The 57,671-nt window shown below is 41.8% G+C and carries 46 protein-coding genes and 1 pseudogene (2 of these 47 cut by a window edge); 34 read left to right on the top strand and 13 right to left on the bottom strand.

Translation table 11 applies throughout. From position 1 onward, the window contains the following. The 4 genes in view from AACU28_RS17230 to AACU28_RS17215 are tightly spaced (at most 44 nt apart) and all read left to right on the top strand, a layout consistent with a single transcriptional unit that may run on beyond the window. Window positions 1–1,644, top strand: the 3' portion of a protein-coding gene (locus AACU28_RS17230) for a restriction endonuclease subunit S (protein WP_259462829.1). The gene continues 111 nt to the left of window position 1, outside the view; the window shows 1,644 of its 1,755 coding nt (coding positions 112–1,755); its start codon lies off the left edge, out of view; the stop codon is at window positions 1,642–1,644. Continuing rightward, window positions 1,635–3,389: an AAA family ATPase gene (locus AACU28_RS17225; protein ID WP_121603309.1), complete on the top strand. Its 1,755-nt coding sequence runs from the start codon at window positions 1,635–1,637 to the stop codon at window positions 3,387–3,389. Before AACU28_RS17230 ends, AACU28_RS17225 begins: the two co-directional genes overlap by 10 nt. Then, window positions 3,386–4,261 (top strand): hypothetical protein, encoded by an 876-nt coding sequence (locus AACU28_RS17220; protein WP_121603308.1) that lies wholly within the window; start codon window positions 3,386–3,388, stop codon window positions 4,259–4,261. Before AACU28_RS17225 ends, AACU28_RS17220 begins: the two co-directional genes overlap by 4 nt. A 44-nt stretch (window positions 4,262–4,305) precedes the next feature. Beyond that, a complete protein-coding gene (locus AACU28_RS17215) occupies window positions 4,306–5,850 on the top strand; it encodes a class I SAM-dependent DNA methyltransferase (RefSeq protein ID WP_121603307.1) in 1,545 nt (514 codons plus the stop codon). A 127-nt stretch (window positions 5,851–5,977) separates the two neighbouring features. Here AACU28_RS17215 and AACU28_RS17210 read toward each other — a convergent pair whose 3' ends face one another. Both AACU28_RS17210 and AACU28_RS17205 read right to left on the bottom strand, forming a co-directional pair. Continuing rightward, window positions 5,978–10,435, bottom strand: a complete 4,458-nt coding sequence (locus AACU28_RS17210; RefSeq protein WP_121603306.1) for a sacsin N-terminal ATP-binding-like domain-containing protein — start codon at window positions 10,433–10,435, stop codon at window positions 5,978–5,980. A 234-nt stretch (window positions 10,436–10,669) separates the two neighbouring features. Beyond that, window positions 10,670–10,860: pseudogene (locus AACU28_RS17205) on the bottom strand (IS5/IS1182 family transposase); the annotation flags it as partial. Between the two features lie 252 nt (window positions 10,861–11,112). Between AACU28_RS17205 and AACU28_RS17200 the strand changes: the two are divergent. Then, a protein-coding gene (locus AACU28_RS17200) for an IS3 family transposase (RefSeq protein WP_121603305.1) occupies window positions 11,113–12,317 on the top strand; the annotation gives its coding sequence in 2 pieces (ribosomal slippage) (window positions 11,113–11,500 and window positions 11,500–12,317; 1,206 coding nt in all). 98 nt (window positions 12,318–12,415) lie between these two features. Here AACU28_RS17200 and AACU28_RS17195 read toward each other — a convergent pair. Further along, complete coding sequence (locus AACU28_RS17195) at window positions 12,416–12,829, bottom strand: YybH family protein (RefSeq protein ID WP_121603304.1); 414 nt, start codon at window positions 12,827–12,829, stop codon at window positions 12,416–12,418. A gap of 139 nt (window positions 12,830–12,968) precedes the next feature. Here AACU28_RS17195 and AACU28_RS17190 point away from each other — a divergent pair, with 139 nt between their 5' ends. Beyond that, window positions 12,969–13,292, top strand: coding sequence for a winged helix-turn-helix transcriptional regulator (locus AACU28_RS17190; protein ID WP_121603303.1), 324 nt, complete (start codon window positions 12,969–12,971; stop codon window positions 13,290–13,292). Window positions 13,293–13,645: 353 nt separating this feature from the next. On the opposite strand, the gene AACU28_RS17185 is transcribed toward AACU28_RS17190, so the two are convergent. After that, window positions 13,646–14,539, bottom strand: coding sequence for a LysR family transcriptional regulator (locus tag AACU28_RS17185; protein WP_004733957.1), 894 nt, complete (start codon window positions 14,537–14,539; stop codon window positions 13,646–13,648). 416 nt (window positions 14,540–14,955) lie between these two features. Here AACU28_RS17185 and AACU28_RS17180 point away from each other — a divergent pair, with 416 nt between their 5' ends. The 15 genes from AACU28_RS17180 (at window position 14,956) to AACU28_RS17110 (ending at window position 27,784) form a co-directional block, all read left to right on the top strand. Further along, entirely contained in the window at window positions 14,956–15,168 is a 213-nt protein-coding gene (locus tag AACU28_RS17180) for a Flp family type IVb pilin (protein WP_017083532.1), read from the top strand. A gap of 173 nt (window positions 15,169–15,341) precedes the next feature. Beyond that, window positions 15,342–15,761 (top strand): A24 family peptidase, encoded by a 420-nt coding sequence (locus tag AACU28_RS17175; protein WP_371690320.1) that lies wholly within the window; start codon window positions 15,342–15,344, stop codon window positions 15,759–15,761. A gap of 21 nt (window positions 15,762–15,782) precedes the next feature. Continuing rightward, window positions 15,783–16,607, top strand: coding sequence for a Flp pilus assembly protein CpaB (gene cpaB / locus AACU28_RS17170; protein ID WP_121603302.1), 825 nt, complete (start codon window positions 15,783–15,785; stop codon window positions 16,605–16,607). Further along, window positions 16,607–17,977: a type II and III secretion system protein family protein gene (locus AACU28_RS17165; RefSeq protein ID WP_061024854.1), complete on the top strand. Its 1,371-nt coding sequence runs from the start codon at window positions 16,607–16,609 to the stop codon at window positions 17,975–17,977. The genes cpaB and AACU28_RS17165 overlap by 1 nt, the downstream gene beginning before the upstream one ends. After that, window positions 17,974–18,453 (top strand): hypothetical protein, encoded by a 480-nt coding sequence (locus tag AACU28_RS17160; protein WP_121603301.1) that lies wholly within the window; start codon window positions 17,974–17,976, stop codon window positions 18,451–18,453. Before AACU28_RS17165 ends, AACU28_RS17160 begins: the two co-directional genes overlap by 4 nt. Beyond that, window positions 18,453–19,694 (top strand): AAA family ATPase, encoded by a 1,242-nt coding sequence (locus AACU28_RS17155; protein ID WP_108166613.1) that lies wholly within the window; start codon window positions 18,453–18,455, stop codon window positions 19,692–19,694. Before AACU28_RS17160 ends, AACU28_RS17155 begins: the two co-directional genes overlap by 1 nt. Then, window positions 19,691–20,962 carry a CpaF family protein gene (locus AACU28_RS17150; RefSeq protein ID WP_004733950.1) on the top strand — a complete coding sequence of 424 codons (1,272 nt, stop codon included), beginning with the start codon at window positions 19,691–19,693 and terminating at the stop codon, window positions 20,960–20,962. Before AACU28_RS17155 ends, AACU28_RS17150 begins: the two co-directional genes overlap by 4 nt. A gap of 1 nt (window position 20,963) precedes the next feature. Continuing rightward, on the top strand, window positions 20,964–21,866 hold the full coding sequence (locus AACU28_RS17145; RefSeq protein ID WP_121603300.1) for a type II secretion system F family protein: 903 nt from the start codon (window positions 20,964–20,966) through the stop codon (window positions 21,864–21,866). Next, window positions 21,863–22,705, top strand: a complete 843-nt coding sequence (locus AACU28_RS17140; protein WP_004733948.1) for a type II secretion system F family protein — start codon at window positions 21,863–21,865, stop codon at window positions 22,703–22,705. The genes AACU28_RS17145 and AACU28_RS17140 overlap by 4 nt, the downstream gene beginning before the upstream one ends. Window positions 22,706–22,716: 11 nt before the next feature. Beyond that, the gene (locus AACU28_RS17135) at window positions 22,717–23,454 is read left to right on the top strand and encodes a tetratricopeptide repeat protein (protein WP_259462828.1); all 738 of its coding nucleotides are present in this window, start codon (window positions 22,717–22,719) and stop codon (window positions 23,452–23,454) included. Next, a complete protein-coding gene (locus tag AACU28_RS17130; protein ID WP_017080676.1) occupies window positions 23,441–23,923 on the top strand; it encodes a TadE/TadG family type IV pilus assembly protein in 483 nt (160 codons plus the stop codon). Before AACU28_RS17135 ends, AACU28_RS17130 begins: the two co-directional genes overlap by 14 nt. Continuing rightward, a complete protein-coding gene (gene tadF, locus AACU28_RS17125) occupies window positions 23,913–24,470 on the top strand; it encodes a tight adherence pilus pseudopilin TadF (protein WP_121603299.1) in 558 nt (185 codons plus the stop codon). Before AACU28_RS17130 ends, tadF begins: the two co-directional genes overlap by 11 nt. A gap of 10 nt (window positions 24,471–24,480) precedes the next feature. After that, complete coding sequence (locus AACU28_RS17120) at window positions 24,481–26,037, top strand: TadE/TadG family type IV pilus assembly protein (RefSeq protein WP_121603688.1); 1,557 nt, start codon at window positions 24,481–24,483, stop codon at window positions 26,035–26,037. 8 nt (window positions 26,038–26,045) lie between these two features. Then, window positions 26,046–26,684 (top strand): OmpA family protein, encoded by a 639-nt coding sequence (locus AACU28_RS17115; RefSeq protein WP_121603298.1) that lies wholly within the window; start codon window positions 26,046–26,048, stop codon window positions 26,682–26,684. 158 nt (window positions 26,685–26,842) lie between these two features. After that, the gene (locus tag AACU28_RS17110) at window positions 26,843–27,784 is read left to right on the top strand and encodes a sensor domain-containing diguanylate cyclase (protein ID WP_121603297.1); all 942 of its coding nucleotides are present in this window, start codon (window positions 26,843–26,845) and stop codon (window positions 27,782–27,784) included. A gap of 85 nt (window positions 27,785–27,869) precedes the next feature. On the opposite strand, the gene AACU28_RS17105 is transcribed toward AACU28_RS17110, so the two are convergent. Then, window positions 27,870–29,129 carry an adenylosuccinate synthase gene (locus tag AACU28_RS17105; protein WP_017080681.1) on the bottom strand — a complete coding sequence of 420 codons (1,260 nt, stop codon included), beginning with the start codon at window positions 29,127–29,129 and terminating at the stop codon, window positions 27,870–27,872. A gap of 214 nt (window positions 29,130–29,343) precedes the next feature. On the opposite strand from AACU28_RS17105, the gene AACU28_RS17100 reads away from it, so the two are divergent. From AACU28_RS17100 to AACU28_RS17085, 4 genes are all read left to right on the top strand, one after another. Continuing rightward, window positions 29,344–30,216, top strand: a complete 873-nt coding sequence (locus tag AACU28_RS17100; RefSeq protein WP_121603296.1) for a LysR family transcriptional regulator — start codon at window positions 29,344–29,346, stop codon at window positions 30,214–30,216. Between the two features lie 282 nt (window positions 30,217–30,498). Next, a complete protein-coding gene (dmeF, locus tag AACU28_RS17095; protein WP_102573137.1) occupies window positions 30,499–31,506 on the top strand; it encodes a CDF family Co(II)/Ni(II) efflux transporter DmeF in 1,008 nt (335 codons plus the stop codon). Continuing rightward, window positions 31,484–31,900 (top strand): MarR family winged helix-turn-helix transcriptional regulator, encoded by a 417-nt coding sequence (locus AACU28_RS17090; protein ID WP_102490727.1) that lies wholly within the window; start codon window positions 31,484–31,486, stop codon window positions 31,898–31,900. The genes dmeF and AACU28_RS17090 overlap by 23 nt, the downstream gene beginning before the upstream one ends. Before the next feature lie 630 nt (window positions 31,901–32,530). Then, window positions 32,531–34,255, top strand: a complete 1,725-nt coding sequence (locus AACU28_RS17085) for a methyl-accepting chemotaxis protein (protein ID WP_121603687.1) — start codon at window positions 32,531–32,533, stop codon at window positions 34,253–34,255. A gap of 143 nt (window positions 34,256–34,398) precedes the next feature. Here AACU28_RS17085 and AACU28_RS17080 read toward each other — a convergent pair whose 3' ends face one another. From AACU28_RS17080 to AACU28_RS17065, 4 genes are all read right to left on the bottom strand, one after another. Next, window positions 34,399–34,638, bottom strand: coding sequence for a PAS factor family protein (locus tag AACU28_RS17080; protein WP_004733935.1), 240 nt, complete (start codon window positions 34,636–34,638; stop codon window positions 34,399–34,401). 112 nt (window positions 34,639–34,750) lie between these two features. Beyond that, window positions 34,751–35,395: an HAD family hydrolase gene (locus AACU28_RS17075; RefSeq protein ID WP_121603295.1), complete on the bottom strand. Its 645-nt coding sequence runs from the start codon at window positions 35,393–35,395 to the stop codon at window positions 34,751–34,753. A 20-nt stretch (window positions 35,396–35,415) separates the two neighbouring features. Beyond that, window positions 35,416–36,501, bottom strand: a complete 1,086-nt coding sequence (locus tag AACU28_RS17070) for a class I mannose-6-phosphate isomerase (protein ID WP_017093892.1) — start codon at window positions 36,499–36,501, stop codon at window positions 35,416–35,418. Window positions 36,502–36,503: 2 nt separating this feature from the next. Beyond that, window positions 36,504–37,958 (bottom strand): mannitol dehydrogenase family protein, encoded by a 1,455-nt coding sequence (locus AACU28_RS17065; RefSeq protein ID WP_121603294.1) that lies wholly within the window; start codon window positions 37,956–37,958, stop codon window positions 36,504–36,506. A gap of 223 nt (window positions 37,959–38,181) precedes the next feature. Between AACU28_RS17065 and AACU28_RS17060 the strand changes: the two genes are divergently transcribed. From AACU28_RS17060 to AACU28_RS17045, 4 genes are all read left to right on the top strand, one after another. Further along, window positions 38,182–39,954 carry a sodium:solute symporter family transporter gene (locus AACU28_RS17060; protein ID WP_017075019.1) on the top strand — a complete coding sequence of 591 codons (1,773 nt, stop codon included), beginning with the start codon at window positions 38,182–38,184 and terminating at the stop codon, window positions 39,952–39,954. Between the two features lie 65 nt (window positions 39,955–40,019). Further along, window positions 40,020–41,201 carry a mannonate dehydratase gene (gene uxuA, locus AACU28_RS17055; protein WP_121603293.1) on the top strand — a complete coding sequence of 394 codons (1,182 nt, stop codon included), beginning with the start codon at window positions 40,020–40,022 and terminating at the stop codon, window positions 41,199–41,201. Between the two features lie 142 nt (window positions 41,202–41,343). Further along, on the top strand, window positions 41,344–41,886 hold the full coding sequence (locus AACU28_RS17050; protein ID WP_102490734.1) for an acyltransferase: 543 nt from the start codon (window positions 41,344–41,346) through the stop codon (window positions 41,884–41,886). 11 nt (window positions 41,887–41,897) lie between these two features. Beyond that, on the top strand, window positions 41,898–44,177 hold the full coding sequence (locus AACU28_RS17045) for a heparinase II/III domain-containing protein (protein ID WP_102570881.1): 2,280 nt from the start codon (window positions 41,898–41,900) through the stop codon (window positions 44,175–44,177). A 37-nt stretch (window positions 44,178–44,214) separates the two neighbouring features. On the opposite strand, the gene AACU28_RS17040 is transcribed toward AACU28_RS17045, so the two are convergent. Beyond that, a complete protein-coding gene (locus tag AACU28_RS17040; RefSeq protein WP_017093887.1) occupies window positions 44,215–44,973 on the bottom strand; it encodes an FCD domain-containing protein in 759 nt (252 codons plus the stop codon). 415 nt (window positions 44,974–45,388) lie between these two features. Between AACU28_RS17040 and AACU28_RS17035 the strand changes: the two genes are divergently transcribed. From AACU28_RS17035 to AACU28_RS17020, 4 genes are all read left to right on the top strand, one after another. Next, the gene (locus AACU28_RS17035; protein ID WP_121603292.1) at window positions 45,389–46,402 is read left to right on the top strand and encodes a DHH family phosphoesterase; all 1,014 of its coding nucleotides are present in this window, start codon (window positions 45,389–45,391) and stop codon (window positions 46,400–46,402) included. 472 nt (window positions 46,403–46,874) lie between these two features. Further along, window positions 46,875–49,064, top strand: coding sequence for an immunoglobulin-like domain-containing protein (locus tag AACU28_RS17030; RefSeq protein WP_017080692.1), 2,190 nt, complete (start codon window positions 46,875–46,877; stop codon window positions 49,062–49,064). 229 nt (window positions 49,065–49,293) lie between these two features. Then, window positions 49,294–50,223, top strand: a complete 930-nt coding sequence (locus AACU28_RS17025) for a LysR family transcriptional regulator (RefSeq protein WP_121603291.1) — start codon at window positions 49,294–49,296, stop codon at window positions 50,221–50,223. Between the two features lie 172 nt (window positions 50,224–50,395). Beyond that, a complete protein-coding gene (locus AACU28_RS17020; RefSeq protein ID WP_017080694.1) occupies window positions 50,396–52,441 on the top strand; it encodes a TonB-dependent receptor domain-containing protein in 2,046 nt (681 codons plus the stop codon). Window positions 52,442–52,573: 132 nt separating this feature from the next. Here the strand turns inward: AACU28_RS17020 and AACU28_RS17015 are convergent, their stop codons facing one another. Beyond that, complete coding sequence (locus AACU28_RS17015) at window positions 52,574–53,329, bottom strand: class I SAM-dependent DNA methyltransferase (protein ID WP_017080695.1); 756 nt, start codon at window positions 53,327–53,329, stop codon at window positions 52,574–52,576. A gap of 288 nt (window positions 53,330–53,617) precedes the next feature. Then, window positions 53,618–54,913, bottom strand: a complete 1,296-nt coding sequence (locus AACU28_RS17010; RefSeq protein ID WP_121603290.1) for a sensor domain-containing diguanylate cyclase — start codon at window positions 54,911–54,913, stop codon at window positions 53,618–53,620. Between the two features lie 274 nt (window positions 54,914–55,187). On the opposite strand from AACU28_RS17010, the gene AACU28_RS17005 reads away from it, so the two are divergent. Continuing rightward, a complete protein-coding gene (locus AACU28_RS17005) occupies window positions 55,188–55,712 on the top strand; it encodes a GNAT family N-acetyltransferase (RefSeq protein WP_017080698.1) in 525 nt (174 codons plus the stop codon). 532 nt (window positions 55,713–56,244) lie between these two features. On the opposite strand, the gene AACU28_RS17000 is transcribed toward AACU28_RS17005, so the two are convergent. After that, a protein-coding gene (locus AACU28_RS17000) for a S8 family peptidase (RefSeq protein ID WP_017090254.1) crosses the window boundary here: on the bottom strand, window positions 56,245–57,671 show its 3' portion. It continues 292 nt past the right edge of the window; the window shows 1,427 of its 1,719 coding nt (coding positions 293–1,719); the start codon falls outside the window, past its right edge; the stop codon is at window positions 56,245–56,247.

Below are 57,671 nucleotides of genomic sequence, written 5' to 3'. Positions count from 1 at the left end.
GTTCCAATAATTAGAATTCAAAACCTTACTAATTCTGATAAGCCATTTAATTATACTAAAATTGAAGTGCCTGAAATTTATGAAATAAACAATGGAGACCTACTTGTAAGCTGGTCTGCAACGCTAGACGCTTTTCTGTGGAGAGGTGAGAAAGCTTGGCTAAACCAACATATATTTAAAGTGGTACCAGAGCCTAGGTTGTTTAATTCGGGGTTACTTTATTATTGGATGAAGGTTGCGATTGGTGAAATGATTAATACTGAGCACCTTCATGGTAGTACTATGAAGCATATTAATCGTGGTCCATTTTTAGCCCATGCTACTAAGATTCCACCCATGAACGAACAAATTCGTATTTACGAAAAGTTAGAGGAGTTATTCTCTGAACTAGATGCCGGTGTAAAAGAACTTGAATCAGCGAAACGAAAACTCACTCAATACCGCCAATCGTTATTAAAAAGTGCCGTTGAAGGCTCGCTGACGCAACAATGGCGAGAAGCTAACAGTGGCAGTATTCAGGAAACCGGTGCGCAATTATTAGAGCGAATCCTTACCGAGCGTCGTGAGCATTGGGAAAAGCAAAAACTAGCCGAGTTTAAAGCCAAAGATAAAAAGCCACCTAAAAACTGGCAAGCCAAATACCCTGAGGCAGCAACTCCTGATATATCAGACTTACCTGCGTTGCCCATCGGTTGGGTATGGGCAACCATAGATCAGTTGGCAATCAATAAGCGTTATGGTTCATCGTCAAAAACAAATGATGATAGCTCTGGCGTACCTGTACTGCGTATGGGTAATATTCAAGATGGTAAGTTAGATTACGGCAACTTAAAGTTTTTACCTGTCGATCATAAAGAGTTTCCTGATTTATTGCTTAATGACGGTGATTTACTATTCAATCGTACCAATAGTGCTGAGCTTGTTGGTAAAACTGCTGTTTATAGAGATATCGGAAAACCAGTGTCTTATGCCTCTTACCTTATTTCGGTTACTTTCTCTGAACATGTGTTACCTGAAATTGCAGCCTATTATATTAACTCTGTTCTTGGTAAAAAGTGGTTATCCGAGGTAATGAACCAGACTGCGGGTCAAGCGAATGTAAATGGCACCAAACTGGGAAATTTAGCGATTCCTCTTCCTCCAAGTGCAGAGCAGAAGGCTCTTATAGATGAAATAAGCAATGAATTTGATTCAGTGGATAGGCAAGTAGAGGCCACTTTACTTGGATTAAAACAATCAGAGGCCCAAAGGAAAAATATTCTTAAGTCAGCATTTTCAGGGCAATTAGTACCACAAGAGCCTAATGACGAGCCTGCTTCTGTATTGTTAGATAAAATAAAAATTGAACGTGAAGCTTTGGCCCAAATGCCTAAGATTCGTACGCCGCGTAAGCCTAAAAAAAAAGTTGATGTAATGGATACTTTACTCGAAGTTTTAACCGCAGAAGAGGGCTGGATTGATGCCCAAGAAGCCTTTAAAAAGTGTGGCGTAGCTGATGGTACGTCAACGGATCGCATCGAAGAAATCTACACAGAACTGCGAAAGCTTGAAAAAGCAGGTCAAGTTGAGATTGAGCGCAATGGTGATGGTTACGACCAACTAAAGCTGGTGACTAAAGCAGACAAGGAAGACCAATGCGCTTAGCCTCATTCACTATAGGTTCGGACCGAGAGGGTGACCGTCAAAGGTTTAAGAATCTAAAAAACGTTACTATCGACTTTGAAGAAGAAGAGTGGATTACGCTAGTTATAGGTTGGAATGGCACAGGTAAATCAAATGTATTAGAAGCGTTGGCGGTGCTTTTCCGTGATTTAATTATGGGGAAGAATGACAAAAATGAGAAAGATAAGCCTTCGTTTACGTACACGTTGAGGTACTTTTGTCATGATAAAGAGATCGAAATTAGTGCTGATCCTGATCGTATTAAAGAACCTTATTTAATTAGTTATCGAGACTTAGGCGAAAACAAAACCGCTGCGACATTACAAGTAGATCTACTTAGTGTCTTAGCGAGCGAACCAGTTTTAGCAGACATTAAACTCACGGCCTTTAAAAAACGAAAAGATGAATTTTTACCTAAGTATGTATTTGGCTATTACTCTGGGCATAGTGAGCGTATGCAGGCGGTATTTCGCCCGTATCTTCAACAATATGACAAAAAGCTTCGTAACGCTAAGTCGGAAGATCCAGGCTTAAGGCGTTTGTTTTATGCTTTACCAGTGCATAGTCAATTTGTGCTTTTGGCATTTGTACTTAAGCAAGATGATTTAGTTAGGCATTTCCTTGATACTCAGCTCGGTTTAGAAACGGATGAAAATGCTGAGAGTATTGATTCTGTGTTGCTAGAGTTGAATGAGCCTTCTTGGAGCTTGAATAAAAGTAAGGCACCTAAAGGTACTCATGGAGCGTGTAAGACTAACCCTGATATATTCTGGGGAGCTGACGGCATTGTTCGTGAGTTTTTGGATCGAGTACATGAAGTTTCGACAGCTCCGATAAAGATTAAAAGAACTGATGAAGCGACGCTATGGAACAAGAAAGACCGCGAATACCTTTATATGTTTATAAAGGATGTCGACAAGCTGAACGAGTTGGTTGGTGATCAAGAGCCGAGAGACTTTTTCCGAGACCTAGAAAGTACCTATGTATCGGAGTTAATAAGTGAAGTACGCATTCGTGTAAAGCTTAAAAAGAATGATGGTACTGTAACATTCCGTGAACTCAGTGAGGGTGAGCAGCAATTACTGACAGTGTTGGGCTTGTTAAGGTTTACTGCTGAAGAAGAAAGCTTGTTCTTACTAGACGAACCAGATACGCACTTAAATCCTAAATGGAGCGTTGATTACATAGACTATTTGAACAAGTTCGTTACTTCTGGCTCAGATGGTGAGAACAACAGTCACATCGTTCTAACAACACACAACCCTATTGCTATTGCTGAGTTGACACGAGATCAAGTACAGATTTTAAGTCGTGATGATGAGTCACGAATAATTGAATCTCATAAGCCTCACTATGATCCTCAAGGTATGGGCTATGCGGGCATTATTACCAGTGACATGTTTGGGCTCGGATCGTCACTGGATAAGCGGACTCAAAAGCGTTTAGAAACATATAGAGCATTAGCAAGTATTGAAAATAAAACAAGATTCGAAGAGCTACGCTTTCAAGTTATTTCTGAGTGGCTAGATAATGATCGTTTCAGTATGTCGCAGCGAGATGATGATTATGAACGATACATAAAAATTCGTAATACGCTGCTATACGAGAAGTCTGATGCGGATAGTTTGCAAGGACTGGTGGACTTTGCATTAAGCTTGTCTCAAGAAGAGCGAGACGAAGTTGCTAAGCAGGCAATCACAAAGTTATTAGGTGAGGATAATCAGTGAGGTTTGTAGATAACACATTTGTAGACTTACCTGATGGTTGGGACGATAGAGCTGAATCAGCTACAGAAGCATTGGTCGGTGGCACTATCGTCGCTGATGACCGTAGCTCGGTCTGGAAGGCATTGAAAGAAAGTTTAGAAGAACTATCAAATGGAAGGTGCTGGTACTGTGAAACTAACATTCCTCGAACAGACAATGCGGTAGATCACTATCGACCTAAGGGGAAAGTGCAAGGAGTTGAATTTTCAGAGGATGAAAAAACTTTAGTCAGATATGAAATAAATCCAGAACATACAGGTTATAAGTGGGCAGCATTTAAATATGAGAATTTCCGCTTTTCATGTCAACACTGCAACGAATACAGAAAAGATCTGCAAGGGACCGGGGGCGGGAAGTGGAACTACTTTCCCTTAGTAAATGAACCAGAACGTGCCTATGACGAGTTAGACGAAGACAATGAGGTCCCCGTTTTACTCGACCCGTGCAAAAGGTTAGAGTGGCGGCTTCTTTCGTACGATAAGTCTGGAGTTCCATTTTCTAGGTTCGAAAAAGATAGCCCTGAAGATATTAAAGTAAGGTTCTCTATAAGGTTGTACCACCTTGATCAAAAGCGATTAAACGAAGGACGTGTAGGTCAGTGGAGGCTGTTTAAGCCTCTGATCGATGATGCTAAGAAGTGGTATTTGAAAAAACTTCGACAGGATCAAGGTGCTGATGCCTGCTTTGAGAAAGAGTTGCGAAAAGTAGGGATGTGGTTTCATCCAAAAAGCAAGAATACCTATCTGGGATTCCTTGTTTATCAATTAGAGCAAGATAAAGACAAAGACACGTTGCACCCATGGATTGGTGAATTAATTAGAACTGTAGGTTGATGGTATCAGTGAGATGCTATACACATGATTATTGAGATTGACAAATGAACGCACCAGCATTAGTACAAAAAGTTTGGAATTACTGTCATACATTGCGTGATGACGGAGTAGGGTATGGTGACTACTTAGAACAGCTCACGTATCTACTGTTTTTAAAAATGGCATATGAGTATGCACAACCCCCATACTCAAGGGATACCAAAGTTCCTACAGAGTTCAATTGGGAAACATTGCAGGGTTTAAAAGGCGAGAAGCTAGAAGATCAGTACCGTAAGGTATTAAAAAATTTAGCAAAAGAAAGTGGCATGATTGGTGCTATTTTCTACAAGTCTGAAAATAAAATACCTGATCCTGCTAAGTTAGCTCGTATCGTTAAAATGATTAACGATGAAAACTGGATCAGTTTAGATTCAGACGCTAAAGGTGATCTGTACGAAGGCTTATTACAGAAGAATGCGGAAGACACCAAAAGTGGTGCTGGTCAGTACTTTACGCCTCGCGCATTGATTGATGCTATGTTGGCTTGTGTTCGTCCTGAGCCTAAGAAAACCATCTCCGATCCAGCCTGTGGTACAGGTGGGTTCTTCTTAACAGCTAGTGACTGGATCACCTATGGTGACGAGCAGTGGATTGAAAAAGGCATGAGCCATTGGAATCCATCTAAGCATGACGAAAGCATCGTAGCAAAATCAAAGCTAAATAAAGACCAAGTGAAGTTTCTGCGTGATCACACTTTCCGTGGAAATGAGATTGTTCCATCTACTCGCCGCATGTGTCTTATGAACTTGTTCCTTCACAATATCGGTAGTATTGATGGAGAGCCAGAAGTAGAGCGAGCTGATGCATTGCTAACGCCTATTAAAGGGGAAGATAAGGTTGACTATGTACTAGCCAATCCGCCGTTTGGGAAGAAAAGTAGCATGACCATCACTAATGCTGAAGGTGGTGAAGATAAGGATGCTCTAACCTATGAGCGTCAGGACTTTTGGGCAACAACCACAAACAAACAATTAAACTTCTTACAGCATATAGTTTCAAGCTTGAAGGATACTGGTAAAGCTGCAGTAGTCCTGCCTGATAACGTTTTATTCGAAGGTGGGGCAGGCGAGCGCATACGCCGTAAGTGGCTAAACAACTGCGATGTACATACCATTTTACGATTACCAACAGGTATCTTTTATGCCCATGGTGTCAAAGCAAACGTAGTGTTTTTTGATAATGCTCCTCGTGATGAAAAAGTCCATACTAAAGGTATTTGGTTTTATGACTTAAGAACAAATAAGCACTTCACACTCAAACAACGCCCAATGATGTTGAGTGATCTGAAAGACTTTATTCAGTGCTATAACCCCGACAACCGTCATGAACGTGAAGAAACAGAGCGATTCAAATACTACGCGTACGATGAACTAATCAATCGTGATAAAGCTAGTCTAGATGTATTTTGGCTTAAAGATGATAGCCTAGACAACTTAGATAACCTGCCAGCACCTGATATTTTGCAGCAAGAGATCATAGAGCACTTAGAGGCTGCATTGGCTGCCTTTAAAGATGTTGCAGCTGGATTACCAGTTTCAGCTTCTGAATAAACTTAGTGCTGAGTATAAATGTAGGCAATTATTCCTTGCCTACATTTAATCACTAGCAGTATATTGGACAGGTTTGCAAGAAGCTGAACAATTTTCTGATGAACACTTGAAATGTACTACCATCCTTTTAATTATTAATTTCCAAGTAAACTTTAAATTCACTTGGTACAAGCGTTAATTTCCTATCATTATCGAAGTCTATTTTTTCAATGATATAGATTTTGTCTTCTGCATCTACAAGAAAGATTTGATAGTCACTTTTATTTTTAATGGCGACGTGGTGCTCATTTTCTGAGAGGTAAAACATACCGTTGGTAAAGCGCTTAACTTCGACAAGTTTTTTTGACATTCCTTGGTCGGGTGAATAACTAATATCGTACCCAAATGTATCACTTCTTAATGAACTGTGATCCACATATTTCTCTCCATACTTAGCGATTAAAGAGTGATAAACAATTTCTTCTGCTGTTTGTCCTGAAAGGCGCTTACTCTTCTCTCTAGCGGAAGAAAACTTTTTCCCTACTCCTTTGCTTCCCTTTTTCATAACTTTATTAATAGCTGAAGTAACAGAAGGCTTATCCGGAATTGTAGATATTTTAATGTCGTCACGATAAGCTCCCTCGATTGACTCCTGCTCAATAGACGCATCTATATAACTGGTTATTGTGTCCAGGTAGCAATCAAAATAAAGTAAGCTGCTAATATTATTTGGAAGCTCAGAGTGATTAATTTTTAACGTAGTTATATTTTTTTGAAAGCATTTATCTGGATCGTTTATTCTAGTTTCATTAATAGGGTGTAACGTTATAGAAAAATCATTATCCACTTTGTTTCTAACCAGTGCCGAGTGTGTAACATCGATTAGCTCTGTATTTTCGTTAGCAATGTCTTGGGCCCAGTTTTCTAATTGATCATATTTGTGAAGCTTTTTTAAAAATAATTTGGCTGTTTCTATATCTTTGTTTTTAGATATTTGTTCCCATAAAATATATTTGAATTCTTTGAATGAAACTTTAATAGAAGTAGTGAGTTTTTGATAATGCCAGTCAGCTAGTAATAATTTGTAACCAGAGTGAATGTTGAATTCTTGTACATTAAATTTTAGAAAATGAAATAAACTAACTATTTTATCCATTGATTCAAGACTGAAATTATCATAATCAATATCTAGGATAGTGTTCTTTTTAATGGCTAATTTTTCTTCTATAAGAGATGCATTTGATCTGGTTAAGTCAAATGGTGGGGAGATATTTTTACTTTTGAAAATGGAGTTCCAAAAAGAGAAGAATCGATCAGAAATACCTAAATATTTTCTTGCCTCTTCTAAGACCTCAGAGCCCATTTCATTGCGGAGGTGGTGTTCAATATCCTGTTCGTCATCCCTCAAAATATTTCTGAAGTCATTTTTATGCTCATTAACCTTGAAAATTGAGCAGATTATTTCAGCGAAGGTATCTCCAAAGTTTGAATCACGCCTAATATTATCAATTGTTCGGCTTTTATTTACTTTAATGAAATAATTGTTTTTATCTTGTATGTAATCACTATCATTTAGTGATATTCGATTACCTTCACAGGTGCAAGAAATATCACTACATAAAACAAAGTTTACATTAGAGATCCACTTTGACTCTGTAGATTTTTGTGTCGCTTGTAAGTTATCAAATCTGTAAGAGAGTAAATATGGTTTTAGCCTTTGCATTTTCAGTTCAAATTCACTCGAAAGCGCGTCAACTACTTTATATTCCTCAATTTGTACTTCAATATCGTTTAAGTTTTTTACGCCAAAACATGCTGGGACTTGTTTACCACCAGAACGTTTAGGAAAGTTTAACAGTGGTTTATCTCTAATTACCTTTGAAGGTAACTTAATATTGTCACTGTAGTAAATATCAGCTTGGTTGAAATACTTTTCTTGTGTCTTTGTCTTTGCGAACAGCATGATGCTCGAATTGATAGGTTTACCATGTATTTTGAAGTGGTTTAGTACTAGCTTGTATATTTTCTGTGTATCAGTGCCATTCGGGCGAGTTGTAGGTAAATTCTGTAAAACGTTTGAAATATGATCAATCGAGAGTTTATTAAAGCTATCTTTTGCGCCTAACTTTAATAAAATTGAATCGATGTCTGGTTTGGTATAGCCATATTGAGATAAAAAATCATAATCAAATGTAGAACTATTAAATAATTCTGAAATTTTCTCATCTGAAATCCAGTAGTTATTAAATAAGCCAGATTGATGAAATTGATGGAGTAAATACGGAGTTATATTAGGAAGGGTGTGCTTATAACTTCCATATTCATCTCCTTTTGTTTCAAATTTAACGGTATCGTTATCATTTCCTTGGATTCTATTTCTAATGATAAAGTCTTTTAATATCCAAAGTATGATTAACTCCGGTTTACATTTGTCAATGATGGAGTTAAATATGGATTGGTCAATTCCTAATGCTAGAATTTTTAGTGCATCGTCTCTTATATCAACGTGATTATTTATTTTTAAATGTTCGCTGTATGAGTTATCGGTAGTTACCCTCTGATAAGAAACATATGAGTTCACTCCTAACCATTTAAAAAACTCTTCTTGTATATTGATATCTTCAGTACTTAATTCAAATAAATCACTTGAAGCTAGGAGGTCATCAGCGCTATATACACCGGAGAATATTAGCTCAACATTAACACCTGTAGGGAAGTTACTGCTTAGGTGTAGATCGGTTGATTTTTTGAGCTTGCCATTTTTATTTATCAAATTGACTTGTACATTACCTATTCTTTTGGGGCGATTTGTTCCTAATTGCTGATAAATTAAAAAAAGGCAAAGAGTCATCTCTGCTATATATGCATTATTTTCAACATTATTTTTAACATTATTTGAGTTTATTATTTTATTTGTACTGCTAACTATCTTTGATAACAGCTCTGCTGGTTCATAACTACGTATACTAGTTACTACCTTTAATTTTCTCTGTAAGTCACGGTACCTTTCGGTTCGGACAATATTTAATACATCAATTAACTTTTCACATAAGTTTTGATTAATAAACTCTATCTTCACAAAAGAAGGGAAAATAATATCATCAATGTTTGAGGTTATAGGTGTAAATACCTCTTCTTCGGTTGCATTTATTAGTTTACCTTCTGTATTGATTAACAGATTGTAGTTGTCGTATCCATCATTCAACTTGATAATTTCATTTATATAATTTACGCGATGCTCAATAGGGTATTCCACTAAGTACTCTGAATAAAGATTAACTCTGTCTCTATATCCTTCTGTATCAGTTAACGAGCATTTCTCTACAGCATCAGTTATTTTTTCATCTAGTGGGATTAAAACTTCTGGAAAGAATACTTCACCATTGGTATCTATTAGTAACTCTGAAAAATGGTTAGTTCCCATGTAGATATAATCACCATGTTTTCTGTAGGAGCCATCGATACATGGGTAAATGTCTAGCTCTAACTTAGCTTCCGATATTTTTGTATAAAATTCCAAGCCTTCTAATACAGTGTTTATTGAGTTATAACTTAATACTTTAAATGGTACCCAGCTTACTTCTTTTTCTGACGCATCTTTAGCTACTTGTATAATCAATTTTACTAGCTGTTTTAATACATAACGGTTTTTATCAGTATCATTTAGTTGGTTTCGAGAGCTATCAAGGTCAAAGGTACCATGAATTATAAATGGGAAATCAAGTTCAATTTTGGTAGGAAAGAATGAGAATAAAGTTTTACTTTCAAATGTAAGGGGTCTATTGGGCAACGCAATTTTTAGGTTATAATGCTGCTTTTCGGATTTAGTACTATCTTGATATTTATCTGGAAAAGAAATTTTTCCCGAATTAAATATTTTCCAACTATCACCAGATATTTCGTAGTGGTTGTGATTTTTCTCCAGAATGAATTCAGTAATTTCTCCATTAATAGTTAATTTCAATTTTTTTAAATTATTTAGAAAAAGCAAAACTTCTTTTCTTAATGAACTTAGTTGTTCGTATATGTTTTTTTCTTCGTTTTTTTTATAGTTAATGATGATCTGTGTCATCCAGTTAGACTCTGGCGCGTCACGATATTCAGGAACTGAAAGAACTGCCCATGGTGCTTCACTCCCTGAGAGTCCTTGTCTGCCTCTTAATTCAAGCTTTTCTTCATCTGTAAAGTGTTCTTCAAATAGCTTTGATGCGTATTTCTTAGAGAACGTAACATCTAATGAGTTACTCCTTACTGTGACTGATTCAGACCAATTTATTATCGACCTAAATCCAAGTCCTTTATTTCCGATAAACCTTTCTTTTGTTTTTGAGCTTAAATTTGAAAGCATTAACGATTCGTAGCCCGACTTGCTAAAACCATGTGGGCCACTATTTGAAATTATTAATCGCTGTGAAGTAGAGTCAAACTCTAAAGAAACGGTATCAGAAAGTTCATCATCCGCATTTTGAATTAACTCTAGTAATTGTCGCCCGTTATAGTCCCTTACTTGCTGGTTTTCTTGATTATAATCAGAAATCATCCGGTTAGGCGTCATTCTATAAAGATGAATCTGTTCATTAATTTTTTTTTGTAAAAATGCTTTCAAATTTTCATCTCTTCATCAAAATTTAGGTGTCACTTTATAAATACTAACATACTATCAATGGGTTAATCGATTGTTTGTAGGATGTTAACGGGAAATATTGATGTTACTAGAGTCGTATTAAGAGTGCTTGGCTCGGTTCTCGCCAATGATGTAGTTATTGAGTAGATTTGAAGCACTTTATAAAGACGTTGTTGATCAAATCAGATTAATAGCACATCTAAGCTAGTTTGTATCTCAATCAATTTCTACAGGCATACCTAGCCCGATAATTTTGTTAATGGCCTTAACATTAGCCAACGCTTCATCGACTTAGCATTATAATTCCTCAAATTCAACATCCCACTAGTTAACCCTTTGTATCGAGACATTGCTATTTCGGATATTGAGTGATGGTGATAGTCAGAATTTACTTTCCATTGAGCTAATTAATTTACTTAGTCGAAGCTAAACACATAGTCACTTCTAATCAAAGTAACACCAGAGGTAACACTTTTAAACTCTACCTTTATGATTTGAATATTAATCAATCTGATAGATTGGATAGTCGAGTCCAGTAGCGGCACCAAATTCGTTCTTTGTGAACAATCAGCAAAGCCCACCTCATGTGGGCTTTTTTGTGTCCTATGTACCGTCCTAAATATGGTTGACACATTTCCAACATGAAATTGGAGAGTGTCATGAAAACAACAAGTAGACGTACTCAACGAGATTATTCTCTTGCCTTTAAATTGGCAGTCGTAAGCCAAGTTGAAAAAGGCGAAATGACTTATAAGCAAGCTCAAGAACGTTATGGGATCCAAGGTCGCTCTACCGTTTTAGTTTGGCTTCGCAAACATGGTCAACTAGATTGGTCTAAAGGAATAGAACAATCGAGAGCGTTAGGAGCGACTATGTCAAACTCTTCCTCAACTCAAACCCCAGAGCAACGAATCAAAGAGCTCGAGCAGCAATTAGAAGAGACTCAGCTCAAAGCTGAGTTCTTTGAAGCGGTTGTAAAAGTCATGGATCGAGATTTCGGTGTCCGAATCTCAAAGAAGCGCAAGGCCGAGTTATTAAGGAAAAAACGGTCAGAAAGTTGACCGTCACTAAAGCTTGTCACTTCATAGGTATTACACGACAAGCTTTCTACAAGCGCTGTGTTGCAGAAATTCATCAGACAAAGAAAGATGAATCAGTACTCGGTTTTGTGAAGGAGCAAAGGATGATGCACCCTCGTATAGGGACTCGTAAGATCAAGTATTTACTTGCTCAGAACGATATTGAAATCGGGCGAGACCGCTTATGCTCTCTGCTGAGAATGAATCGATTATTAGTGCAGAATCGAAGGGCTTATCATCGAACCACAAACAGTAATCATCGCTTTTACTGCCATCCGAATCGTGTCAAAGAAGGCTTAATACCGGAAAGACCAGAGCAATTATGGGTTGCCGATATTACATATCTAGCAACGCGGCGTGGTAGTACTTATCTCAGTTTAGTGACGGACGCTTACTCAAGAAAAATCGTGGGCTATCACATAAGTGATGATATGAAGGCTCGCACGGTCAAGCAGGCCTTTTTAAACGCGTTGAAAGAACGGAAGAATACAGGTGAGCTTGTACATCACTCAGATCGAGGTGTTCAGTACTGCTCTGTTGAATACCAAGAGTTGCATCGACAGTATGATGTATCTTGCTCAATGACTGATGGCTATGACTGTTATCAGAATGCGTTGGCAGAGAGGATCAACGGAATACTGAAGATGGAGTATCTGTTGAATAAGCCTAATGATTTAGATGAAGCAAAGAAAATGGTCGCCGAATCAGTAAAAATCTATAATGAATATAGGCCTCACACAGCTCTAAAATACAAAACGCCCGATGAAGTACATCGAGCGTTTTAGTCAATCAAGTGTCAACCCATATCAGGACGGGTCACTAAATTCATTGCCTGCTAAGCTTTTGGACTGTGCCCTCCAATGATCCCAAGTGCAATGGTCACTTAAAATCCATTCGGGTTGTCAATAACGTATAGCCAACCTCCATCTATATACTTCATCACTTCGAGAGCGGTGCCTTTGGGGCCACCAACTATCTCCCAATCAGACCTTATGAGAGCCGTGTCGCCGTTAATATAGATAGATACATCATGGGTCAGCATTTCAACGTCGCCTTGAAGGTAACTTTTCAATATAGGCTTAATAGCCTTTGGCCCTCTAGCAAGGTTACCCTGATTATCTAGGACGAATATGGCGTCTTGATGGAACAGAGTGCCTAGTCCGTCGATGTCTTGTTTTGAAAAGTATTCCGCGAAAAGTTGGTGCAGTTCTCTTGGCGACTGCGGTTTTTTGTAATCTGTTGATGCGTAAGAATAGAACGTTATTAAGTTTAAAACGACGAATAGAAGTATCTTCATGGAACCACCTGCTTGTTTGTGTTTTGGGTTGAAGCCATAATAGATAGGGTGGTTACTAAAAGAAATTAGCTACCTAAAAGTAACTAATTACCTTTAGGTAACTATGCAATTGTTACAATGGCTAATCTAGGAGGTGGATATGAGTGAACAGGGTAAGCAACCTGAAGGTTACTGCAGCGCTGATAAATATTTGACACTGATCTCTACGAAGTGGACTGCTCACATTGTTTGGTTGCTAGGTCAGAGTAGCGAGATACGTTTTGGACAGATTCAAAAGCAGCTGGCTTTCGTGTCGAGTAAAGTACTTAGTGAGCGGCTGAAGTTGCTTAGCAAGGAAGGTTTCATTTGGCGTAGGCAAGAAGAAACCGTTCCAGTGACGGTATATTATGGTCTGACCAAAAAAGGAAAAGAGCTGGCGGATATTGTTGATATTATCGTGAAAAAATCGGATAGCTGGAATTAGTCTAACGTAATGGGTTTAAAGCTATTCTATTATTCAACGTCATTACTATGGTGGATTTTTCTGTGTACATGGTTTAGGCGGTTCTTTTCGATATTGAGTGGCAAACGAAGTCATAGCTTAAATATCGAATACGTTTAATAGGTTGGTTTTTAATTAGATTTAATCACAAAAATATGTGAGGCTAAATAATGAAAACAATACCAGTGCATATGTTGGATAATGCATGTCGGTATTGATATTAGTATTTCATATGTTTTATTTTAGATTTATATTAGGATAAATCATCGTGTTGAAATATCACACTCGAAGCTGGAGCGTGCAATAGAGTGTGATTGTCAGATTTCAACAGAGTATTATTGAGTCAAATCAGCAACAAATGTTTGCTTGTAACTGGCAGTAGTTTGCAGCTCTTTTTTGATCCATTGGTTGAACAAGCTAAAGTCAGAATGTAATTGCCAGAAAAGGGATGCAATAACTCGCTTACCAAAAAAATCAGGGTGGTCTGTAACTACTTTAAGTTTACTATTTTCTACGCTTCCCTCTATGAGAAATCCCGGTAAAAAAGCGATGCCTTTTTGAGCCTTACATAGATCGATGATGGTTCCTAAGTCGTCCAGTCGCCATAAGTTATACGATGCTATGTTTGACAAGTTAAGCAGCTCTTCACAACCATCCATTAATAGAACTCGTTGTGATGGTGCTTGAGACTTAAAGGTTACCAGGTCTTCATGAGCCACCCACCAACAGTTGACGTGAAATAACTCCTCTATGTTGAAGTCGTAATTTGTCTTGTGATAGGGGTTACCTAAGGCTAAATCTATCTTCCCTTCATTTATATAGTTACCTAACACGAAACTTGGTTTAGTTACGACAAGTAAATCAACGTTAGGGAATGCTTCTGAAAACGCTAGTAGTGTTTTCTTTACATTATTATTAAACACTAATGGGTCTATGCCTACCCGGTAGACTATTTGGTCAGATATATTCATTTGCTGTGCGATCGTGACTAGATCACGATATTTCGATACCACAGGTAAAGATAACTGGAATAATCGTTTTCCTTTTTCTGTTAGCCAAACTTTAGAGTGTTCCCTATTAAATACATTGAAACCTAAATCGGACTCAAGATTTTGAACAGCCGTGCTAACAGTTGATTGTGACTTGCCAAGCTTGCGAGCAGCAGAGCTAAATGAACCTTCCTCAACTACCGCTATGAACGAAATGATATTTTCGAAATGTAGTTTCATGATTCGACTAACCTTTTGACACAAATAAATTATATTTTTTATGGTTTGTTGATTTGAAGAACAATAGCGTGATGATAATTGTATTTCAACAAGTTTTATAAGGAGTAATAAAACTGGGTAAATTAATTCTTAGATTGGTTCCAAAGCTTATATAAATTTTAGATAAGTTAAAATATTGACCGATGTCTTACTTTTTTAAGTTTATAAATTTTATTTAATATTGTCTGGTGAGGTTGGTTTTATATGTAACTCATTGTTAATTATAGTTTTGTTTTTAATTCCTTTGTTTTTATTGTGCTTATTTTGATCATTTTTCGTCCGGCCTATTGATTAAGTCGATAGGGGTTATTTTCCATAGATTGGTAGCGCTAATTATAATGGCGACGAATTTTCAACAGCCCTTATAGGAAGAAATAATGATTACTAAGCTATACGTTAAAACAAGCATGTTTTTATCACAATTTAAGAATGATGAGCGCGGTGTAACTGCGATTGAATATGGTCTTATTGGCGTCGCTATGGCTGTGTTGTTAGCTGCTACGTTAGATAGCAGCGGTGGTTTCATCGATGCGCTTACGAAGGCATTCGCAAAAATCGCCGCTAACATCACTACTTCTACTGGTAGCTAATTAAACGGATTTGGTCATTTTCATACGCAGATGATGGCGAAGATATTTGTGCCAGACCTCTGTTTACATTGGTCTGGCTTAATTAATTCACAGCGTAAAATAAGATTTATTTTAACCAAGACTAGGTGGTATTTCTAATTTTTAGTCATGAATTGTATTTAGTGGCTTTGGCAATGCTGAGTATATATGTGTCAGCTACCGATTTTCTCTATCGAAAGATACAAAATCACACCTTGTTGATATTGCTCTTTTTACAATGTTTTTTGTCTCCGTTAGACATTCAAATTATGAGCTTTCTGCTGGTGTTAGGGGGAGGGTTGATTGTTTACGCCCTGATTTGGATTGGAGCTGGCGATATTAAATATGCAGCGGTTCTATCACTTACCATACCTCTCAGTGATTTACTTTGGGCGTTTGTTATGACGGCTTTTACCGGTGGATTTCTAGCCGTTATTTATCTCGTATACAACAAGCTGATAAGTAAAAGGCTAGTAAGAAAAACGTCGAACGGCCAACAAGGTATTCCATATGGGATAGCGATTAGCGTTGGATTCTACTTGGTAATTTTAACTCAAAACACGCCACATATATAAACCTCCAAGAATGAGAACATTATGAGATCTCGACTGGTATTACTTGTTGCCATTGCTGCCCTAACAGTTGGCGCGCTAGGCGTTGTCGATTTGTTCAAGGGTGAACCTCAATCGACAACGACCGCTGAAGTGGTGGAAGAAAAAAACGAAGAACATGTTGCCGTTTGGATGACCACGGAACCTTATGAAAAAGGACGTGCGATCGATGCGCAAGGTGTCGTAAAACAACAACTCCCTCTTAGTGAAGCATTAACGCTTGGTGTCAGAGAAGACGCACAAATCAGCTTTTCACCCTCCATTTTGCTCAATCGCAGCCTTAACGCAGGTGAAGTTGTACTGCCTGAATATCAAGTGACTCCCGGCCAGCCGGGGTACATCGACCTTTTGGTCACAGAAGGCATGACGTTGTACCCACTTAAAGTCAGTGACAAAAACCTAATCAACGATTACATCCGTCCTGGAACGTCCATCGATATCTTAACTGTAAGTTCTCCAAACGATAACTTAGCTGGAAATATCGATAAACCGAAGCGCTTTAGAGGGGTGAAGGCGTCGATGTTTCTTAAAAACGTCAAAGTACTGAACATTGGAAATGATGCAACTGGCGATAGTTCTATTACCGCTCGCGCTCCGAGTAAAGAGGATGGACTGACGACGGTGGTCATCGAAGTTAGTCCCGACGAGTTACCAAAACTTGCACTAGCGCAACGAACAATGCACATCGAGATTTACCGAAGCCAAACCTACACGCAACCTGAGTATGCAGAGGTGCGCAATATTATCGATAACTATACCGGGATTGCTGAATTACGTGGTAACGAGAACAACCCGAGAGAGGCTTTGTGATGATGATTCACCATCGAATCAAGCAAGTACTGTTTGCTTCCATTCTAGTGCCGCTGATTGGCTTACTTTCTATAACAAACGCTTTTGCCGCCGATCGCTCCATCACGCTCAACGATGGTCAGCACATCCAGTTAAAAAGTCCGATTGGCCAAGTGTTTATTAATAACCCTGACATCGTTGACTACAAAATAATCAACGACAACACGATAGTTGTGTTCGCCAATGCTATTGGGCAAGCACGACTGATCGTCTATGGCATTGATGGTGATGTTCTGCTTTCAGACCGTATTATTGTTGATTTGGATTTAACGGACATCAGACGACAACTCAAATTTCATTTCCCTGATGCCAAAGTCAAGATTCAGTCTGTGGGAGAGCAAGTCGCCGTGAGTGGTCTTGTTGATTCCGAAGCGACTCGCGACGACATCTATCGTTTGGTTGCCACTCTACTTGGAAGAGAGAAAACAGAGAAATGGGACAAAATTCAGAAGCTGAAATTCAAATCCGACAACTCTGATTATGAAGAGCCCGAAAGCATGGTGTTTGCCCGCAATATGACGTGGGAAGGGGTCATCGAACGCATTGAAGTTGCAACGACCCAGCAGGTTAACGTCAAAATATCTGTGGCCCAGGTAACGGAATCATTTGGACAAACCGTTGGTGTTGATTGGAGTTCAGTCGGTTCAAGCGTTGGCGAGTTTGTGTTTGACCAGTTCGATGCGGCAAACCTCAGTACGTTAATCACTGCATTAGGTAACGACCAGATTGCTGAAGTTCTGGCTGAGCCTAATTTAACCGTGTTATCCGGTGAGTCTGCAAGTTTCCTTGTGGGCGGCGAAGTGCCCGTTATCGTTACTACCAGTAACAACGTGAACATTTCCTTCAAAGAGTTCGGCATCAAACTCGATCTCACCGCGAAAGTGCTTAGCCAAGATAGAATCCGTATGCAATTAGCGCCAGAAGTCAGCGAAGTTGAAGGTTATATAGAAACGGCTGGCATCAAAGTCCCGCAACTGGCTTCACGACGTGCGATGACAACCGTAGAGTTAGCCGATGGCGACAGCTTCGTCCTTGGTGGCTTGATGAGCAGTGCTGATTTGGAAAAAATGCAAAAAATCCCTTTTGTTGGCGATATTCCCGTTCTAGGTGCCGCATTCCGAAAAGCAACCACAGAAAGAAAACGTACTGAACTGATCATCGTTGCTACCGTGAATCTTGTTGAACCGATGAAACCGAAAGACATTCAACTGCCTTACATCAAGAAGACTTCTACATTGGCGCGCTGGCTAAACATTAAGTGGGATGGCAAGTCGGTAACGTCTTCCGATGCAACGATTCGTCTGTTGTCGCAAGGAGGGTTTATCCAATGAAGAAATTACTATTAATGGCGTTATTTACCACGTCACTTTTAGGCTGCGCCTCTGAGCAATATTTTGTTGGTCATGGTGCTGAAGCCTTGGTGTACAAAGAGCATCACAGCTTTGAGTTTGCGATGAAAAACCGCGCTGAAACCACCAAGCAGATTACCGCTTTGATTCAAGATATCGAATCAACGGACAAAGAAGCCACTTATGTCGTGGATTACAAGTCAACCCGCAGCAAACAGGTGTTGCAGGCGATATTCGAACAATATCCGTCACATGTCATCGCACCACAAAGAGTCTCGTATCGAAGCGCTCCGTTGTTACCGAGTGACTTAAAGATTCAGGTGACCTTAACGCGTTTGAAGACTCAACAATGCGCACCAGCACAGATTCACGTTCGGTTGAGGCAGCCAGACTGCTTTGCTGAATCGATGCGCTTGAAGCAAGTGGCTTACAAGTCTCGATTGGTAGGAGAGCAATAATGTTTGACCTGACTAAAGCGTTAACAACAAAGGCCAAGCCAGTGCAAACCGGAACGACAGGGGTTGCCGGATGTACTTTGTTCTATCAATCTCAAGAGTGTTTAGATCTTGTTCAAGAAGTTTTTCGATTTGAAGGGTGGAATGATCCTGCATGCGTCAAAGCCAAAGCCGGATTGACCAAGCTGACAGAACAACAAAGTAGCCACATTGTGATTCTAGAACTTAATGAATCGACCAATGTTGTTGAGGATGCTAAAGCCTTTGCAAGTAAACTACCCACACACAAAGGCGTGGTGGTGATTGGTAAAGAGGATGCCATTTCTACGCTTCGTTCGCTTAAAGACATGGGTTTTTACTACGTGTTCTGGCCGGTGAATAAGCAGGAGTTTGCTGACTTCTTAAATCACGTTAGCAAGAACTTGAAGACGTTCTCTGGTGTGAGTCAGAAACGCAAAGCGAAGCGCGTGGCGATTGTCGGTTCAAAAGGTGGCGTTGGTGCATCGTTTATCACTACTGAGTTGAGCTCAATATTATCGACGCAAGGATCGGACACGATTCTTGTCGATCATCAATATGCCGATACCAACATTGATGTCTTGCTTGGCTTAAAGGATTTTAAGCCGAGAACCATCGATGAGTTCACCGCGCCATTGCACGAAATGGATGAAGAAGGGGCGTTGAGTTACCTAATCAACGCTCGCAAAAATTTACGACTGTTGGCGATTGATGGCGACATGAGCCAAAGCGATGTTCTTAATTACAACCAGACCTTGTGCGAGTTGTTAGCGCGCAACACCAATTTCATTATCGAAGACTTTTCTGGTGGTGTGGATTTCAAAGTTGAACCTCAACTCTTGGTAGAAAACTTTGATGTGGTTGTGTTGGTGTTAGACGCGTCAGTGTCTTCAGTAAGAAGTGCAAAACGACTGTTTGAAAAAGTCTCCAACTTACAGCTTTCGTTATCGTCGCGTACTCGTGTGATTACGGTGGTGAACTACCATCGCCCGGAAAACGCTTACGTCTTACAAAAGCCTGATCTTATTAAGTATCTAGGCGCAGAAGTTGATCTCGAAGTCGACTACTGCAAAGCGCTGGCCCACATCATTATCGATGGAAAACGCGGGCATAAGCATGATCGTCACATTAGTCGTTCTATGGAACAACTAGTGAAGCTGATCAATGGTCAGCCGATGGATCAGAAGGGTATGAATTCTTGGTTGAAAAAGGTGCGTGCTAAATGAGTTCTAACAAAGACTTATACCTCGCGTTTCGTGGCCAGATATTTGAAGCCCTAGATGCAGAAGCGGTTCAGAAAATGAGCCGCAGAGATCTTGAATCCCAAATACAAGCGGCGGTTGATTTGTTGGCGAATAGCTACCAAAGACCGATCACCTCGATGATGAAGTCAGGGTTAGTGAAAAGCCTAATCGATGAACTGTTTGGTTTGGGGCCTTTACAGCCTTTGGTCGAAGATCAGTCCATTTCCGACATCATGGTCAATGGGCCCAACAACATTTTTTTCGAACGACACGGCAAGGTGAAAAAATCCGAAGTCTCGTTTGTGAATGAAGAGCAGTTGTTAGCCATTGCAAAGCGCATTGCGTCACGTGTCGGAAGGCGTGTGGATGAACTTTCGCCGACGGTCGACGCCAGGTTAGAAGACGGCAGCCGTGTAAACATCGTGATTCCTCCCATTTCGTTGGATGGCACATCGATCTCAATTCGTAAGTTCAGAGAGCAAAACATCGGTTTTGAAGATTTGATTGGCTTTGGGTCGATGTCTCCAGATATGGCGCGAGTGCTGATGATCGCTTCTCGTTGCCGTATCAATGTGTTGATTTCTGGTGGTACCGGTTCAGGCAAAACCACTTTACTTAACGCGCTATCTCAATACATTGCTGAGGATGAACGTATCGTCACCATTGAAGATGCGGCTGAACTGCGTTTGCAACAACCCAACTTGGTTCGACTCGAAACGCGAACCTCAAGTGTTGAGCAAACCGGAGCGGTAACGCAGCGTGAATTGGTTATTAACGCGCTTCGTATGCGTCCAGACCGCATTATTCTTGGTGAGTGTCGTGGCTCTGAAGCGTTCGAAATGCTGCAAGCCATGAACACCGGACACGATGGGTCGATGTCTACGTTGCACGCCAACACGCCGCGCGATGCGATTGCTCGTGTTGAATCGATGGTCATGATGGCGAACTTAAATCAGCCTTTGGATGCGATTAGAAGAACGATCGTGAGTGCAGTTCAAATGATTGTTCAGGTTAACAGGTTGCGCGATGGGTCTCGTAAGATAACAAGCATTTCGGAAATCGTCGGCCTAGAAGGCGACAGCGTCGTGATGGAAGAGATTTATCGTTTTCGTTATGACGACGCCCACTACGGAGAAACCGTAAAAGGCGAATTCGTCACCGATGGCATTATGCAGCGATCTGAGCTTGTGAAAAAAGCGCAATTCTTCGGGCTCTATGAAGAGCTGAAAGCATCGTTTAAGGGGGCCTAGCATGCTTTGGCTTTCGTTAATCCTCTTTGCGTTTGTGCTGCTTTTGATCCGAGATTCAAAGGTGAAAAAGGTCCATCAGTTTTTCAACATTGAAGAGGTAGAAGCTGAAAACTTCAATGCCATTAACGTCAAGTCTTTGGTTCGTAAGCAAAACTGGCAAAAGTTCAAAGAGTCCGTATCACCCACGTTAATGGTGTTAGGTCCGCGTTCTTCTCTGTACATCGCGCTCTATATTACGGGCAGCATCATCGCATCTTGGTACATCGTTGTTGAGTTGCTATCAATCACCAATACGTGGTTAGTGCTGGGCTCATCTATGGTATTTACACTTTGCGGTTATCGGTTCCTAGTGACAAGAAGACGTCGCGAATTTGAGAATACGTTCCCAGATGCGCTGAATATTCTAATGAGTGCGGTCACTGCGGGTGACAGCTTAATGCAAGCCATCAGTTATGTAGGCGATGTGATGCACAACCCGATAGGCCGCGAATTTAAGCTAATGGGCGACCGACTTAAGTTGGGTGAGTCACCAGAAGTGGTGCTTCAACGATCGTGCAAAAATTACCCCTACCCAGAGTTTCTATTCTTTACCGTGACTATCAGGGCGAATATTGCTCGAGGTGGGCAACTTAAGGGCGTGATGGCGCGGCTGATTAGAGTGCTAGTGGACTCTCGAACGCTAGAGAAAAAGAAAATGGCGATGACTTCGGAAGCTAGAATTTCCGCCAAAATAGTTGCGGCTATTCCTCTGATTTTTATGCTTATTCTCAACTACGTTAATCCCGATAATGTGGAATTTGTTCTCTACGATCCAGAAGGAAGGCTTGTATTGTTTTACGTGCTTGGTAGTGAACTGTTCGGTCTATTTCTTGTTTGGTTGTTAGTGAGAGGAGTACGCGCATGATGTTATTGGCTTCCCTTATTGTGTTGTTTTTTTCGCTACTCTTTTTGATTATCGATTCTATTCGTAAAGAGCAACGACATAAGAAGGTTGCGCTCTATATCGGGGATAATTCGGCTCGCGCACCTTCACGCGTAAATCGCTTTTTTGTTCGTTTTGGTAAAGAACATCGCCATGAACTCGAGCAAAAAATGATAGAGGCGGGTTATTACAACACGGATTGGGCAAAATTCTATTTTCCAGCAAAGTTGTTGGTATTAGCGTTGGTTTCTGGGTTGGTGCTGTTAGGGGATATGACGTCAACCAACAAACTGCTCGTGGTTATTTTCTCGCTGATTGGCGTCATTGTCGTCCCAGATACAATGCTTCAAATGCGCCGCAAGATGTTGATCAGTCGAACCTCAGCTCAACTGCCGTATTTGCTCGACATGATGTCGGTATGTGTTCAAACCGGTATGACGATTGAAGCGGCGCTGGTTTATTTGGGGAAAGAGCTGGCTGAATTTGATTCAGATCTTTGTTACCAAATTAAACGCACATCGGATTCTGCAAAAATACACGGTTTAGAAAAGGCGCTCAACGATCTGAGTGAGCGTATCCCGACGCCACCAGTACGAAGCTTTGTACTGACCATCATTCAAAACCTGCAATACGGCACATCCGTGGCGAGTGTGTTAAGTGACCTCGCGGAAGACATGCGAAAAGTCCAAATTCTTACGGTCGAGGAAAAGGTAGGTAAGCTCTCTGCGAAGATGAGTGTCCCATTGATCCTTTTCATCATGTTCCCGATCGTTATCTTGATTCTCGCGCCGAGCATCATGCAAATGACATTGAATATATAGGGAGACGTCGAATGATTGGAAAACGTTTTTGTCTCATTTTGTTGTCGATGAATGTGTTGGCGGGCTGTCAATCGGCCCCGTCACCACAAGACCTGCAGCTTGCCGACGTCACTAGTATGGAAAAAGTGAAGAACTATGACGGCTTGATTAGTTATTACAAAGCTGAATTAGAGCAAGGCTCTGAAGAGCCAGAGGTAAAAGAGAAACTGGCGTGGGTATATTTCAACAAAGGGGATATCGAGTCGGCAGACTTCTATGTTCAACATTTGCAAAAAGAGGGTGTTGAAAACCCCAACTTGTACCAGTTAGAAGGACAAGTGTTTGATGCAAAAAATGACGTTGAAAATGCCATTGCCGCATATCTAGCTTCTATCGAGGCGGGAAATACAACGGGTCAAATTCACGTCTTGCTCGGCGTGTCGTACACCAAGGTTGGAAGATTTAATGAAGCTTACCAAGAACTGAATCGAGCCCGTTTACGCGGTTATGACGATGTCGTGGTTAAGAACAACATTGCGATGATTCAAATGGCTAATGGCGAGTATCAACAGGCGATCGAAACGTTAGCTCCGGTTTTAAAAGAAGACCCGTCGAATAAGATCGTAAAAGCGAACCTAGCTATCGCACTAATGAAAACTCAGCAAATCGACTCAGCCAAGAAGTTACTCAAAGGTGACTTCTCAGCAGAAGAGATCCAGAGCATCGCCGCTGAATTAACTCATCTAGGAGTTAATGATGAAGCGTCTTAATAAGCAGAAGGGCGTGACAGCGATTGAGTTTGTGTTGGGTGCGCTTGTTCTGTTTTTCGCCACCTTTGCGATCTTCGAATCGAGTTACCAAATCTACGTCGTGAACATGACCGAGTATTCGCTCAGAGAAACCATCAGGAATACCAAAATATATGAAGGTAAAGGGATCAACGAGCAGTACGAAACTAAGTTCAAATCGTTAATCGAAGATGATGACAATCTATGGAGTTTCTTAATCGATAGCTCAAGGTTCTCTATCGCAGGTCAGTACTTCAAAACCTATGATGATTTTATCGCGAATAGGGGACACTCTGATCAAGGGTTGAACTTCAATTACAACTTAGCCGAGATCACCGTGACCTACCGCTACACCCCAGTCATTAAACTGGCTGGTGCTGCGGATAGGGATATTTCAAGCACCATGGTTTTGAACTTAGAACACGAGGGGTGGAAAGATGATGCTCCGTAAGCAACGTGTGCTTTCTAAAGGGCGCCAGCAAGGTTCGTACACCATTGAGTTAGTTTTCATTCTTGTGGCCTTATGGGGCGTTTATTTGTTTGGAGCAGACTTGAGCTATCAATTACTCGCGCGCGCCAAGCTTGATCGATCCAGCTTTGCCTTAGTCAATGTTATCAAAGAGCGTACTCGTTATTTTGAAGCCGATGTATTGGCAGGACAAAACCTACCTGTAACTAATTCAGAGTTAGAAGACATGGCTAAAGTGGCAAGTCGAATGCTCAATACACCAGTCGATAATGTAGCGATCAAGATAGAGTCATTGACCAATAAAACGAATGTCGCTGAATTCTCAACCAGCAAGTACAGAAGCTTAAATTGCCAAACTGATTCGATTCTCGATCATGCAGATTTAGCGCCGGTAGAAAAGGGCGTTGTGTATCCATTGTACCGAATCAGTCTTTGTGAAGAGCAGAGTTCTTGGTTCAAGCCCTTCTTCAACAGTGGCACCAGTACCACGGTTAAGATTGGCTCTTCTTCAATCATGCCTGGGAGATAATGAAATGAAAATGCAGCACGATCGTCATATCAATCGCCAGCATCTCAGTCTCCAAAGACAGCAAGGGGTTGCCGCGGTGTGGATGGGCTTATTGCTTGTTCCAATCATGGGCATGACTTTTTGGGCGGTTGAAGGAACACGTTATGTACAAGAGACCAGCCGACTCAGAGATTCAGCAGAGGCTGCGGCGATAGCGGTGACCATTGAAGACTTACCGGATCAGGCTCGTGGGCTCGCGACCAAGTATGTCGAAAATTATGTTCGGGACATCAAATCAACCAACCTCTCAGCAGTCCGACTCCATCAAGCGGAAGATGAGGGGGCTGGGGTTCTTGAATACATCCAATACACAGTGAATGCCAAGACCACGCACGACTCTTGGTTTGCGAGTAGCTTTATCCCTTCGTTTGATCAGCAGCAGGACCTAGCGGGACGTTCGTTAGCGAGAAAGTACCCGGTTTACCTTGGTGATAACAACATCGATATTGTTTTTGTGTCGGACTTTTCCGGTTCAATGAACGACAGGTGGGGTTCAAGTCGACACATAAAAATCGACGATCTAAAAACAGCCATCGACGCAATATCCAGCAAAATTCTTTGCACATCGATTAAACAGGACTATGTCGATGGCGAGTGGAAATACGTTTGTGATGAGCCCGGAGAAGATACAACCGGAGACAAACTGCTTAATCGAGTTGGTTTTGTGCCTTTTAACGTTCGAACGAGGGAGATTGTCTCGGGAAATCAAGCTCGGGCGACAAGCCAGTTGAGCTACAAAGATAACTATAAAACGAACGTATCACCTTATTCCTACAACGATGTTAACTGGGATTACTGGCGCACCTATTCACAAAATGACGTGATTAGATGTGCTGACCGGCAGTCACGTTGCTCATATCCAAAATCGGAGAATCAAAAGCACGCCAAACGTATTAAGGATGTGATTTATCAAGATAACTACTTGGTTGCAGACGTATACAACTATGTAGATTTATCGACATCAGTGTCGACGATGTTTACTGATAAGTCGGGGTTACAGCCCGATTTCTATAGTGTGAGTGGAACAAGTTTATTTAACGCGCATGGTTCTTCCAATTCATCGCAGTTTTCGAACATTCGCCTATCGAACAAGCTCTCAGATTTAGACCCGATTAATTCGATGTGGGCAGACGGTGGCACCGCGGCTTTTCAAGGCATATTGAGAGGTTCTCAGGTGCTCCATGATGGTGACCCGAACAGTACCGACCAAGAAGAGCAGCAAGTCTACAACAAGAAAATTAAGATGCTGCTGATCTTAAGCGACGGGCAGGAAAGCCCTAACAACGGCATCCTCAAAGGGTTAGTCGACAGAGGCATGTGTGACAAAGCAAGGAATGAAATACCGGGCTTATACATAGGTGTTATTGGTATCGATTTTCGAGCATCTCAACAAAGTGGTTTTCAAGACTGCGTTGTCGACCCAAATGAAGACATCATCGACGTATCTAACTTAGATGAATTGATTGAAAAGATAGAAGAACTCATCCGTAAAGGCTCAAAAACAAGCGGAATAACTAAGTTGTACTAGAGGAAAATATGAAAAAGTTAATGATCAGTTCAATCGTCATATCGACATTGCAATTTAGCCTTATCGCCAATGCGGAAGAAGGCATCAGTGTTTATTGCGATACTGCGTTCAGTGAGTATCAACACAGTGTCACGGTTGATGATGTCGTTGGCATTGCACAGCACAGGCAGGGCTTTTTACAAATTGAACAGCCGTCTGACAGCAGTGAGCTAGAACAAGCGTTAGCAGGTCAATCCAATCTAGGTATGAACCAGTCAGGATGTAAGACTTGGATCAGTAACCAAGAGCATCAAGGGTTGTTGGCACGACTTCATTTTGGTTTTGATCAACACAACTTATCGCCAATGGGCAGCAAAGCACTGAGCCAACTTGCAGGCGAGTTAAAGACTAACGGCAGTGCGATTTCGGTGGATGGACACACTGACAGCACCGGCGCAGAAGGTTATAACCAAGCATTGGGGCTTCAAAGAGCACTGACGACATCGGATGGTTTAATCGCGGATGGTGTAGAGAAGAATCGCCTTGTTATACGCTCATTTGGTGAAAGTAAACCTATCGCGTCTAACGCAACGCCAGAGGGTAGAGCCAAGAATCGACGCTCAGAAATTTGGGCTTCTGCGAACGATGTCGCTGAATTAGAAAATTAGGATGTAGGGTTTGGTTGTTGCTTGGTTCTGCTTAGTGCTTGGTTGTTGCTTAGTACTAGGTAATAACCGCCCTAGATTGTCGCTCTTGGGATTTTTGTTACAACGTATACTAATGAATGTTCAATTAAGTTTAACTGTCTGATACTAAAGAAATATTAATGCTTTTTGATAAGTTCTCTTCTGAAGGGATGCAAAAAAATATCGATGTCGATACTTGGGTATCTATATTGGATAACATACGAGACATAATGGACGCATCGAATGCGGGCATCATTATGATCTCTGATTTGAGTTGCTCTGGTTCTGAGAGTGTGTGGAGCTCCTCAAACATATCGTGTAACCAACATAAGAGCAAAATTAGCCTCTTTTGTGAGTATGTGCATAACGAAAATCGCACGGTCTATTTGAGTGGTCATGCTGGTGGTGATTCCGTTTCTGCGAATGGGGCGGATTCTTATAAGTCGTTTTGTGGCGTCCCGGTAAGAGATATCGATGGCGAAGTGTTTGCGGTGCTCTTGGTGTTTGATTTAAGCCCAACAGCGTATACCGAGAGCCAAGTTAGCTTGATTGAAAACATATCGACTCTATTGCGTTCTGAAATTCTAATGAAAGAAGAGAGCCGGATTTTATACAAGAATAGTCATTTTGATATCATGACTACGCTGCTGAATAGAAGAGGCTTTTTCCACGAATTCAACAAAGCAAATATAAGCGATGGTGAGATCGTTTGCTTGTATTTCGACTTGGATAATTTGAAGTATATCAATGATACCTATGGCCACTTCAAAGGTGATGACTATATCTCTGGCTTTGCGTCATGCATAAAAAACAATGCAAAGTACAACATCATATCGGCTAGGGTTGGTGGTGATGAATTCATTGTCGTCATACACTCAGAAGAGGCTGGTTATGCTTCTGAGTTGGTCAATAACATTCACGCTGAATTCGATGATTTTATTGAAGGCTTTCGTTGCGATGATGAGGTGCCACTCGGTTTTTCATATGGTTGTGGTACGGCGGATTCCCGAAGTTTCAACATCATAAATCTAATAAAGTCGTCCGATGAAAACATGTACCTTAATAAGAAGAACAAGATTTAGATGTTCGTGACAGACGTAAAAAAGCCCACTAGTGTGGGCTTAGATGTAGATGTAGATGTAGATGTAGATGTAGTAGTCTTCTCAACTAAGCTCGAATGATCATTTGTTCGCGCTCTGGACCTACTGATACCATCACGATTGGCACACCCATCAACTCTTCGATACGCGTAACGTAATCTTGTGCTGCTTGAGGAAGGCTCTCAAACGTGCGACAGCCAGTGATGTCTTCATCCCAACCTGCCATATCTTCATATACAGGTTTTAGCTCAGCCGTTTGTGGCCAAATCGGGTTCTCAGTGTGCTCACCTGAGTAAGCGGTACAGATCTTAAGTTCAGATAAACCAGACAGACAATCAATCTTAGTCAGTGCGATTTCAGTCGCAGCTTGCAGGTCAACACCGTTGCGCGTTGCTACCGCGTCGAAGTAACCCATATCACGTGGACGACCCGTGGTTGCACCGTATTCGTTAGAGCTTTCGCGGAAGCTGTCTTGCTCTTCCATTGCTGTAACTAACGTGCCAGTACCCACAGATGAACTGAACGATTTAGCAACGGCAATAACACGCTCAGGGCGAAGAGCGGGTAAACCGCTACCAATGCCTGCATAAGCTGCGGTTACATTCGAAGACGTTGTCCAAGGGTATTCACCGTAGACAAGGTCACGACCTGCACCTAGCTGAGCTTCAAACAGTAGGTTTGCGTCTTGCGATTGCAGGGCTTTTAGCGGCTCAGTTACGTTGCAAATGAACGGGCGCCAAGCTTTAGTCACTTCAAGTAGCCATTCTGTCATTTCAGAAGCTGTCTGAGTGAAATCACATTGAGGGTATAGAGCCTTCAGTTGAGGCATCTTCCAATCAAGCAGGAATTGAATGCGTTGCTCTAAAATTTCAGGTTGATTCAACCAACCGACAAGAATGCCTTTCTTCATCACGCGATCGCCGTACGCTGGTGCAATGCCTTGACGTGTTGAACCGTAAGCGCCGTCACCCAAACGCTCTTCTTCAAGCGTATCTTCAAGGGCATGTAAAGGCAGACACAGTGTCGCACGATCTGAGATCGCCATTTTTACTTTGATGCCAGCTTCTTGAACTTCTGCAATCTCTTGAGTTAGCGCAGCAGGGCTGATCACCATGCCAGGGCCAAGAACCGCTGTACAGTCAGGATTAAAAATACCACTCGGTAGTTGATGCAGTTTAAACGTACCGAAGTCGTTTACTACGGTATGGCCGGCATTGTTTCCGCCTTGAAAACGAATGCTAGCAGAAGCTTGGTCTGCTAAAAAATCGACGATGCGGCCTTTGCCTTCATCACCCCAGTTTGCGCCCACAACAACGATAGATGGCATAATTTTTCTCCTAACTGATTGAGAAATCATGTTAGGCCTACAAGGTGGATAAGAGAAATTAATTATCTTTATTATCTTGATAAGGATTCCATATATCCTTAAAGTCTTAACCCACAAGCGAGATTCCCTATTGCGTTCGTCCCTCACTGTATGGAATGACGATGGGGCATTCTTTACTTTTAGGGAATGATATTAGTGACACGAGAGAGAGGACATGATGCTCGATATTAATTTGTTGAAGACGTTTGTGACGCTAGCGGAATACAAGCATTTCGGGAAAGCGGCCAATGCACTGCATATGACACAACCTAATGTGAGTTTGCACCTAAAACAACTGGAACAACAAACACGCATCAAGTTGATAGAGCGAAGTCCGTTTCAACTGACTCAAGCAGGCGAAAGGCTCTTAGAGACAAGCCTAAGAACGCTACTCGAACTCCAAATTTGTCAGGCCGATCTCAATGCGATTAACGATCTCAAAATAGGGACGTTAACCATTGCTGTAAGTGACATCATTTCTCGATTCTTGCTAATTCGCCCGTTCCAGAAGTTCAAAGCGCAGTATCCCGGCATTGACCTTACGCTCTTGAATACCACCTCATCTCAGGCATCGAGTTTAGTTAAGAACGCTCAGGCGGATATTGGTTTTGTTATCGCCAAAGAACAGCACAACGAGTCATTGTATTTCACTAAACTGCAGGAGCTTTCTTGGTGTGCGCTTGGCGATGGGTTTGATATCCAAGACTCTGATGCCGAGCTCACATTGATTCTACTTGGCCACGATACGAGAACGCGTGATTTCATTGATGAAGGTTTACCAAGCCTTAATCTGCCTAATTATAGGGTGATGGAAGTAGGGAGTGTCGACGCTCAAATCGATTGGGCGGAAGCGGGATTTGGTGTGGCGATTGTTCCTGAGTTTGCGGTATCCACCAAGCAGCATCTGCATTCGAAAGTGACACCGTTGATGAACTTTTCTAGCACCAGTCTTGGTTATATTGTTCGGCAGAACCAAGTGTTGTCGAAAGCGACCAAGCAGTTGTTAGGTTGGGTGAATGATGAGATTACTCTGTTGCAAAACCAATAACTCCATCTGATCTATCTAAGCCCACCTCGCGTGGGCTTTTTTGTGTCTGCAAAGCGCAGCTGTTTCACCACCTAATAGGCTGTCGAGCTAATTAGATCTCCCTATAAATTATTACTTTCCCAAATCAGAGCCTTAAAATTCATCGTTGACAATGTTTGATAATCAAACTAAATTTCATTTATTGGTTTGATAGTCAAACTACTTGTAAGTCAAAGCACTTTTTTGAGCAAGATTAATCAGTAACGACTCCTAACATTGAACACACGAGCTAAGGACGCCATTTTGAGTTTTCCAACACGTCATCAACACAACTTTTTTTCACATAACAGCCAAGGTGAGAAACGCACATTCTATGTTCTGTTATTGACCGTCATCACCATGATTGTCGAGATCGTTGCCGGTACTATTTACGGCTCTATGGCGTTACTTGCCGATGGTTGGCACATGGGGACGCACGCTGCAGCGTTTGGTATCACCTTATTTGCATACCGTTATGCGAAGAAGCATGCCGAGAGCGAACGTTTCTCTTTCGGTACTGGCAAAGTTAGTGTGCTAGGGGGCTACACCAGCGCGATTGCATTGGGTATTGTGGCATTATTAATGCTGGTGGAATCAGTGCATCGTTTATTTAACCCACAAGCGATTCAGTTTAATGAAGCGATCATCGTTGCTTGTATTGGTTTAACCGTGAATGTAGTGAGTATGTTTTTACTCGGCGATCACCATCATGATCACGGACACGAGCATGGCCATGATCATAGTAAGAACCATGGCCATTCGCACGGTCATTCACATAGTCATGATCACGACAGCGACCATGGTCATAAACATGTTGAGCATCACGGACACCATCATGATCACAACCTACGCGCAGCCTACATGCATGTGTTGGCGGATACTTTGACATCTCTGCTTGCGATTGTTGCGCTGCTATTTGGTAAGTTTTACGGTTGGAACTGGTTAGATGCAGCAATGGGAATGGTTGGCGCATTCGTGATTGCCAAGTGGACAATGAACCTAATGAAGCAGACAAGTCCAATCTTGCTCGATCAGAATATTGATGATGAGTACCGTAACGGAATCACTGAAGCTTTAGCTCCTTACGCAGCCGTAACCGACTTACACATGTGGAAGGTGAGTGGGCATCACTATTCAGCAGCGATTACTCTTGAATCAAACAGTGATAAAACCGTCTCTGAATATAAACAAATGCTCGCCAAGTTTGATAAGATTAATCATCTTACTCTTGAAGTGCATTCAAACGACCATGCGAAATATAGAACAGCTTAACCAAATACTGACTGAGTTCTACGATAAAATGTCTTCGTGGGAGCAGTCTGTTGTCAAAGAGACAGGTTATTCCCTTGCTCAAGTTCACACCATTGAAGTGCTTGGTATGCATGGCGCGTTAAGAATGAAAGAGCTCGCTGAAAAGCTTGGTATCACCACGGGTACGCTTACCGTTCAAATCGAAAAGTTGGTTAAAGCTGAATTGATTGAGCGCCATGAACATCCAACAGATCGTCGTGCGATTGTGGTTGCTTTGACTGATGAAGGGCAGAAGATACACGTTCACCACAACCAGCTTCACTTGAGTTTGGTTAATGGACTAACACAAGACATCGAAGAAGATGAGAAAGCGGTGTTATTGAAGTGCCTAACCAAGATGGTGAAAGCGTTTTAGTCAGCCTTGAGTTCGCACCCTAACTCTTTAGCTGCAAAGCGATTGACTAGACAATCAAAAAAATGGACCTGACTCGAATTGAGTAGGTCCATTTTTTTCTCCGTTTACGCTTTACTGTACAATCATCAATAGACGGATTCACTGTTTAAAAACCAAGTCAAAACCTCCAATGTTGCGCTTCGCTCGTGCTCTTCTGGAGAGCCAAAAAAATGTCATCATAAATAATGCATCCAAATGTGCGTCAAAGTCTTTTAATTCAATGCCTTGTATACCAAGACGTTCAAGCCATTTATGTTCCGTCAAATAGCTGTCTCTCACTTTTATCATTCAACTAATGTACATGTATTCAATTTGTGTTATTGATGTTTTTATCTTTAGTGAAAAGATTCATTCTCTGTTTGAATACCATTGAGAATGTCACTGCTGGTGGGCTGAACAGTCGCTAGATTTAGTGCTCATTACTGATACAAAAACCATAACCATAACCATAACAATAACCAGGTCGCACGAGTTGTATTCCATGCTTCGATGCGATCAATTAGATACTCATAGTTAATTTAGTAAAGACGAGCCACGTATATGAATATAAAGAAAAAGCTCTATTCGTTGGGGATGTTCTCCATCTTCGGCATGATTTCATTGTTGTTTACCACATCGCAATTTGCAGACACCACCGCTCAAATGAGCGAAGCCAAACAAATCACCAAAGAACTTGAAGTGCGACTACTCAATCTTCGCCGTAACGAGAAAGATTTCCTATTACGTAGTGATATGAAGTACCTCGCCAAGTTCGACGTAAACTACAACAAATTCTTAGCGTCTGAATCTGAGCTAGATACAGTGCTCAGTGATTTAGGCTTAGCCAACAGCACACACCTACGTGAAGACATCGAAACTTACCACACCAGCTTTGTTAACCTAGTAAAAGCGAGCGAAGTCTATGGGCTAGCACGTGACAAAGGCATGCTAGGCGAGTTTCATGTTTTGCTCGATAACATCAGCGCGACAGCCAGTGCTGAACAAAAAATCGAGCTTTACCTGTTCAATGACTTAATTGAAAAGGGTGAGTTCGATCCGAGTGTTCTTTCTATTACTTCTAATGTTGGAAGCTCAACTGCTTTGATAGATGCTGCACGTCAAGTGGTTGAACAGAAGCGAGTGATTGGCTTGAAGCACAACGAAGGTCTGCTTGGGCAAGCTCGCTCGGGTTCTCATGCTATTGAAACTCAATTTAAAGAGTTCTCAGCGGTATTAGACCAAGAAACCCAACAAGAGATGGACAAGCTATCGCTGATCAACAACATCCTTTGCGTCACGCTACTCGTGTCGATCATTCTGTTCAGTTGGTTAATTGTCCGTTCTATTGTCGGCAAGATTGAGTCATTACTCTCGGTGATTCGCAACATCGTTGATTCTAACGACGTGTCTATTCGTTCGCACCTTGATGGCAAAGACGAACTCAGCACTTTAGGCCAATACTTCAACCAATTGCTTGATCAGCTGGAAGGCTTGATCGCGGCATCTCAATCTAAGTCACTGCAACTGACACAAAGCACGTCGAACATGCATGACGAGCTAGAGTCAGTCATCAAACAGTTTGAAGTTCAAGCAAATCACACCTCTACAATGACAACGTCAGTGCAAGAGATGGTACTCACAATTGGTGAAATCTCAGAAAGCACATCAGTTGCGGCTGAAGGTGTTCATCAAGCAAAAGTGAATGCCGATAAAGGCCGTGAAGTGGTGGTTGATACGATCAGCAACATTACTCAGTTGTCTGAACGCCTTTCTAGCAGCCAAGATTCGATCAGCTCATTGAACCATCATGTGGATCAAATTGGCGATGCGGTAAACATCATCCAAGGTATTGCAGAGCAAACCAACTTGCTGGCACTGAACGCAGCCATTGAGGCAGCACGTGCCGGTGAACAAGGCCGAGGCTTTGCCGTGGTTGCAGATGAAGTTCGTGCTCTTGCAAGCAGAACGCACCAATCAACGACTGAAATTACCAGTGTAGTAACGGCAATTCAAAGTCAAATGAACGCTTCTATGACCGAGATTGGTGAATGTAACCAACAAGGCCAACTGACTCTGAAAGATTCGGAAGAGCTCGATGCTAGCCTGCAGCTTATCTTAAGCGACATGGAAAGCATCCAGGGCAACTCTGAGCGTATTGCATCAGCGATTGAAGAGCAGGGTGCTGTTATGGCACAAGTGAGCGACTCAATCACCGAGTTAAACACCATCTCAAGTGATAACAACGCTTCGGCGCAACATTGCTTAGTTGAAGTGGATAAAGTCGCAGAGCAAGCCCATGAGATGGATAAAGCGGTGGCGCAGTTCAAGACCTCTTAAAAATTTAGAGTAAACTAAACCAAAGGCGTGGATCATCTGCGCCTTTTTTGTGCCTAAAATTCAACTAGATAAATGAAGAGAATAAAAAAACGGCCCGATCTGGGGGAAGATCTGGGCCGTTATATTACGTATTTTAAGGGGAATTACTTATTTCGGCCTTCCAGCACATCCAGTGCCAGTTCAACCGCTTTATCAATATTGTCGCATCCCGCTAACTTACCTGAACTGATAGGACCAAGCACATTAGCGTATAACGAGAGCTGCTTGTTAAATGGCAGGCTCAACTGCTCATATAAACGCTGGCGAATCTCGGCATGTTGCTCAGGAGCGTGAGCAGCAAGGCTTTTCAAAGTGTCATAAACAAGAGTGGTGGTAGTGTTCATTCGTCTATTTATCATTAAGTGGGAGGCGCTTATTTTATAATCTTTTCAGGTTCGTTTACTATGATATAAGTCATACAATAAGTCAAATGAACTTAGGGTGAGAATTTTGGTCTTAACTGACAACTGAGAAATCATCAATGATTTCTAACGCCCTTGAAAAATCATTGTTTATATTGAAAGAATGTTGAAAGGCAATGACTTCACAACCGCTAGCTAAACCAGCCTGAAGTCCTGGTGCCGAGTCTTCAAAGATAATGGCTTTATCTGCGGTGACATTTAATCTAGATAGCGCCAACAAATAAGCTTCCGGATCTGGCTTATGCATTGAAACATCCTCTTTAGCGATGACCAGATCAAACAAGTGTTCAAGTTTACAATCTTTCAGTATTTGGTTAGCCATCCACTGTTGCGCTGAGGTTACAACCGCACATTGCTTCCCAGAAGATTTTAATTGTTTTAGAAGTTCAACAACACCTTTGTTGATAGACAATTTGTGTGAAAGGAGTGATTGATAATGTTCCTTAAATTTATCGTTAAACTCTTGTACATCTGGCTCAATCCCTCCAATTTTGAAAAAATACTGAACGACATTTTCCCATTTCATACCCATGACATGCTGATAAATGCTGTAGTCAACGATGGAACCATAGTCTTTACAGGTCAGCGCTAATGCTTGGCCTTTGAGCGGCTCGGAGTTTACTAATGTTCCATCCATATCAAAGATAAAGGCGTCGTAATAAAGGTTTATTGATTCCATTTCAATACGTTAACTCATGATTAATTCGTTAATGGTGGGTAGCATTCAATAATCTCGACGCTATCGTCTGTTTCTATCGTGATATTTTCTATGCCAGCCGGACAGAAAAATTTATCGTACTTATCGAGTACTAAAATTTCTTCGTCTAATTTAATCGTGCAACTGCCAGCAGCAATAACACCGACATAAAAATCGGTCTCAGATTTGGTGATGCTGTTAATGACTTTGGTCCGACAAACTCGATATCTGTCGGTTGTTTTGTCATCAATGAGAGACTCTTTTACCGATCCGTCAACATAAGTTGTTAATAGTTGGGGTGTTTTTTTGTTCTGAGTTGCCACCGCTTCAACCGACTTCTCTGAATAGTCAAAAACATCAAGGCAAAAGTCCAAATCTCGCTTCATGTAGCGAGCTTCTTCAGGAAGTGTATAACCGGCTCGTTCAAACTCAAATCGAACAGCCCAGTCCGATGGTTCCATTATCTCAATCATTAGAATGCCTTCGCCTATCGCGTGAGGCATTCCTCCCGGAATAAAGTAACACTCTCCAGGAGAGACTTTGATTTTTTCGAAGCAAGTTTTCAGTCGGTTGATGTCTTGTTTAACAATGATCTCTTTCAACGTTTCTTTAGTCGGAGGCGTCTGAAATCCGAGATAAATATAAGGATCATCAATTTCTTCACGAACTTGTAAAATATAGTAGGCTTCAGCTTTACCTGAATTTGAATCTAGGTGCTTTTGGGCAAACTCTCTGGTTGGGTGTGCTTGGAAATGTAAGCGAATTGAAGAATCTAGAAACTTAATCAAAACCATAGGGTTAGGGCCGAATCTACTGAAGTGCTCTTTACCTAAAAAATACTCAGGATCTAGATCTAATAATTCGGCGAAATCGAGTGAGTGATCGCCGATAATCGCAGTTGATTGACCTTCACTGATTGTTTCTCGACCTGGATTAACGGCTTTAGTGACCGATGCAATCCAGTCTTCAGGAAAATGAGAGTCGACCGGAACGCTTTCGTTATTAATTTGGTCTAAAACCTTACCACCACTGTAAGAGCGCCAAACGCGGTTTTGACCAAATCGAATTAACTTATTTTTGTATTCCATGCCTAGCCCTTTAAGTTCAGCGTTTTTGTTAAGTTATGTAAAGTTTTCATTGCACCAACCTCTTGAATACGTTCGAAAAAGTCGACTATCTTATTTACGAATTCGACATCTTCAAGAAGGCTAGATTCAAAAATACTATCAATGCTTAATAAAGAAACGACAGCTTCACTAGGCGTTTTACTTTCTTGTTTGATTTGCTTGAACACGCCAGCCATTGGATCATGAACCTCGATAGTATCGCCGTTGTCATCCGTGCCAATCACATAAGCCATCCACCCTGCAATGCCCAACTCTAACCAAGTTGTTTGAACAGCATTTTCACGGTTATATTTGAGAGATTCACAAAATCGTGGTGGTAATTTCTGACTTCCATCCATTGCTATCTGAGAGGTAAGATGCTTTAAATTTGGGTTAGAGAAACGTTCAATCAGCGAATCTGCGTAAGCTGCAATGTCAGTTTCCTTTGGTAACGACAATGAAGGCGCTTGCTCATTCATCATGAAGTCTAGGATCACCTTCTTAAAATATGGGTCTGAAATCGCTTCTGACACATACTTATAACCACTCAAGTACCCCAAGTACGCAAGAAGTGAGTGACTACCATTTAGCATGCGTAGCTTCATCTCTTCAAAAGGTATGACATCATCGACAAATTGCGCGCCCATTTCATCCCAATTTGGTCGACCAATTGTAAACTTATCTTCTATTACCCATTGTCGAAAAGGTTCACAAGTGATGGCACATGGATCCGAGTAGCCGATAGCTGTTTCTATATAAGATAAGCATCCTTTACTCGCCGCTGGAACAATACGGTCAACCATAGTGTTTGGGAATGTGACATTAGCCTCTATCCAAGAATACAACTCCAAGTCGACCAATTTTGCAAAACTAAGAATAGCCGACTTCGCTACTTCTCCATTGTTTTGAATATTGTCGCAAGACAATACGGTGAACGCGTTAATATTCCTTTTTTTTCTGAGTCTTAAACCTTCAACGATATAACCGATGGCGGATACTGGACGAGAAGGTGAGTCGAGATCGAGCTGGATAAGACGGTTGTTAACATCAAGAGAACCAGTACTTGGTTCGATGCAATAGCCTTTTTCTGTGATAGTCATTGAGACGATACGAACGTTTGGATTCGCAATTTTTTCGATGATAGTCGACTGACCGTCTAGATCTGGATGTAAGGATTGAGTGATTGCCTTTGATATTTTTATTTGTTCGCTTGTCGCACCTCTCTCCAAAACAGTGTAGCAATGACCTTGCTCTCTTAACTGCTGAATAAGCGATTGTGAACCAAATAAGTTAATGGAACAGATCGTCCAGTTAGATTTTTTATTGTCTAACAATTCACTTGTATATAATGCTTGATGAGCTCGGTGAAAAGCCCCTAAGCCAATGTGAACAATTCTATGATCTTCTTTTAGGTATTGATTTAAAACATTTTTATTCATATTTCCGCACTCTTACTCCAATTTTTCAAATCAGACGGCTATAAAAATTACCATTAGAGAGTAGCATTCATTTGTATTATTTAAACGGCATATAAACAGAGATTTATTTTTTTGTGAGAGGCGTCAACCAATTGGTAGACCAATTTTGACAGCCAATATCTAGGGGCGATATAAAAGAAAGCGAAAGGTGTTTAGTTTTTAAATATCACGGTTAGGGCTCATTATGAATATCGATATACTTATAGTTATAGGCTACTTCGTTTTCCTCCTCGGAGTAGGTTGGATGTTTCGATCAGCAACGTCATCGACAAGTGATTACTTTAGGGGGGGAGGCAAAATGTTGTGGTGGATGGTTGGGTCCACAGCATTTCTTCAAGCACTGAGTGCTATGACGTTTACTGGCGTAATGGGAAAAGCTCTTGATGTTGGCTTATCCATCTCTGTTATCTTTTTCGCGAATGCTCTCGGTTACTTTTGTAACTACTTATTCTTTGCTGCAAGAGCTCGACAAATGCGAGTTATAAGCCCAATCCAAGGCATTCGCAAACGTTTTGGTCCTGTTAGTGAGCAAGTTGTAACGTGGGCGACAGTACCGTCGAGTGTACTTCAGGCTGCGCTATGGCTGAATGCATTAGCGATCTTTGCAAGTGCGGTATTTAATATCCCAATTGAAACAACGATAGTTGCTGCGGGTATGGTTGTACTTCTTATGTCTCTGGTCGGCGGAAGTTGGGCTGTAGTTGCATCAGACTTTATACAGATGATCATCATTACTGTTGTTACCTTCATAGCGACAATCGTAGCGATATACAAATCTGGTGGTGTAACACCAATACTAGAAGCGGGTTTGCCTGATCAAGGTTTTGTTGGAGAAGGGTATAGCTATACTTATTTATTTGTTGGCTGGTTTATCTGTATTTTCATCAAACAGTTCTTCAGTACAAACAATATGATTGATTCTTACCGCTATATTGCAGCAAAAGATACTAATAATGCACGTAAAGCTGCAATCCTGGCGTGTTGTCTAATGGCGTTTGGGCCTTTCATTTGGTTCCTTCCTGCTTGGTATGTAAGCGGAAATTACCCAGATATGTCTACATGGGGCCTCGATGTTCTAGGCAAAGATATTTCTAATGCCACTTATTTTGTCTTCGTTCGTAACGAGATGCCCGTTGGGATGGTTGGCTTGATGATGTCAGCTATGTTTGCTGCAACCATGTCGTCAATGGACTCTGCATTAAATAGAAATGCCGGCATATTCATTAAAAACGTTTATGAACCTTACATGGCAAAAGACAAATCAGATAAATCGATCTTGTTTGCAAGTAAAGTTTCTACCGTGGTATTCGGCTTATTGATTATTGTTTGTGGCTTGTTCATGAGCAAACTGCAAGATTTTGGTCTATTTGATGCACTTATGATGGTGAGTACGCTTGTCGCGTTCCCTGTGCTTATTCCTTCACTGCTTTGTTTCTTTATCAAGAAGACTCCAGATTGGTCATGTTGGGCAACCATTGCCGTAGGCGCTTGTGTTTCAGCCGTTATTGCTTCAACAAATGCACCAATGATCGAAAGCCTGTTTAATTTATCTGAACCATTGTCTAGTCGTGAATTCGCTGAAATGAAATCGATAACCATGGGCGTAACAGGGCACATTATTATCACAGGTGGTTTCTTCTTGCTGACTCAACTTTTCTATAAAGAGCCAACAGGTAAGCGTGCTGAAGAAATCGCAGAGTTCTTTAGTAATGCAGAAACTCCAGTAATTGTAGAAGATTCGCCTCAAAGCTTCGAAGCTGATAGACAACAGTACATCTTACTTGGTCGAGTGTTATTGGCGACAAGTGCCGCGCTTCTTCTATTAACGCTGATACCAAACCCAATGTGGGGAAGAATGTTATTTGTATTAATGGCAGCAATTGTCGGGTTTATATCTTGGCTATTACTACGAGCTGGTAAGTTAAATGATGTAAAACTAAAAGCTTACACTGTCTAATTAAATAAAATATCAGATGAAGCCTTAATAAGGCTTCATCAAAAAATAATAGTAGGTAATAACTTATGAAGCAAACTTGGCGATGGTATGGTCCAAATGATATTGTAACGCTTAATGATATTCTTCAGGCTGGGGCAACAGGAATCGTAACGGCATTACATCATATTAAGAATGGTGACATATGGCCCAAAGAAGAAATACTAAAACGTAAAAAGTTAATAGAAGAAAACTCGCTTACATGGGAAGTTGTCGAAAGTATCCCTGTTCATGAAGAGATCAAGACTCAAACTGGAGATTTCATTCAATGGATAGAGCACTATAAGCAATCTATTATCAATTTATCTGAATGCGGAGTTGATACAGTTTGCTATAATTTTATGCCAGTTCTTGATTGGACGAGAACAGATTTAGAGTATGTACTCCCAGATGGCTCAAAAGCATTAAGGTTTGACCATATTGACTTTGCTGTTTTTGAGCTATGCATACTAGAACGAGAAGGTGCACATGAAGAGTATTCAAAAGAAGACATTGCACTTGCTCGAACTCGTTTTTCTAACATGCCTGATGACAAAATTGCACAGCTAACATCCAATATCATTGCTGGTCTACCAGGCGCGGAAGAAGGCTATACTCTTCAGCAGTTTAGAGAGCAATTGGATCAGTACCAACACATTGATGGCAATAAGTTACGTGAACATTTAGTTTACTTCCTGAACGAAATTACCCCAGTGTGTGAAGAGTATGGCGTGAAGTTGGCCATTCACCCTGATGATCCACCACGCCCAATTCTTGGTTTACCGCGAGTGGTATCTACGATTGAAGATATCGAATTCTTGACGCATCGTGTACCGAACAAAATGAACGGTATTACTATGTGTACCGGGTCTTATGGTGTGCGAGACGATAACGATCTTGTGAAGATGATTGAAACTTTTGGTGATCGAATTTATTTCACGCATCTACGTTCAACAAAGCGCGAAGAAGAACCCGGCAACTTCCATGAAGCAGCTCATCTCAATGGTGATGTTGATATGTATGAAGTGATATTTGCACTTCTTAAAGAAGAAAATCGTCGTACTAATAATGGACAAAGTGATTTAATTCCAATGCGGCCAGATCATGGTCACCAAATTATTGATGACTTAAATAAAAAAACAAACCCAGGGTATTCTTGCATAGGCCGTTTAAAAGGCTTAGCTGAGATTCGCGGTGTCGAGTATGCATTGACTCGGTCTCATTTTAATTAATGTATTTTCAATTCGATATTGGTTTTCAAAATTAAGCTAATCCAGAAGTATTATCGGCTTAGCTTATTTAGTGTCAGTGAAAATATTGATAATCAATAAGGGAAGTCGTTACTGTTACTTCCCTTTATTTATAGGTGACGATGTGTCGGTACAACAAAAATTTGGCGGTGAACTTTCGGATGAGGAATTTAGAAAATTCACCCTATATACAACACAAAGTAATAATAAACATGATGACGAGTCGAGAGCTAAAATCTTAGGCTTCACCAACAATAATGTTCGAGTTGCTCCAGGAGCTATCATTCGCATTGGTGAAAACCAAATCGGAACACGAAGTTATATAGGCCTATACAGTTACATCAATGGTGATGTGGAGGTTGGTGAAGACGTTTTGGTAGGGCCACATGTTTCTGTCGTTGCGTCTAATCATGTATTTGACCCGACTACAGAGAGCTTTAGTGGTCGTAGTGATTTGGAAAGCGGAAAGGTCACAATCGCAAAGGGTGTTTGGTTGACATCTGGTGTTGTTGTCACTCCAGGAGTGAGCATCGGTAAATGTTCATTGATTTGTGCTAATTCGGTAGTGACCTCCGATGTGCCCCCATATTCGATTTTTGCAGGGACCCCAGCGAAGCAAATTGGTCATATTGATGCAGAGACAGGGCAATATCATTGGTCGAAATAGAGGAGTAACACATGCTACAACTAGAAAGAACGCATGATTTCCAAGTTTTTTTGTCGCCTTGTAACGAAATTTCCTCAGTCAATCCCCCAAGTTTCAATTGGCCTCAAGGAGAGTATGGTTCTGCGTATAACATCGAACTTGAAGAGAAAGACGGTGAGCAAAAATGGGATTGGCAATCGGTGCAGTCTCCTTTACAACCGACATTTCAGCTACCTCAAGGCAGCTATCGCTGGAGAGTGACTTGCCTCAATTCTCTAGCGAAATCTGATTGGATTGTTTTTGAAATCACGACGGAGTCAGAAAACTACTTAGCACCGGACGCTATGTCACTATTCTCACTGTGTGCTAATAAAGACCAGTTCATGATGTATTTCGATGAAGATCTTGACGCAGTCAGCAATGCTTCATTAAGTGCAAGAGACAAGTTACGCAATAGTGTTGAACTAACCGATATAGATGACATTCTATATTCTAATCATTATCGCCGCGGTAATGAAGAAGGGAAGCGTACAGCTATCGCTAACGTAAGACGTTGGATTGATCGCGACCTTATCTCACTAACATTACTATATAAGGTGTGGGGTGATGAAGAGGCAGGACATAAAGCGTGCCAAATTTTATTGCGCTTATCCGAGTGGAGCCCTGAAGGGCCGGCGTCACTGTTAAGGCCTTGTACATGGGGAGATGAAATTGGCCTGTCAATGACGCGAAATTTGTATCTCGCCTATCATTGGTTGTCTCCATTGCTGACGACCGACGAGTGTTCATTCGTCCGGCCGCTCTTAGTTCGATATGCCTATCAAATGGAAGAGCGCTTAGAACAAGATAGATTCAAGCAGTACCCAGGACATTCACACACATCTCGCTTACCGGCATATTTAGGCGTTGCTGCTCTTGTTTTACATAAAGAATTTGAAATCAAAACTTGTGAACGTTGGCTTAATTACGCCTTAATGATTTACCGAGGTGTATTGCCTTTTTATGGAGGAAAGGATGGCAGTTGGGTGGAAGGGCCATTTTACTCATCTTCATATACCAAGTGGCATCATCCATTTTTCTTATCAGTAGAGCGACTAAGTAGCTTTTCTTTCTACAAGCATCCGTTTTATAAAAATTACGTTAAGTTTGCTTTGGATTTCGTAGCGAGTAATGACCGTATTCATCCATTTGGAGACGGGTTTTGGTGCAAGAGGGAAGGTAAAGAGTGGCCTGGCTTCTTTGCGCAAAATCCACTCAGAATATATGCACCAAGGTATGGTTGTAAGAAGTCGATATTAGAGTCCCAAAAGTTAGAGTCTAACATTGAGACTTACAAGCTTCATTTATTAGATATAGTACCGACGTATCCGCAGTTACAATTTGAAATAGCGGAGCAACATACAACAATTTCTAATACGCTAATGGCTTCAAATGAGGCACCTGTTTCTGACGAGACTTCTCTATGTGTGAGCCCTGCGTCGAACAACATCTACTATTCATACGCAGGGTTAGGTAAAACTGCCCACAGTAAAATGTCGGTGTACTACCGAGCAAGTAAGTTTGGCAATAGTTCTCATCGCCATGCTGATCAAGGGAATGTTGCATTAGTCGATGATGGCGTTAATGTTCTTACTCCGAGTGGCAGTTATGGCTATAGGTTTGGTAGTAAACATCATAGCTTATGGACTCGAACTACGCAGGCGCATAATTTGCCCTTATTTGGAGGTGTAAATTTAGACGATAACGTTACCTACGCGACTGAAGGTCAGAAGATAGATTGCGCAACAGCTCAAGCAACAGTAATCACTCGAATTGATAGCAATGAGTTTCAATGTGTCGTTCTAGATCTCGCGAATGCTTATGAGAGTTGTGAGTCGTTTGTGCGAACAATAATACAAGTTGCAGATAACGGGGTCGTTATTGTCGACAAAATTAGGCTATGTGAACCCAAATCGATGCAATGGCGAGTCCATACGCCGCTCGAAGTTGTTATTAAGGGGGGGAGTGTTGATTTGCACCATGAACAAGAAACTTATTATCTTGGAATGATGAGTGATCCTTCTTGTGTAGTTAAGTTAACCAGTGAGATTAATGACGGTGATGGTTTCAAAGGGAATGTTCAATCTGACGCTCAGAAAGATATTAAACATCTAGAATGGTTCATAGAAGAACAGCAGCAACATCAAGTCGTTATGAGTTGCTTAAAACAACCAATAGATTACGTGTTAACTGAGGAAAATACTTTGATACTTGCCCATGCGGGCCAGTCTTTTAAGCTCAATGTAGAAACTGGTGAGGAGATCACTCAGTAAAAATCAGGTGACATAAGTATTTTATGTCACCTATTTTCTAAAGATTGTCTTTTGATGTCGCGATAGCGGGAATGGAGTTAAACAGATAACCATCAAAATTAGGGTCGGTAAAATCAGAAAGCTCTAAAAGCCTAATCTTCACATGTTCTAGATGTTGCCACATCGCTTGCTTGGCTTCGATTGGGTTCTTGCGTCTCATCGCTAACAAAATAGCAGCATGATCATCTAGCCACTCTTTCCTATAGTCTTGGATCTCGATATGTGTATGCAGTGTCTTCCACATAGGGCTAGACTCACGACGTTCCCACGATTCCTTTAGAATATCGACCAGCACAGAATTCTGTGTCGCTTCAGCAATACACTGATGGAACATTCTGTCACCAACCGGATTCTGGACATTGTTTTCAATTTCTCGGCGCTCAATTTCTAGAGCTTCACGCATTTTTTCGATATCAGCAGGGGTTGCTTGTGTTGCAGCAAACTCAGCAATACTGCTTTCCAATAACTGTCTTGCTTGAAGCATTTCAAAAGGGCCTACATCTTCATTTTGTGCCACTGTTGATGTGGTAGGCAAGTTAACGATGTACACTCCCGAACCTTTCTTTACTTCAACGAGCCCCTCAAGTTCCAGCATGATAATTGCTTCTCTAACCACAGCTCTGCTTACGGATAGACGCTCAGCAATATCTCGCTCGGGCGGTAAACGACTTCCAATCGGGTAAAGACCACCAGATAATTCTTTTCTCAAGATAAGACCGAGGGTTTGATAAGGGCGTTTGGGTTCGAAGTTGATCATGGAAATGCAGTGTACCTTTGGATCTGTAGTTTGAATTGAAAGCTTTCGCTAACTAGAAAGTCATTGTAAACGCTTATAAAAGTCAATTCGAGTAAAAACCTAACTAATCCAGCTCTCATTGTATCAAAGCGTAACGGTTCGTTGTTGTCGCCTTTATGTACATGAACAAAAGGTTATCAAAGTTCGATATTAAACTTTCAAAAGCCATAGCAGGAACGCGCTCATAGTTTTGAAGTGTGATTAAGTATATGACGTATAATCTTGAATTTGTGACTAAAAGCACAAGCTGCGAATAACAGCTATGTTCAATAGAGTTATATCACCTAACAAGTTGATATTGATAATAAACAAGGGTGCTTGTAAAAATACAGATATAAATTTAAATCCTAATCTGATTGAGAGTAAAAGGAACAACATGCACTACGACGTATTCAACGGAGACGCAGATGGCATAATCGCGTTGTTACAGCTGCGATTAAGTGAGCCAAGAGAGAGCGTGCTCGTTACTGGTGTAAAGCGTGATATTAAGTTGGTCTCTCAAGTTGTTACTCAAATGATGGAGCCGGGCAAGCAAGGTGACGTTTCATCCGTTACTGTTTTAGATGTGTCGATGGAGAAAAACCTGCCTGCATTGCACTCACTGCTAGACGCCAACATCAAGGTATTTTATTGCGATCATCATCGAACTGGTGAGGTACCTGACTCTAGCTATTTGGATACTCTGATCGATACCGCGCCAGAGAGCTGCACGAGCTTGCTGATTAACCAGAAGCTGAATGGTGCGCATGTGGCTTGGGCAATCGCGGCTGCTTTTGGTGATAACCTAAAAACAGTGGCCGCGCGGCTAGCGGATGAAAATGGATTCGATCAATCTCAAACAGAGTTTTTAGAAGAGCTAGGTACCTTGGTTAACTACAATGGTTACGGTTCTTCATTAAGCGATTTGCATTTCACGCCAATTGAGCTCTACCAAACCCTTTATCAATACCCGAACCCATTTGACCTTTTAGATGATAAAAACTCTGTGTTTTATCGACTACGAGCTGCTTATCAAAATGATCGTCAACAGCTATCAAACCTTGCTCCTGTTTATGAAAGTGAAGTAGCACGCGTGTTTGAACTGCCAGGTGAGACGTGGGCAAGGCGCATCAGTGGTGTATTTGGTAATGAAATCGTTAATCAAGATCCAAACCGAGCGCAAGCAGTATTAACGAAAAACCAAGATGGCGAGTCTTACACGGTGAGCTTACGGGCGCCATTATCAAACAGAAAGGGTGCAGACGAAATTTGCTCAAGCTTTGAAACGGGTGGAGGAAGAAAAGCAGCGGCTGGTATTAATCAACTTAATGAACTTGATAAGGTGAATTTTATTTCACTATTGGATGCATATTATTCATCTAGTGCTGAGGGGCAACTGAAAAATTCCTGAGGTATACATCCAAAATTCCACAAAATTTCACTCCTATATTCCGTTATACGTGTGTATCTCTAGCACATGCATGACGGCTATATCCAAGCTATTTTAGTGATGTCACTCGCAATGGTATCTGGTCTGAGGTCAGTAATTACGGTGTATTTTTGTCGATTTTTGTCGATTTAAAGTTCGTTTTTTCCTATTGGTGATTTTTTATATTTTTGGTTAATTATCTATGTGAATTAAGGTTGATTAAATATTTGCCTGGTCAATATGTCCAGCCGAAAATAACAGCTTTTAGCATTTCATTTTGAATGAAAAGTCAAAATCATATTGATTCTGATATTCAATCTGTGACTTAAAATCACAAGTTAAATCAAAGGTCATCTTTTCCTATAAATTCCATTACTTCTCTATAAATATTCATGATTACAATGAATTGGTTCGGTTGTGATTGGCACAGCTGTTAAGTAAGGAAGTGGGACTAATGTTGAAACGTAAAGCTCTACAATTAGCTGTATCGGTCGGCATGGCCGCAATGTCTGGCGCTGTTTATGCGAATGGTTCAGATATGACGAATCCAGATTCTGGTGTCGTGGTCGGTTATTGGCACAACTGGTGTGACGGTGGCGGCTACCAAGGTGGTAATGCACCATGCGTGACGCTGGATGAAGTAAACCCAATGTATAACATCGTGAATGTGTCATTCATGAAGGTTTACGATGTGGCTGATGGTCGAATCCCAACTTTTAAACTGGACCCAACCGTTGGGTTATCAGAAGAACAATTTATTGACCAAATTGCCGAACTCAACAAGCAAGGCCGTTCTGTACTGATAGCGCTGGGTGGTGCTGATGCACACGTAGAACTTGAAACGGGTGATGAAAGAGCCTTTGCTGATGAGATAATCCGCCTTACTGAGCGTTACGGTTTCGATGGTCTAGATATCGACCTTGAACAAGCAGCAGTAACCGCAGCAAACAACCAAACGGTTATTCCTGACGCACTTAAGCTAGTAAAAGATCACTACCGTGCCGAAGGGAAAAACTTCCTTATTACTATGGCGCCTGAGTTCCCGTATCTAACGACAGGCGGTAAGTACGTTCCTTATATCGATAATCTAGAAGGTTATTACGACTGGATTAACCCACAGTTCTACAACCAAGGTGGCGACGGTATCTGGGTTGACGGTGTGGGCTGGATTGCTCAAAACAACGATGCATTAAAAGAAGAATTCATCTACTACATCTCTGATTCTCTGATCAACGGAACGCGCGGTTTCCACAAAATTCCACATGACAAGCTGGTGTTTGGTATTCCTTCTAGCATTGATGCTGCAGCAACTGGCTTTGTGCAAGATCCTCAAGATTTATACGACGCGTTCGAGACCTTAACGACTCAAGGCCAACCGCTGCGCGGTGTGATGACTTGGTCTATCAACTGGGATATGGGTACTAACAAAAACGGTCAACAATACAACGAGCAGTTTATTAAAGACTACGGCCCGTTTGTACACGGTCAAGTGACGCCACCACCAGTAGAGGGTGAGCCAGTTCTTAAAGGTGTCGAAAATACGCGTGTTCTTCACGGCACAACGTTTGACCCTATGGATGGCGTAACGGCAACAGACAAAGAAGACGGCGATCTAACTTCGTCAATTGATGTTGAAGGTTACGTTGAAACCAGTGTGATTGGCACTTACGTTTTGACTTACCGAGTGAAAGACAGCGATAACAACGAAACCACTAAAGCGAGAACGGTAGAGGTTTACAGCCAGAAGCCAGTATTTAATGGTGTGTCTGACACTACTGTTGTGTTGGGTACTGCATTTGATGCTATGGCAGGCGTAACGGCGAATGATGCTGAAGATGGCGATTTAACAAGCACTATCACACACACTGGTAGTGTCGATGTAAATGAAATCGGCAACTACACGCTTGTGTATAGCGTAACAGATAGCGCGAACCAAACTGTAACCGCTGACCGTAAAGTGTCTGTGACGGATGGTTCTAACTGTGCTGCTGCATGGGATGCCGACACCGTTTATGTTGAAGGTGATCAAGTCTCTCACGACGGTTCAACGTGGGGAGCGGGTTGGTACACTCGTGGCGAAGAACCAGGAACAACAGGTGAGTGGGGCGTTTGGAGAAAAGTTTCAGACTCTTCATGTGGTGGTAACCCAGATCCGGGCGATGACTTAGAGCTTGCAGTTTCAGGCCTTCAGTCAGAATATGCGCCAGATAACGGCAATGTTCGTTTAGACCTAACACTGACATCGAATGAAGCGTTAGATGTTACGGCTATGGTGATCAACAGTGCAGGTACTGTGGTTGAGCAAACTCAGGTTAACTTAACGGACAGCCGCGCTATTACCATGGACTTGTACGATGTAGCGGAAGGGCAATATGCACTTGAAGTGGTCGGTAAAGCATCTGACGGTGAAATGGTGATGGTAAATGATTCGTTCGCTGTTAAAGACGGTGGCGGAACGACTCCACCTCCAGGTGATTACCCGCCATATGAAGCAGGCACAAATTACGCAGCAGGTGACATTGTGGTAGGCAGCGACAATGGTCTATACGAATGTAAGCCTTGGCCATACACGGCTTGGTGTGCAAGCGCATCTTACGCACCAGCAGAAAGCCAATACTGGCAAGATGCTTGGACAAAGCTGTAGTCTGATAGCTCAACGCTAGCAATATAAAGTAGACGATCAAAGAGAGGCCATTGTGCCTCTCTTTTTTACGTTCAAACATTTCTGACTTAGAGCTTTAAAACCCACTTAACCTTAAACTCTGCTCTGCATTTTGCTCTAGATCAAAATAAGAGTGATTATCAATTGTATTGATGAGGTGGTAGATGCACTATGCGCACACTGAATTTTCTCTGTTGTTAATATTTGCATAATGAATCTTGCCCAAGTCGACCTAAACCTACTCGTTATTCTTAAACACCTTCTTGAAGAGAAGCACGTTTCCAACACGGCGTTGGCGCTGGATATGAGCCAACCTACGGTGAGCCGATCTCTACAAAAACTTCGCACTGTGTTCAACGATGATTTGTTGGTGCGAGCTGCTTATGGCTATGAATTGACCCCGAAAGCAGAGGTCATCAAGCAAGACCTCAACTCTGTGCTTACGCGCCTTGAGAAACTGGTTCACGGAGACGTGTTTGAACCACAAACGAGTGATAGTACGGTTCGTTTTTTTGGTTTGGTTCCTCAGGTTTCACACCTTTTGCCTAAAGTAGTGGCACAAATTCGCCAGCAAGCGCCGAGTATGGTTGTCGATATCGACTCGATTCCTAAACGACACTTTGAGCCCCTGTTATCCGGTGATGCGCATTTTGTGTTGTCGACGCATGAGCCATTAAGTTCTGAACAAAACCTGTATCGAATGTTCGTAATCAGTCGCGATTATCGGTTATTAATGAGCAAAGACCACCCTCTGGCGGATAAAGAGATCACCGTTGATGACCTGTTGAATAGCCAACTTGGTCAAATCTCACTGCAAGGGGATAAGAAGCTCTCGATTGAAAGTCGATTTAAAGATCTTGGTTTGATTGATAAGCAGCGCCAACTATCGATCCCAATTCAGTTGTCCAACTTCAATATTGCTGCGGATATTGCGGAGACGACCGACATTATTTTTCACTTGCCGACACCATTTGCGACACAAGCTGCCAATCAACGAGATTTAATTTGTAAACGCGTTCCCAAAGCGATCAGAAGCCCATCAGAAGATGTTTATCTCTATTGGCATAAACGTTTCCATAATGACCCTATGTGTCGTTGGGTTCGTGATTTATTTAAAGAGATATACACCCAATCTATTTAGGTGGTGAATGCTATTGAGGTGATGCTATTAAAATGAATATGTATTGGTTTAATTATTTGAAAGTTGAATAACGAGAATCAATTTTTGGTATGAAACTTTCGTTGATAAGAGTGGTAACTGGTTGTTTAATGCAAACCATTATCATTACCAATCACATATAAGAATGAATATCATGTCTGAGATATCTCTTTTGATTCGCAAACCTCTTTTGGTTCGTAAACCCCTTTCGATCGCAGTCGCTGTTATTTGTACCTCACTTTCGGCTAACGTGTTGGCGCAAGAAGAAGCGCAAGCAACAGATGAGCAAATGGTTGTTACGGCAACTCGTACTGAAATGGCACTAAAACAAGCGCCGGCTTCAATGTCAGTGATCACCGCTCAAGACATTGAAGACAGTCCTGGTATTACTTTGGCTGACATCGTTGCAGAATCAACCAGTGTCGAATCTGACTTTGATAGCACACGTGCTGGCCGTCAGATGATCTCTATTCGTGGTATGGATTCAGATTACACGCTTATCATGGTTAATGGCCGTCGTCTAAGCTCGGCGAGTGCCATCATCCGAGGTAACGACTTCGACCTATCGACCATTCCTGCTGATTCAATTGAACGCGTTGAAATCATCCGTGGCCCAATGTCTGCACTTTACGGATCAGATGGTATGGGCGGTACAATCAACATCATCACTAAGGCTCCAGAAAACGATTGGAGTTCTACGTTAAGCATGGACACTTCATCTCCGTTAGACGGTGATGGTGGAGAAGAGTATTCGATGGGCTTCACAACATCGGGCGCGTTAATTGAAGACGAGTTGTTTGCTCGCCTATCTGTTAACCAAACTAGCCGTGATGCTTGGCAACCCTATTCTGGTACGCATAGCTCTGGTTACGATCGTTCAGACATTACTGCGTTAGAAGAAAGAGAGACATTAAGCTTACTCGCGAGCCTGACATGGAATGCAACAGACAACCAAACCATTGATTTCGATTTTGGTTACAGTGACGACGAACGTGAATCATCTGCAGAAAACGTATCGTCTGTGATTGAGTCTGACACACGAGTAGTGCGTCAGAGCCAAGCGATTACGCACAGTGGCTTTTGGAGCTGGGGTGATACACAAGTTCGCTACTCACGCGAAAATGTGACTGACAATGATGCGGCTGATCTGGGTAATAACTACAGCAGTGACGTAGAAGAGTTAACTCAAATAGCAGAAGCATCAGCGACGACTTATCTTGGTGAGAGTCATACCGTAACGTTTGGTATGGACTATCAGTTGAGCGAATTAACCAACAAAGAAAACTTGGTCAATGGCACATCAGAAGCGTATCAAGGTGCGTTATTTGTTCAAGACCAATGGCTGATGACTGAACAACTAACAGCAACCATCGGTGGTCGTTTAGATAAGCACGAATTGTACGGTGAAGAGTTCAGTCCTCGTGTGTATTTGGTGCACCAAACAACGAATGACCTGATCATTAAGGGTGGCGTGGGTAAAGCATTTAAAGCACCAACATTGACTCAAAACCAAACCGACTACACAGTTAACAGTTGTAAAGGTGCTTGTGATTTATATGGCAATGAAGACCTGAAGCCTGAAACGAGCTGGAACTATGAGATTGCAGCGATATACAGCCAACCTCGTTGGAACGTTGAAGGTGCCTTGTTCCGCAATGAAATCAACGACCTTATTGATCGTAACGAAACCTACTGCGAGAACGGCGGAATGTTTGAATCGGGTAAAGGGTGTGCTGATAGTTCTAGCTCAACTGGCTATGTGAAAGGCAAACGTACTTATACCAATGTGTCTGAGGCTGTGGTTCAAGGTGCTGAGCTTACTGGCCAATTCCAAATAACGGATGAATGGGGCGTGTCTGGTAACTACACTTTCTTAGACACTGAAGATAAGTCTACTGGTGAAGAACTCCTTGAGCGTTACAAGCACTCGGGTTTAGTTAAACTGAACTGGAGCCCAACTTACGACCTGAACACCTTTGTTAGTGCGCGTTACCGAGGTGAGCGTAATATCGAAACTGATTTGACTCAAGAAGCCTACACTACGCTAAATATTGGTGGGGTATACAACATTAATGATTCGGTTAGAGTACGCGCAGGCATTACTAACTTGACTGACGAAGCGGTATCACAAGAGCTAGAGAGCATGGGTTATGTTGAAGAGCCACGTACTTACTACGTAGGTATGACAGCGGACTTCTAATTTAGAGTTCAGTAACCGATAGCTTGATACAAAAGAACCCACACTGGCTGGATGCTCGATAAAGAGTACGGCGAGTGTGGGTTCTTTTTTGTCTGTGTTTGAATCTGGCTAATTCGTTTTGTATCGACTTACCTAGATTTTTACACAAGCGATCAGAGCATTACCTGATTTGGTATCCCAAGGAATCAGCTTGTCGTAATCGTGCTCGAAGATATTAACCTCGAAGTAGGGCTTCAATATCTCGATTAGCTCTTTAAACGAGAATGCCACCATCGGGTGTTCATCATTCCACACTTGAGTTTCACCAGCAGTCGTTTTTTCGATACTGAGTTTTAACGCCTGCTTGTCACCCTTGCCAGAGTAATACCAGCCTGAGCTGAACGTGAAATCATCTTGTTCAAGATTGGTGGTGTGTCGAACAAAAAGATCATTGCTGATCTTGTCTTTATCCACCACATTAAAACAAAAAATCCCCTCTGGTTTTAAAGCGCGATGTACGCTCTCAACACATTCTTTGAGCTTCTCGAAACCATCGTTGTAATGGATTGAGTATAAGAAGCAGGTGATCAAATCCAGAGGTTCCGCCACTTCAAAACTGCTCATGTTTTGCTCTGAGAAATTGGCTTCGGGGCAGCGAACCTGAGCGATATCTAGCATTGGCGCGTTGAGATCGAGTCCATTGCTTTGGTAACCAAAATCGATAAAGTGACGAACGTGTGGACCAGTGCCACAAGCTAAGTCGAGGTGAGTCTTTCCACCATTTCCGAAAATTTGATGTAGCCTACGTACGCAGTTACTTTGCGCTTGATAGTCAATATCAACACACATTAAATCGTAGTAACCGGATAGGTCGGTATAAAGTGCGTTGGAAGAAATAGTAGCTGACATATTGGCGGACATAAGTGCCTACAGCGTTAGCTGATATAATGAGGGTGGCGCATCATATACCGAAATGTCGAAATCGCAATCAAATATTCGATCAAGTTATGTGCTTTAATTCTCGGTGGCTGTACTTTAATTATGTGTGGCTGTGCTCAATTTGTACGGTTAGCCGACTCATTTAGCGCAAGCTTAAAAAGGCGGTGGATTATGAAAGAGAGCTGGTGGGTTATGGAGGATAGCCAGTGGATTATGAAGGAGAGCCAGAGGAACATGAAGGAGAACAGGGAACTGCGATCAAGCTAGTGCTTCATAGCAAACCACATCATCGTTGATCGAGACTTGATTTTTGCCATTCGCTTTCGCACGATATAGTGCATCATCGGTAACACGAATAAGTGTATCAATGGTGTTGGCAGAGTGGCACAAGCACTGGTTGGTAACGCCAATACTCACGCTCGTTGTAAAAGCGCGGCGATTAATGCCATAGAAGGTATGTTGATTGAAGGTGTGGCAGATTCGTTCGCTGATGATTTTGGTATGGGCAGATTTCGCTTTTGGAATGAACACAATAAACTCCTCGCCACCCCAACGTCCAACTACACCACCTAACAACTCAATGTGAGCTTTAATTGTGTCTGCTAAGTGCCTAATCACCGTGTCACCCACTGTATGCCCAAATCGATCGTTAATCGATTTGAAGTCATCAATATCAATCAACAGACATGACATCTCCATATGCTGATTTACCGGCTTCTTGAGCCAATCGTAAATAGCACGACGATTGAACACACGCGTTAAGTCATCATGCATCGCTCGATGCAGTAATTCCCTTTCTAGTAATACTTTATCGGTGACTTCTTCAAGGATCACTTGAATGGCGTCTTCACCTTCCCAGTTAATCACGTTGTCATAGAGGTTGAAGTATTTGTGGGTGCCATCAAAGCATTGGTTAGACACCACGGAACTAAAGTTGGGTGTATTGCCATTGAGAATGTTCTCGCAGCGTCTGATGGCCGTTGAACGCTGATCTTCAGGTACGATGGATAGGATGGAGTCCATCGCAAGTACTTGCTCTATTGAGTCAGCACCTTGTTGTTCTACCCATGCTTGGTTGACCATTAAAGGTTTAAAGTTTCTATGGATCAGGATCCCTTGTTTCGATGTATTAAGTAGCTTGCGATACATGCGATCCGTTTCGTTACGTTTGCGCTGAGCTTCGACTACGGATGTGATGTCGATGATAGTGACTTGGAGGGCGGGTTTACTATTGAGTTCAATAATGTGTGATAGACAAAAGATAGAGATGTTGCGGCCATTGGCTGGAATATCGGTGTACAATTTTCCTTTTTTTAGTTTGCCTTTTATGGCCTCTAAGTAACGTTTCTTGGCTAGCTCTTGGTAACTGTCAGGAACTAACGCATAAACAAATTCAACGTTAAATAACAGCTCTTCACGGGTTCGGTAACCAAAGATCTGAGCGATCTCGTTGTCGACATCAATAATTCGGTGATTTTGCAGTGTCATGCGCCCTTGCGCGGAATCGAAGTTCTGGCAGGGTGTCGTGGTGGTTAAATCTAATTGAATGCTCATATCGACCTGGCTACTTATTCGTTAAATTGAAACAGGTGTTGTTCCTCGGCGTAGTGACCACACAGGCATTGTGGAACACTTTTATGAAGAGACTAGATAAGAAAAATATGCTATCTAGGTAAGGTCAGTATGGCATTTATAATTTCATGATTAATCAGTAATTTTACTGATTCAAACAGAGTTCTTGAAAAGGAAACAATCAGGAAAGCAGGCCAGTAATTAAAGCCAAATCACTCAAGCTAAATAAGCGAACTAAACAAGGAGAGTTGAGGTAATGAAACCAGAAATAAAAGCACAGGATTCAATGGGAAACGGAACAGCAATGGAAAGCAGCACATCAATAGAAATTAAGCTTGATGACTTGTCGGGTGGGGAGGTCGTTGAATTGCTTGAAGAACACCTTGCCGATATGTATGCCACGTCACCAGCTGAAAGCGTTCATGCATTGGATCTGGATGGACTTAAGTCGCCAGAAATTACCTTTTTCAGCGCTTGGAAAGACAACCAACTGCTCGGGTGTGTTGCGATTAAAGAGCTTGATGCACAACATGCTGAACTGAAATCAATGAGAACCTCACAGTTTGCTCGAAAGTCAGGTGTTGCAAGCCAACTGTTACAGCATGTAATAGACACAGCAACCGTTCGCCAGTATCAAACAATCAGTTTAGAGACCGGCTCAGAAGACTACTTTAAGGCCGCGCGTAACCTGTATGAAAAGTTTGGCTTTGGATACTGCGAACCCTTTGCTGACTATGTGTTGGACCCGCACAGCCAATTTATGAGTATTGAGTTGCGGTAGATGAGGTAGATGCGGTCGAAACTGTAGATCGAAGTAAAAGAAAGATTCCCTATCACGTTCGTTCCTCACTGTAGGGAATGAAAGGGTGGGTGTATCTCTACGTAGAAAGTGACACGGTTGTAGTTCCTCGCTGTTAAGAGTGAGGTGGTTGTGCGCCTCACAGTAGGAAGTGATGTGCACAACATTGACTTGATTCCCCAGCGTCATTCCAGAACCGAGGGATGAGAAATCTCTAACCGCAAAGCGAGATTCCCTATCACGTTCGTTCCTCACTTTAGGGAATGACGGGCGGGGTGTATCTCTACGTAGAAAGTGACACGGTTGTAGTTCCTCGTTGTTAAGAGTGAGGTAGTTGTAGCGCCTCACAGTCAGAAGTGACGTGCACAACATTGACTTGATTCCCCAGCGTCATTCCAGAACCGAGGGATGAGGTATGTGGAATCTCTAACCGCAAAGCGAGATTCCCTATAACGCTCGTCCCTCGCTTTAGGGAATGACGAATATCCGGTATCAATGACTAATAGTTAAAGCGTTAGCGTGTTTCTAGTTCTGCAAATATCGCTTCGGCATCTACTACGCTGCCTGAGATAGAAAGGGTACTGAAAGGAACCAAATCTTCTGGGCTTGATGGCTTTTTAACAAGCAGCTCTGGGTAGATTTTTGATTCACCCATTAACATCGCCTTTAGCTCTTTTACCGATAAATCAGGATAGCGCGACCACACCAACGCAGCGACGCCAGAAACGACAGGCGCAGCCATACTTGTGCCACTTTTCGAACCGTAAGTATTCCCCGGTGTGGTTGACAAAATTCGATATCCCGGTGCAAATACATCAACCGATTTCTGACCGAAGTTACTGAAGCTTGCGACCAAGGTTTCGTCTGCGTATTTCGCTGATGCGCCCACATCTAACCACGTTGAAATAGGCTTCGAGCGATAGTGCTTAGCGTAACGGTTTGGAAAGCTTGGTTTGATGTCGTTATCGTTGCGGCTGTTACCCGCAGAGTGAACGATCAACACGCCTTTACGAGCGGCATAGCGGAATGCATGGTCGACAATGTATTTGCGTGGTGAGTAGCTTTTCCCGAAGCTCATGTTAATGATCTTCGCGCCATTATCGACGGCGTAACGCACCGCATTAGCAATATCTTTGTCTCGCTCATCGCCATTTGGCACCATACGTACTGCCATGATTTGAGCATGATCTGCCACACCATCAATACCCACTGAGTTGTTACGCTCAGCAGCGATGATTCCAGCAACGTGTGTGCCGTGTGAGCCTACAGGGCCTTTTACATCGTTGTTGCCGTAGCCTTTTTCCCAAGGGTTAGAAATGTCATCCCAAACAATATCGCCACGCGTATCGAGCTCTAGGTTAAGGTGGAAATCTAGAGAGTCTTGATAGCGGCTACGACGTGATTCTAGATATTCGAATGAATACCATGAATCAAATACGCTCAAAAGCCCTTCAGCTGAAGTAACAATGCTCGGGTTTTCGTTATTCAATAGCGGTTGCAATCCGTTTACCGTGAAGTCTTTGTGATCGGTAAGTTTAAGGATTTCTGCTTTGTACTCGTTGGCTTGCTCAGTTGCTGTTGTTACACGATTCAATGCATCTTGGTCATCTTTTAGAGACGACAAGTAATCAGATTCAACACCTTGATAGTACTTGCGTTTCTTACGCGGAATCCAATGTCCATTTTCTTTTAACTCGAGGTACTTTTTGTATTCTCTGGTAACCTCTAGTGTGTCTTGATCAACGTTAATACCTAACGAGTTACCCAGAAAGTTCCAGCCGTGGACATCATCGATGTACCCATTGCCGTCATCATCAATGCCGTTGCCTGGGATCTCGCCTTCATTGGTCCAAAGTTTGTTTTTTAGGTCTTCATGTTCAACATCGACACCCGAATCAAGAACGGCAACGATAACTGGCTGTGGCATAAGAGGGGGCATTA

It is taken from the genome of Vibrio sp. SBT000027 (assembly GCF_963894355.1).
GTDB classification, from domain to species: domain Bacteria; phylum Pseudomonadota; class Gammaproteobacteria; order Enterobacterales; family Vibrionaceae; genus Vibrio; species Vibrio splendidus.
The sequence above is the reverse complement of the archived record's forward strand: the minus strand, read 5'-3'. Positions and strand labels throughout refer to the sequence as shown.

What these genes read in the sequence shown, in the direction of transcription:
- AACU28_RS17155 (WP_108166613.1), top strand. Translation starts at nt 18,453, where the DNA reads ATGTTTGACCTGACTAAAGCGTTAACAACAAAGGCCAAGCCAGTGCAA.
- AACU28_RS17165 (WP_061024854.1), top strand. Translation starts at nt 16,607, where the DNA reads ATGATGATTCACCATCGAATCAAGCAAGTACTGTTTGCTTCCATTCTA.
- AACU28_RS17005 (WP_017080698.1), top strand. Translation starts at nt 55,188, where the DNA reads ATGAAACCAGAAATAAAAGCACAGGATTCAATGGGAAACGGAACAGCA.
- AACU28_RS17110 (WP_121603297.1), top strand. Translation starts at nt 26,843, where the DNA reads ATGCTTTTTGATAAGTTCTCTTCTGAAGGGATGCAAAAAAATATCGAT.
- AACU28_RS17030 (WP_017080692.1), top strand. Translation starts at nt 46,875, where the DNA reads ATGTTGAAACGTAAAGCTCTACAATTAGCTGTATCGGTCGGCATGGCC.
- AACU28_RS17150 (WP_004733950.1), top strand. Translation starts at nt 19,691, where the DNA reads ATGAGTTCTAACAAAGACTTATACCTCGCGTTTCGTGGCCAGATATTT.
- AACU28_RS17080 (WP_004733935.1), bottom strand. Translation starts at nt 34,638, where the DNA reads ATGAACACTACCACCACTCTTGTTTATGACACTTTGAAAAGCCTTGCT.
- AACU28_RS17070 (WP_017093892.1), bottom strand. Translation starts at nt 36,501, where the DNA reads ATGGAATACAAAAATAAGTTAATTCGATTTGGTCAAAACCGCGTTTGG.
- AACU28_RS17115 (WP_121603298.1), top strand. Translation starts at nt 26,046, where the DNA reads ATGAAAAAGTTAATGATCAGTTCAATCGTCATATCGACATTGCAATTT.
- AACU28_RS17075 (WP_121603295.1), bottom strand. Translation starts at nt 35,395, where the DNA reads ATGGAATCAATAAACCTTTATTACGACGCCTTTATCTTTGATATGGAT.
- AACU28_RS17015 (WP_017080695.1), bottom strand. Translation starts at nt 53,329, where the DNA reads ATGTCAGCTACTATTTCTTCCAACGCACTTTATACCGACCTATCCGGT.
- AACU28_RS17045 (WP_102570881.1), top strand. Translation starts at nt 41,898, where the DNA reads ATGCTACAACTAGAAAGAACGCATGATTTCCAAGTTTTTTTGTCGCCT.
- AACU28_RS17010 (WP_121603290.1), bottom strand. Translation starts at nt 54,913, where the DNA reads ATGAGCATTCAATTAGATTTAACCACCACGACACCCTGCCAGAACTTC.
- AACU28_RS17130 (WP_017080676.1), top strand. Translation starts at nt 23,441, where the DNA reads ATGAAGCGTCTTAATAAGCAGAAGGGCGTGACAGCGATTGAGTTTGTG.
- AACU28_RS17180 (WP_017083532.1), top strand. Translation starts at nt 14,956, where the DNA reads ATGATTACTAAGCTATACGTTAAAACAAGCATGTTTTTATCACAATTT.
- AACU28_RS17040 (WP_017093887.1), bottom strand. Translation starts at nt 44,973, where the DNA reads ATGATCAACTTCGAACCCAAACGCCCTTATCAAACCCTCGGTCTTATC.
- AACU28_RS17020 (WP_017080694.1), top strand. Translation starts at nt 50,396, where the DNA reads ATGTCTGAGATATCTCTTTTGATTCGCAAACCTCTTTTGGTTCGTAAA.
- AACU28_RS17145 (WP_121603300.1), top strand. Translation starts at nt 20,964, where the DNA reads ATGCTTTGGCTTTCGTTAATCCTCTTTGCGTTTGTGCTGCTTTTGATC.
- AACU28_RS17185 (WP_004733957.1), bottom strand. Translation starts at nt 14,539, where the DNA reads ATGAAACTACATTTCGAAAATATCATTTCGTTCATAGCGGTAGTTGAG.
- AACU28_RS17190 (WP_121603303.1), top strand. Translation starts at nt 12,969, where the DNA reads ATGAGTGAACAGGGTAAGCAACCTGAAGGTTACTGCAGCGCTGATAAA.
- AACU28_RS17100 (WP_121603296.1), top strand. Translation starts at nt 29,344, where the DNA reads ATGATGCTCGATATTAATTTGTTGAAGACGTTTGTGACGCTAGCGGAA.
- AACU28_RS17140 (WP_004733948.1), top strand. Translation starts at nt 21,863, where the DNA reads ATGATGTTATTGGCTTCCCTTATTGTGTTGTTTTTTTCGCTACTCTTT.
- uxuA (WP_121603293.1), top strand. Translation starts at nt 40,020, where the DNA reads ATGAAGCAAACTTGGCGATGGTATGGTCCAAATGATATTGTAACGCTT.
- AACU28_RS17085 (WP_121603687.1), top strand. Translation starts at nt 32,531, where the DNA reads ATGATTTCATTGTTGTTTACCACATCGCAATTTGCAGACACCACCGCT.
- AACU28_RS17035 (WP_121603292.1), top strand. Translation starts at nt 45,389, where the DNA reads ATGCACTACGACGTATTCAACGGAGACGCAGATGGCATAATCGCGTTG.
- AACU28_RS17175 (WP_371690320.1), top strand. Translation starts at nt 15,342, where the DNA reads ATGCTGAGTATATATGTGTCAGCTACCGATTTTCTCTATCGAAAGATA.
- AACU28_RS17065 (WP_121603294.1), bottom strand. Translation starts at nt 37,958, where the DNA reads ATGAATAAAAATGTTTTAAATCAATACCTAAAAGAAGATCATAGAATT.
- AACU28_RS17160 (WP_121603301.1), top strand. Translation starts at nt 17,974, where the DNA reads ATGAAGAAATTACTATTAATGGCGTTATTTACCACGTCACTTTTAGGC.
- AACU28_RS17215 (WP_121603307.1), top strand. Translation starts at nt 4,306, where the DNA reads ATGAACGCACCAGCATTAGTACAAAAAGTTTGGAATTACTGTCATACA.
- AACU28_RS17120 (WP_121603688.1), top strand. Translation starts at nt 24,481, where the DNA reads ATGCAGCACGATCGTCATATCAATCGCCAGCATCTCAGTCTCCAAAGA.
- AACU28_RS17105 (WP_017080681.1), bottom strand. Translation starts at nt 29,129, where the DNA reads ATGCCATCTATCGTTGTTGTGGGCGCAAACTGGGGTGATGAAGGCAAA.
- cpaB (WP_121603302.1), top strand. Translation starts at nt 15,783, where the DNA reads ATGAGATCTCGACTGGTATTACTTGTTGCCATTGCTGCCCTAACAGTT.
- AACU28_RS17135 (WP_259462828.1), top strand. Translation starts at nt 22,717, where the DNA reads ATGATTGGAAAACGTTTTTGTCTCATTTTGTTGTCGATGAATGTGTTG.
- AACU28_RS17195 (WP_121603304.1), bottom strand. Translation starts at nt 12,829, where the DNA reads ATGAAGATACTTCTATTCGTCGTTTTAAACTTAATAACGTTCTATTCT.
- AACU28_RS17225 (WP_121603309.1), top strand. Translation starts at nt 1,635, where the DNA reads ATGCGCTTAGCCTCATTCACTATAGGTTCGGACCGAGAGGGTGACCGT.
- AACU28_RS17090 (WP_102490727.1), top strand. Translation starts at nt 31,484, where the DNA reads ATGCGAAATATAGAACAGCTTAACCAAATACTGACTGAGTTCTACGAT.
- AACU28_RS17025 (WP_121603291.1), top strand. Translation starts at nt 49,294, where the DNA reads ATGAATCTTGCCCAAGTCGACCTAAACCTACTCGTTATTCTTAAACAC.
- AACU28_RS17060 (WP_017075019.1), top strand. Translation starts at nt 38,182, where the DNA reads ATGAATATCGATATACTTATAGTTATAGGCTACTTCGTTTTCCTCCTC.
- tadF (WP_121603299.1), top strand. Translation starts at nt 23,913, where the DNA reads ATGCTCCGTAAGCAACGTGTGCTTTCTAAAGGGCGCCAGCAAGGTTCG.